The organism is Sphaerisporangium sp. NPDC004334, assembly GCF_053602655.1.
Map to the genome: position 1 here is coordinate 1 of NZ_JBSGDZ010000029.1, position 54,905 is coordinate 54,905.

The 54,905-nt window shown below is 70.3% G+C and carries 57 protein-coding genes and 4 tRNA genes (1 of these 61 running past the window's edge); 28 read left to right on the plus strand and 33 right to left on the minus strand.

Annotation, left to right across the window (positions count from 1 at the left end; translation table 11 throughout):
* Positions 1-224 precede the first annotated feature (224 nt).
* From ACWEN6_RS31675 to ACWEN6_RS31705, 7 genes are all read left to right on the plus strand, one after another.
* The gene (locus tag ACWEN6_RS31675; RefSeq protein WP_452575355.1) at positions 225-941 is read left to right on the plus strand and encodes an ABC transporter ATP-binding protein; all 717 of its coding nucleotides are present in this window, start codon (positions 225-227) and stop codon (positions 939-941) included.
* A gap of 14 nt (positions 942-955) precedes the next feature.
* Positions 956-1,678: an ABC transporter permease gene (locus ACWEN6_RS31680; RefSeq protein ID WP_452575358.1), complete on the plus strand. Its 723-nt coding sequence runs from the start codon at positions 956-958 to the stop codon at positions 1,676-1,678.
* Entirely contained in the window at positions 1,675-2,982 is a 1,308-nt protein-coding gene (locus ACWEN6_RS31685) for a sensor histidine kinase (RefSeq protein ID WP_452575360.1), read from the plus strand. The genes ACWEN6_RS31680 and ACWEN6_RS31685 overlap by 4 nt, the downstream gene beginning before the upstream one ends.
* Before the next feature lie 2 nt (positions 2,983-2,984).
* Positions 2,985-3,623, plus strand: a complete 639-nt coding sequence (locus ACWEN6_RS31690; protein WP_452575362.1) for a response regulator — start codon at positions 2,985-2,987, stop codon at positions 3,621-3,623.
* Positions 3,624-3,728: 105 nt separating this feature from the next.
* Positions 3,729-4,661, plus strand: a complete 933-nt coding sequence (locus ACWEN6_RS31695; RefSeq protein WP_452575364.1) for a MerR family transcriptional regulator — start codon at positions 3,729-3,731, stop codon at positions 4,659-4,661.
* A 150-nt stretch (positions 4,662-4,811) separates the two neighbouring features.
* Positions 4,812-5,678, plus strand: a complete 867-nt coding sequence (locus ACWEN6_RS31700; RefSeq protein WP_452575366.1) for a hypothetical protein — start codon at positions 4,812-4,814, stop codon at positions 5,676-5,678.
* A 95-nt stretch (positions 5,679-5,773) separates the two neighbouring features.
* Positions 5,774-6,568, plus strand: coding sequence for a helix-turn-helix domain-containing protein (locus ACWEN6_RS31705; protein ID WP_452575368.1), 795 nt, complete (start codon positions 5,774-5,776; stop codon positions 6,566-6,568).
* Positions 6,569-6,607: 39 nt separating this feature from the next.
* On the opposite strand, the gene ACWEN6_RS31710 is transcribed toward ACWEN6_RS31705, so the two are convergent.
* Positions 6,608-7,240: a TetR/AcrR family transcriptional regulator gene (locus ACWEN6_RS31710; protein ID WP_452575370.1), complete on the minus strand. Its 633-nt coding sequence runs from the start codon at positions 7,238-7,240 to the stop codon at positions 6,608-6,610.
* A gap of 92 nt (positions 7,241-7,332) precedes the next feature.
* Here ACWEN6_RS31710 and ACWEN6_RS31715 point away from each other — a divergent pair, with 92 nt between their 5' ends.
* On the plus strand, positions 7,333-8,169 hold the full coding sequence (locus ACWEN6_RS31715; RefSeq protein ID WP_452575371.1) for a class I SAM-dependent methyltransferase: 837 nt from the start codon (positions 7,333-7,335) through the stop codon (positions 8,167-8,169).
* A gap of 337 nt (positions 8,170-8,506) precedes the next feature.
* On the opposite strand, the gene ACWEN6_RS31720 is transcribed toward ACWEN6_RS31715, so the two are convergent.
* Positions 8,507-9,892, minus strand: coding sequence for a glycoside hydrolase family 18 protein (locus ACWEN6_RS31720; protein WP_452575373.1), 1,386 nt, complete (start codon positions 9,890-9,892; stop codon positions 8,507-8,509).
* Between the two features lie 163 nt (positions 9,893-10,055).
* Here ACWEN6_RS31720 and ACWEN6_RS31725 point away from each other — a divergent pair, with 163 nt between their 5' ends.
* From ACWEN6_RS31725 to ACWEN6_RS31740, 4 genes are all read left to right on the plus strand, one after another.
* A complete protein-coding gene (locus tag ACWEN6_RS31725; RefSeq protein ID WP_452575375.1) occupies positions 10,056-10,625 on the plus strand; it encodes an MmyB family transcriptional regulator in 570 nt (189 codons plus the stop codon).
* Positions 10,626-10,691: 66 nt separating this feature from the next.
* Positions 10,692-11,756: a LacI family DNA-binding transcriptional regulator gene (locus ACWEN6_RS31730; RefSeq protein WP_452575377.1), complete on the plus strand. Its 1,065-nt coding sequence runs from the start codon at positions 10,692-10,694 to the stop codon at positions 11,754-11,756.
* Between the two features lie 90 nt (positions 11,757-11,846).
* Entirely contained in the window at positions 11,847-13,076 is a 1,230-nt protein-coding gene (locus ACWEN6_RS31735) for a sensor histidine kinase (RefSeq protein WP_452575379.1), read from the plus strand.
* Positions 13,073-13,732: a response regulator gene (locus ACWEN6_RS31740; protein ID WP_380827731.1), complete on the plus strand. Its 660-nt coding sequence runs from the start codon at positions 13,073-13,075 to the stop codon at positions 13,730-13,732. The genes ACWEN6_RS31735 and ACWEN6_RS31740 overlap by 4 nt, the downstream gene beginning before the upstream one ends.
* A gap of 142 nt (positions 13,733-13,874) precedes the next feature.
* On the opposite strand, the gene ACWEN6_RS31745 is transcribed toward ACWEN6_RS31740, so the two are convergent.
* Both ACWEN6_RS31745 and ACWEN6_RS31750 read right to left on the minus strand, forming a co-directional pair.
* Positions 13,875-14,807: an NADP-dependent oxidoreductase gene (locus tag ACWEN6_RS31745; RefSeq protein WP_452575381.1), complete on the minus strand. Its 933-nt coding sequence runs from the start codon at positions 14,805-14,807 to the stop codon at positions 13,875-13,877.
* Between the two features lie 127 nt (positions 14,808-14,934).
* Positions 14,935-15,573, minus strand: a complete 639-nt coding sequence (locus tag ACWEN6_RS31750; RefSeq protein ID WP_452575383.1) for an HD domain-containing protein — start codon at positions 15,571-15,573, stop codon at positions 14,935-14,937.
* 300 nt (positions 15,574-15,873) lie between these two features.
* On the opposite strand from ACWEN6_RS31750, the gene ACWEN6_RS31755 reads away from it, so the two are divergent.
* Positions 15,874-16,848, plus strand: a complete 975-nt coding sequence (locus ACWEN6_RS31755) for a GlxA family transcriptional regulator (protein ID WP_452575385.1) — start codon at positions 15,874-15,876, stop codon at positions 16,846-16,848.
* A 48-nt stretch (positions 16,849-16,896) separates the two neighbouring features.
* On the opposite strand, the gene ACWEN6_RS31760 is transcribed toward ACWEN6_RS31755, so the two are convergent.
* The gene (locus ACWEN6_RS31760; RefSeq protein WP_452575387.1) at positions 16,897-17,886 is read right to left on the minus strand and encodes a DUF5937 family protein; all 990 of its coding nucleotides are present in this window, start codon (positions 17,884-17,886) and stop codon (positions 16,897-16,899) included.
* 134 nt (positions 17,887-18,020) lie between these two features.
* Between ACWEN6_RS31760 and ACWEN6_RS31765 the strand changes: the two genes are divergently transcribed.
* Positions 18,021-18,875, plus strand: coding sequence for an isocitrate lyase/PEP mutase family protein (locus ACWEN6_RS31765; protein ID WP_452575389.1), 855 nt, complete (start codon positions 18,021-18,023; stop codon positions 18,873-18,875).
* Positions 18,876-19,009: 134 nt separating this feature from the next.
* Here the strand turns inward: ACWEN6_RS31765 and ACWEN6_RS31770 are convergent, their stop codons facing one another.
* The 8 genes from ACWEN6_RS31770 to ACWEN6_RS31805 all read right to left on the minus strand — a co-directional run bounded on the left by ACWEN6_RS31770 (position 19,010) and on the right by ACWEN6_RS31805 (position 24,777).
* Positions 19,010-19,654 carry a response regulator gene (locus ACWEN6_RS31770; RefSeq protein ID WP_452575391.1) on the minus strand — a complete coding sequence of 215 codons (645 nt, stop codon included), beginning with the start codon at positions 19,652-19,654 and terminating at the stop codon, positions 19,010-19,012.
* The gene (locus ACWEN6_RS31775) at positions 19,647-20,810 is read right to left on the minus strand and encodes a sensor histidine kinase (protein ID WP_452575393.1); all 1,164 of its coding nucleotides are present in this window, start codon (positions 20,808-20,810) and stop codon (positions 19,647-19,649) included. Before ACWEN6_RS31775 ends, ACWEN6_RS31770 begins: the two co-directional genes overlap by 8 nt.
* A 3-nt stretch (positions 20,811-20,813) precedes the next feature.
* Positions 20,814-21,509: an ABC transporter permease gene (locus tag ACWEN6_RS31780; RefSeq protein ID WP_452575395.1), complete on the minus strand. Its 696-nt coding sequence runs from the start codon at positions 21,507-21,509 to the stop codon at positions 20,814-20,816.
* Between the two features lie 11 nt (positions 21,510-21,520).
* On the minus strand, positions 21,521-22,414 hold the full coding sequence (locus tag ACWEN6_RS31785; RefSeq protein WP_452575397.1) for an ABC transporter ATP-binding protein: 894 nt from the start codon (positions 22,412-22,414) through the stop codon (positions 21,521-21,523).
* 237 nt (positions 22,415-22,651) lie between these two features.
* Positions 22,652-22,725, minus strand: a tRNA-Phe gene (locus tag ACWEN6_RS31790).
* A 26-nt stretch (positions 22,726-22,751) separates the two neighbouring features.
* Positions 22,752-22,826: transfer RNA gene (locus ACWEN6_RS31795), tRNA-Asp, on the minus strand.
* Between the two features lie 115 nt (positions 22,827-22,941).
* A tRNA-Glu gene (locus ACWEN6_RS31800) sits at positions 22,942-23,014 on the minus strand.
* Between the two features lie 83 nt (positions 23,015-23,097).
* Complete coding sequence (locus ACWEN6_RS31805) at positions 23,098-24,777, minus strand: metallophosphoesterase family protein (RefSeq protein WP_452575399.1); 1,680 nt, start codon at positions 24,775-24,777, stop codon at positions 23,098-23,100.
* Positions 24,778-24,903: 126 nt separating this feature from the next.
* Between ACWEN6_RS31805 and ACWEN6_RS31810 the strand changes: the two genes are divergently transcribed.
* On the plus strand, positions 24,904-25,245 hold the full coding sequence (locus ACWEN6_RS31810) for a metallopeptidase family protein (RefSeq protein ID WP_354925337.1): 342 nt from the start codon (positions 24,904-24,906) through the stop codon (positions 25,243-25,245).
* A gap of 279 nt (positions 25,246-25,524) precedes the next feature.
* Positions 25,525-26,817 carry an MFS transporter gene (locus tag ACWEN6_RS31815; RefSeq protein ID WP_452575401.1) on the plus strand — a complete coding sequence of 431 codons (1,293 nt, stop codon included), beginning with the start codon at positions 25,525-25,527 and terminating at the stop codon, positions 26,815-26,817.
* On the opposite strand, the gene ACWEN6_RS31820 is transcribed toward ACWEN6_RS31815, so the two are convergent.
* On the minus strand, positions 26,814-27,257 hold the full coding sequence (locus tag ACWEN6_RS31820; RefSeq protein WP_354844534.1) for a PspC domain-containing protein: 444 nt from the start codon (positions 27,255-27,257) through the stop codon (positions 26,814-26,816). The two genes, ACWEN6_RS31815 and ACWEN6_RS31820, sit on opposite strands and share 4 nt — an antisense overlap.
* A 231-nt stretch (positions 27,258-27,488) precedes the next feature.
* On the opposite strand from ACWEN6_RS31820, the gene ACWEN6_RS31825 reads away from it, so the two are divergent.
* Positions 27,489-27,560 (plus strand) — tRNA-Lys (locus ACWEN6_RS31825).
* Positions 27,561-27,628: 68 nt separating this feature from the next.
* On the opposite strand, the gene ACWEN6_RS31830 is transcribed toward ACWEN6_RS31825, so the two are convergent.
* The 10 genes from ACWEN6_RS31830 to ACWEN6_RS31875 form a co-directional block, all read right to left on the minus strand.
* A complete protein-coding gene (locus ACWEN6_RS31830) occupies positions 27,629-28,873 on the minus strand; it encodes a tyrosine-type recombinase/integrase (RefSeq protein WP_354844532.1) in 1,245 nt (414 codons plus the stop codon).
* Entirely contained in the window at positions 28,870-29,055 is a 186-nt protein-coding gene (locus tag ACWEN6_RS31835) for a helix-turn-helix domain-containing protein (protein ID WP_354844529.1), read from the minus strand. The genes ACWEN6_RS31830 and ACWEN6_RS31835 overlap by 4 nt, the downstream gene beginning before the upstream one ends.
* Positions 29,037-30,431 carry a replication initiator gene (locus ACWEN6_RS31840; protein WP_452575517.1) on the minus strand — a complete coding sequence of 465 codons (1,395 nt, stop codon included), beginning with the start codon at positions 30,429-30,431 and terminating at the stop codon, positions 29,037-29,039. Before ACWEN6_RS31840 ends, ACWEN6_RS31835 begins: the two co-directional genes overlap by 19 nt.
* A 103-nt stretch (positions 30,432-30,534) precedes the next feature.
* Positions 30,535-30,657 (minus strand): hypothetical protein, encoded by a 123-nt coding sequence (locus tag ACWEN6_RS31845; protein WP_260324633.1) that lies wholly within the window; start codon positions 30,655-30,657, stop codon positions 30,535-30,537.
* A 79-nt stretch (positions 30,658-30,736) separates the two neighbouring features.
* On the minus strand, positions 30,737-31,093 hold the full coding sequence (locus tag ACWEN6_RS31850; RefSeq protein ID WP_354844526.1) for a hypothetical protein: 357 nt from the start codon (positions 31,091-31,093) through the stop codon (positions 30,737-30,739).
* A gap of 14 nt (positions 31,094-31,107) precedes the next feature.
* Positions 31,108-31,743 carry a DUF2637 domain-containing protein gene (locus ACWEN6_RS31855; RefSeq protein WP_354844524.1) on the minus strand — a complete coding sequence of 212 codons (636 nt, stop codon included), beginning with the start codon at positions 31,741-31,743 and terminating at the stop codon, positions 31,108-31,110.
* Between the two features lie 5 nt (positions 31,744-31,748).
* On the minus strand, positions 31,749-33,122 hold the full coding sequence (locus ACWEN6_RS31860) for an FtsK/SpoIIIE domain-containing protein (RefSeq protein ID WP_354844521.1): 1,374 nt from the start codon (positions 33,120-33,122) through the stop codon (positions 31,749-31,751).
* The gene (locus ACWEN6_RS31865; protein WP_354844518.1) at positions 33,115-33,453 is read right to left on the minus strand and encodes an SCO3933 family regulatory protein; all 339 of its coding nucleotides are present in this window, start codon (positions 33,451-33,453) and stop codon (positions 33,115-33,117) included. The genes ACWEN6_RS31860 and ACWEN6_RS31865 overlap by 8 nt, the downstream gene beginning before the upstream one ends.
* A 327-nt stretch (positions 33,454-33,780) precedes the next feature.
* Positions 33,781-34,983 (minus strand): helix-turn-helix domain-containing protein, encoded by a 1,203-nt coding sequence (locus tag ACWEN6_RS31870; RefSeq protein ID WP_354844515.1) that lies wholly within the window; start codon positions 34,981-34,983, stop codon positions 33,781-33,783.
* On the minus strand, positions 34,980-35,288 hold the full coding sequence (locus ACWEN6_RS31875; protein WP_354844512.1) for a putative quinol monooxygenase: 309 nt from the start codon (positions 35,286-35,288) through the stop codon (positions 34,980-34,982). Before ACWEN6_RS31875 ends, ACWEN6_RS31870 begins: the two co-directional genes overlap by 4 nt.
* A 153-nt stretch (positions 35,289-35,441) precedes the next feature.
* Between ACWEN6_RS31875 and ACWEN6_RS31880 the strand changes: the two genes are divergently transcribed.
* The 4 genes from ACWEN6_RS31880 to ACWEN6_RS31895 all read left to right on the plus strand — a co-directional run bounded on the left by ACWEN6_RS31880 (position 35,442) and on the right by ACWEN6_RS31895 (position 38,483).
* On the plus strand, positions 35,442-35,846 hold the full coding sequence (locus ACWEN6_RS31880) for an ATP-binding protein (RefSeq protein WP_452575403.1): 405 nt from the start codon (positions 35,442-35,444) through the stop codon (positions 35,844-35,846).
* Entirely contained in the window at positions 35,843-36,046 is a 204-nt protein-coding gene (locus ACWEN6_RS31885; protein ID WP_354844506.1) for a hypothetical protein, read from the plus strand. The genes ACWEN6_RS31880 and ACWEN6_RS31885 overlap by 4 nt, the downstream gene beginning before the upstream one ends.
* 545 nt (positions 36,047-36,591) lie before the next feature.
* On the plus strand, positions 36,592-36,993 hold the full coding sequence (locus tag ACWEN6_RS31890) for a hypothetical protein (protein WP_354844503.1): 402 nt from the start codon (positions 36,592-36,594) through the stop codon (positions 36,991-36,993).
* Positions 36,994-37,349: 356 nt separating this feature from the next.
* Positions 37,350-38,483: a S41 family peptidase gene (locus tag ACWEN6_RS31895; RefSeq protein WP_452575405.1), complete on the plus strand. Its 1,134-nt coding sequence runs from the start codon at positions 37,350-37,352 to the stop codon at positions 38,481-38,483.
* Positions 38,484-38,642: 159 nt separating this feature from the next.
* Here ACWEN6_RS31895 and ACWEN6_RS31900 read toward each other — a convergent pair whose 3' ends face one another.
* A complete protein-coding gene (locus tag ACWEN6_RS31900) occupies positions 38,643-39,863 on the minus strand; it encodes an FAD-dependent monooxygenase (protein ID WP_452575407.1) in 1,221 nt (406 codons plus the stop codon).
* A 76-nt stretch (positions 39,864-39,939) separates the two neighbouring features.
* Here ACWEN6_RS31900 and ACWEN6_RS31905 point away from each other — a divergent pair, with 76 nt between their 5' ends.
* Positions 39,940-40,674, plus strand: a complete 735-nt coding sequence (locus tag ACWEN6_RS31905; RefSeq protein ID WP_452575409.1) for a TetR/AcrR family transcriptional regulator — start codon at positions 39,940-39,942, stop codon at positions 40,672-40,674.
* A 58-nt stretch (positions 40,675-40,732) separates the two neighbouring features.
* Here the strand turns inward: ACWEN6_RS31905 and ACWEN6_RS31910 are convergent, their stop codons facing one another.
* From ACWEN6_RS31910 to ACWEN6_RS31925, 4 genes are all read right to left on the minus strand, one after another.
* Positions 40,733-41,026, minus strand: coding sequence for a hypothetical protein (locus ACWEN6_RS31910; RefSeq protein WP_452575411.1), 294 nt, complete (start codon positions 41,024-41,026; stop codon positions 40,733-40,735).
* Positions 41,027-41,303: 277 nt separating this feature from the next.
* Complete coding sequence (locus ACWEN6_RS31915; protein ID WP_452575413.1) at positions 41,304-41,738, minus strand: YkvA family protein; 435 nt, start codon at positions 41,736-41,738, stop codon at positions 41,304-41,306.
* Between the two features lie 67 nt (positions 41,739-41,805).
* Positions 41,806-42,141, minus strand: a complete 336-nt coding sequence (locus ACWEN6_RS31920; protein WP_452575415.1) for a Chromate resistance protein ChrB — start codon at positions 42,139-42,141, stop codon at positions 41,806-41,808.
* Between the two features lie 84 nt (positions 42,142-42,225).
* Entirely contained in the window at positions 42,226-43,506 is a 1,281-nt protein-coding gene (locus tag ACWEN6_RS31925) for an MFS transporter (RefSeq protein WP_452575417.1), read from the minus strand.
* Positions 43,507-43,810: 304 nt separating this feature from the next.
* Between ACWEN6_RS31925 and ACWEN6_RS31930 the strand changes: the two genes are divergently transcribed.
* Both ACWEN6_RS31930 and ACWEN6_RS31935 read left to right on the plus strand, forming a co-directional pair.
* Entirely contained in the window at positions 43,811-44,110 is a 300-nt protein-coding gene (locus tag ACWEN6_RS31930) for a hypothetical protein (protein WP_452575419.1), read from the plus strand.
* Positions 44,111-44,455: 345 nt separating this feature from the next.
* Entirely contained in the window at positions 44,456-45,754 is a 1,299-nt protein-coding gene (locus ACWEN6_RS31935; protein ID WP_452575421.1) for an RICIN domain-containing protein, read from the plus strand.
* Between the two features lie 152 nt (positions 45,755-45,906).
* Here ACWEN6_RS31935 and ACWEN6_RS31940 read toward each other — a convergent pair whose 3' ends face one another.
* The gene (locus tag ACWEN6_RS31940) at positions 45,907-46,479 is read right to left on the minus strand and encodes a TetR/AcrR family transcriptional regulator (RefSeq protein WP_452575423.1); all 573 of its coding nucleotides are present in this window, start codon (positions 46,477-46,479) and stop codon (positions 45,907-45,909) included.
* Positions 46,480-46,564: 85 nt separating this feature from the next.
* On the opposite strand from ACWEN6_RS31940, the gene ACWEN6_RS31945 reads away from it, so the two are divergent.
* Positions 46,565-46,936, plus strand: coding sequence for a DUF4267 domain-containing protein (locus ACWEN6_RS31945; protein WP_452575425.1), 372 nt, complete (start codon positions 46,565-46,567; stop codon positions 46,934-46,936).
* Between the two features lie 24 nt (positions 46,937-46,960).
* Here ACWEN6_RS31945 and ACWEN6_RS31950 read toward each other — a convergent pair whose 3' ends face one another.
* From ACWEN6_RS31950 to ACWEN6_RS31960, 3 genes are all read right to left on the minus strand, one after another.
* Complete coding sequence (locus ACWEN6_RS31950; RefSeq protein WP_452575427.1) at positions 46,961-47,527, minus strand: GNAT family N-acetyltransferase; 567 nt, start codon at positions 47,525-47,527, stop codon at positions 46,961-46,963.
* Positions 47,528-47,755: 228 nt separating this feature from the next.
* Positions 47,756-48,130, minus strand: a complete 375-nt coding sequence (locus ACWEN6_RS31955; RefSeq protein ID WP_452575429.1) for a hypothetical protein — start codon at positions 48,128-48,130, stop codon at positions 47,756-47,758.
* A 116-nt stretch (positions 48,131-48,246) separates the two neighbouring features.
* Positions 48,247-48,999, minus strand: a complete 753-nt coding sequence (locus tag ACWEN6_RS31960; RefSeq protein WP_452575431.1) for an SDR family oxidoreductase — start codon at positions 48,997-48,999, stop codon at positions 48,247-48,249.
* Between the two features lie 289 nt (positions 49,000-49,288).
* Here ACWEN6_RS31960 and ACWEN6_RS31965 point away from each other — a divergent pair, with 289 nt between their 5' ends.
* The 3 genes in view from ACWEN6_RS31965 to ACWEN6_RS31975 are tightly spaced (each overlapping or abutting the next) and all read left to right on the plus strand, a layout consistent with a single transcriptional unit that may run on beyond the window.
* The gene (locus ACWEN6_RS31965) at positions 49,289-51,334 is read left to right on the plus strand and encodes a GTP-binding protein (RefSeq protein WP_452575433.1); all 2,046 of its coding nucleotides are present in this window, start codon (positions 49,289-49,291) and stop codon (positions 51,332-51,334) included.
* On the plus strand, positions 51,331-53,067 hold the full coding sequence (locus ACWEN6_RS31970; RefSeq protein WP_452575435.1) for an ABC transporter ATP-binding protein: 1,737 nt from the start codon (positions 51,331-51,333) through the stop codon (positions 53,065-53,067). Before ACWEN6_RS31965 ends, ACWEN6_RS31970 begins: the two co-directional genes overlap by 4 nt.
* On the plus strand, positions 53,067-54,905 hold the 5' portion of the coding sequence (locus ACWEN6_RS31975) for an ATP-binding cassette domain-containing protein (protein ID WP_452575437.1). The gene runs 111 nt beyond the window's last position; 1,839 of the gene's 1,950 nt are visible here — the first part of the coding sequence; it begins with the start codon at positions 53,067-53,069; its stop codon lies off the right edge, out of view. The genes ACWEN6_RS31970 and ACWEN6_RS31975 overlap by 1 nt, the downstream gene beginning before the upstream one ends.

Genomic DNA, 54,905 nt, shown 5'->3' on the forward strand with positions numbered 1-54,905 from the left:
TGCTCGCTGGCGACGACGCTCACGTTAGGAGCCGGGCAAGGGGTCCATCTGCGTACGAATGCACACTCGGCCGCGAGCGTGCACAACGACACACAACGGGCAAAAAGCTGCCCGCGCGGCGCCGAACCCCCATCCCCATCTCACAGAATCCGCAGCCCCGACCCCGTGTTCATCAACCGATCGGTGGATTCCGGCGCCCCCGTCCGGCGATGATCCTCAAGTACATGACAGTCATCGAGATCGACGGCCTGCGCAAGGGTTATCGCGGCGGCACGGCCGTGGACGGCGTGTCCCTGCGCGTCGGACGAGGCGAGATCTTCGGCATCGCCGGCCCCAACGGCGCGGGGAAGACCACGGTCGTGGAGTGCGCGTCGGGCCTGCGGCGCCCGGACGGCGGCACCGTACGCGTGCTGGGTCTGGACCCGCAGGCCGACCGGCGGCGGTTGCTGCAGCGCGTCGGCGCCCAGTTGCAGGAGGCCGCCCTGCCCGACGCGATCACGGTCGGGGAGGCGCTGCGGATGTACGCCTCGTTCTACGACGACCCGGCCGACTGGCGGGCGCTCATGGACCAGTGGGGGCTGACGGAAAGGCGGCGCACCGGCTTCGGGAAGCTGTCCGGCGGCTGGAAGCAGCGGCTGTTCATCGCGCTGGCCCTGGTGGGCAGGCCGGAGGTGGTCTTCCTCGACGAGCTCACCACCAGCCTGGACCCCTCCGCCCGCCGCACCACCTGGGGCCTGATCCGCGACATCCGCGAGCGCGGGGTCACCGTGGTACTGGTCACCCACTTCATGGACGAGGCCGAGGCGCTGTGCGACCGCCTCGCGATCATGGACCGGGGGCGGGTCGTCGCGACCGGCACCCCGGCCGGGCTCATCGCCGAAGGGCGATGCCGCTCGCTGGACGAGGCGTACTTCGCGCTGATCACCGAGAACGGGGTGTGAACGGGATGACACACATGAAAGGCCTCACGCAGGTCGTCGCGGTGGAGCTGAAGCTGGTCCTACGGGAGCCGATGTCGGCGTTCTTCGCTCTTGCCTTCCCCGCCGTGATGCTCTGGGTGAAGATGCGCAGCGACCGCCCCCTTCCCGGCGGGGTGCGGGCCATCGACGCCACGGTGCCGATGCTCGGCGTCTTCATCATCGGCCTGACCGCCCTCACCGTCCTGCCCGCCACGCTGGCCCAGTACCGCGAGCGCCGGGTGCTCAAGCGGCTGCGCGCCACCCCCGCGTCGCCGGTCATGCTGTTCGGCGCACAGTGGGCCGCGCACATGCTGCTCGCGGCGTCCGGTACGGCACTGCTGATCGTCATCGGGCTGGCGGGCTACCGGCTGGCGGCGCCGGGGAACCCGGCCGGCGTCCTGCTCGCGTGGGCGCTCGGCGCGTTGAGCCTCGGCTCGGTCGGCCTGCTCATCGGCGCCCTGGTCCCGAGCGGCCGCGCCGCGACCGTGATCGGGCTGGGCCTGTTCTTCCCGATGGCGTTCCTGTCCGGCGCCGTCATCCCCCGCGAGAACCTCTCGGGCTCCATGCGCGCCATCGGCGACCTGACCCCCATGGCCCCCGCGGTCCAGGCGTTGCGCGAAGGCTGGGCCGGCGCCGCGATGTCCCCGGCCGCCCTGGGCGTCATGGCGGCGATCTCCGTCGTCGCGGGCGGTCTGGCCCTGCGGGCGTTCCGGTGGTGAGCGCCGGCGGCCCCGGCCTGTCGCGCTGGGACCGGTCCTGGCCCGTTCTGCCGTACCTGTTCGTCCTGCTGCCCGCGGCCTTCTCGCTGCTGCGCGACTGGAGGCCGCAGGTACTGGGGCTGGCCGTGCTCGCCGGGGCCTGGCACTGGTTCATGGTCACCGCGCGCCCCGGGCGGGTCGACCGGCCCGCCGGGCTGGTCGTCTACTTCGCCGTGACCCTCGCCCTCGTCGGGGCGCTGATCAGGATCGACACGCTGTTCACCGTGACGGGACTGGGCGCGTTCGTCCAGTCCTTCACCCTGCTGCCCCGCAGGTGGGCGTACGCGGGAGTGGCCGCGACGGCCGCCGTGCTGGTCCTGGCCCGGCCCCCGTCCGGGCGGAGCGCCGGGGAGCTGCTCTTCTCGATCCTGGTCGGGACGCTCGTCGCCTCGACGTTCGGCCTGTCGGTGCAGACGATCACCGACCAGAACGAGCAGCGCAAGGCGATGATCGCCCAGTTGACGGAGAACGGCGCCAAGCTGGCCGCGCTGGCGGAGGAGAACGCCGGGTTGCAGGCCCGCCTTCTGACCCAGGCCCGCGAGGCGGGCGTTCTGGGCGAGCGGCAGCGGATGGCGAGGGAGATCCACGACACGATCGCGCAGGGCCTGACCGCGATCATCACCCAGCTCGAAGCCGCCGAGGACGCCCTCGACGACGTGCCCGCCACCCGCGCACGCCTGGACACGATGCGCGCCCTGGCCAGGGAGAGCCTCGGCGAGGCCCGCCGCTCGGTCCAGGGGTTGCGCCCGGCGCCGCTGGAGGAGTCCCAGCTCCCGGCCGCCCTGCACGACGTGGCCGCCACCTGGTCGCGGACCACCGGGGTCCCCGCCTCGGTGTCGGTCACCGGCGACGCACGGCCGTTGCACGCCGAGGTGGAGGTCACCTTGCTGCGGGTGGCGCAGGAGGCGCTGGCCAACGTCGCCAAGCACGCCTCGGCCGGCCGCGCGGGTCTTACCCTTTCGTACATGGAGGACGTCGTGGTGCTGGACGTGCGCGACGACGGGAAGGGCTTCACCTCCGAGGCCGCGGGCTCGCAGGCCAGAACCGGTTTCGGCCTCGTCGCGATGCGCCAGCGCGTCACCCGGCTGGCCGGGGCCTTGGAGGTGGAGACCGCCCCCGGCCAGGGAACGGGCATCTCCGCCACCGTCCCCGCCATCCCCGCCGCCTCCCCCGCCGTTTCCGCGGTCTTCTCCGTGCTCGAAGGTCCCTCCAGTTCGCCCGCCCATCCCCCGGCGTCGTCCGCGTCGGCCGGAGAGGAGACGTGACCATGCCGATCCGGTTGATCATCGTGGACGACCATCCGGTGGTCCGGGACGGGCTGCGCGGCATCTTCGCCGCCGACGACGCCTTCGAGGTGGTCGGCGAGGCCGCCGACGGGCCGGAGGCGCTCGCCGTGGCCATGCGCACCGGCCCCGACGTGGTGCTCATGGACCTGCGCATGCCCCTGATGAGCGGGGCGGAGCTGATCCGCCGGCTCCGGGAGTGGTCGCCGGGCGTCAACGTGCTGGTCCTGACCACCTTCGACGACGACGCCGACGTCCTGCCCGCGATCGAGCAGGGCGCCACCGGCTATCTGCTCAAGGACACTCCGCGCGCCGACCTGCGCCGGGCCGTGCGGGCCGCCGCCCGTGGCGAGACGGTGCTGTCGCCCTCCGTGGCGGGCGTGCTGGCGCACAAGGTGCGCGCGCCGGAAGCGCGGGCGCTGAGCCCCCGGGAGCTCGAGGTGCTCGGGCTCGTCGCCCGCGGCGCGACCAACCGCGAGATCGCCGCGAAGCTGTTCATCACCGAGGCGACGGTGAAGACGCACCTGCTGCACGTCTTCGCCAAACTCGAGGTCAACGACCGCGCCGCGGCGGTCGCGGCGGCCTACGAGACCGGCCTGCTCAAGCCCGCCGGCGGCGCCTGACCTCCAGCGCCCGCCCGGCGCCGGCCGCCCGCCATCACACGCTGACCAGGTCCGGCCCCGGGGGTGGCTTGACTCTCCGCCAAGGGGAGACGCGAGAGTGGCGGCATGGACGGCGACGCGCTCCACACGATCGGCGACCTCGCCCGGCTGACCGGGCTGACGGTCAAGGCCATCAGGTTCTACTCCGACCGCGGGATCGTGCCGCCCACCGGACGCAGCCCGTCCGGCTACCGCCTCTACGACGACGCCGCCCTCGCACGCCTGGACCTGGTCCGCACGCTGCGCGACCTGGGACTGGACCTGGCCACCGTCCGCAAGGTCGTGAACCGGGAGACCACCCTGCCCGAGGTCGCCGCGGCGCACGCCGCGGCTCTGGACGTGCGGATACGGACCCTGCGCCTGCGGCGGGCGGTGCTCATGGCGGTCGCCGGGCGCGGAGCCACCCCCGAGGAGATGGATCTCATGCACAAACTGGCCCGGCTCACGCAGGACGAACGCCGCCGGCTGATCGCCGAGTTCCTCGACGCGGCGTTCGGCGGCCTGGACGCCGGCTTCGCGGGCGCCGCGCGCTCGATGACCCCCGAACTGCCCGACGACCCCGGACCCGAGCAGATCGAGGCGTGGGTGGAGCTGGCCGAGCTCTCCCAGGACCCCGGCTTCCGCTCCGGCATGCGGCTCCTGGCCGAGCAGCACGCGGCCGACCGCGCCGACGGCGGCGTCACCGTCCCGCGCCGCGACGCCGTCGCGATCGCCCGCGACCAGGCGGCCCCGGCCCTTGCGGCCGGCATCGCCCCCTCCTCACCCGCCGCCGGCCCGATCGTCGCCGCGGTCGTGGCCGAGTACGCGCGCCTGGTGCGCCGTCGCGACGACGACGAGCTGCGACGCCGGCTGCTGACCCGGCTGGAGGCCGCGGACGCCCCTGGCAGAGAGCGGTACCTCCAACTGCTCGCCGTGATCAACGGCTGGCCGGCGCCTCCCTCCCTCGCCCCGGCGCTCGGCTGGTCCGTCCAGGCTCTGCGCGCCCGGATGGCGGGCTGACCACCCCCGTTCCCGGCGGATGCAGGGATCGTGACCGGCGGAGCGAAAGCGGCGGGTGACCCGGTGGTGAACGTCCTTCCCGAGCACGATTGCCGCACGAAAGCCGATTTTGTCGACAACATAATCGGCGCGATCGGCATCTAAGCCAGCATGGAGCGGACAATCCCTTTACGGGCCCTGTTGTCGGTGACCGTCACCACCGCCGCGGCGGCGGTCCTGACCTCGGCGGGCGCCCTCGCCGCGACCACGCCGGAGCCGGCCCTCGCCCGTGCTCCGGCCACCGCCGGCCTGGTCGCCGCCGCCGCGGCGCCCGCGGCCACCGGTACGGCGAACACGGCGAACGCGGCGAACGCCGACAACGCCGACAACGCCGACAACGCCGACAACGCCGCGAAGCCCACCACCTGCCTGCGCGTCCGGGGCGCGGCGGCGTGCGTGGGAGCGGACGAGAGCGACCGTCCGGGGATCTCGGTGGAGGACACCGCGCCCGACAGGTACCACGCCGTGGTCGAGTACTACCTGAACGGCTACCTGGGCACCAAGTACGTCATCCACAACCTGGGGCACGAGGGCGAGATCCGGAGCAACCGCGAGATCGGCGCCACCGTGACGTTCAGGGCCGCGGTCTACAAGGGCAACCACCGGATCAAGGTCAGCCGGTGGAAGACCGTGCGCAGCGACACCGAGTACCCCGTCAAGCGGGACACCGATGTCACCCCGTCCACGGCGCGGGCGCGCTCCCAGGTCTGCACTTCGACGAAGAGCGCCGCCTCCACATGCTTCGCCGACCGGAAGCAGACGGTCGTCTACGCGTGCGACACCAGCGCCGACCGGCGTCAGGCCCGCGCGGAGTACTTCCTGGGCGGCGATCCGACGGCGCGTTTCGAGATCCACCAGCTGGCGGGGGTGAACACCTGCGGCAAGGCCGAGCACGGCGACGTGCGCGTCAGCAAGTACCGCGCCTCGGTGTTCGACCTCGGCCACCGGGTCGCCACCCGGCTCTACAAGTACCACTAGCCGCCCAGCTCGGCGGCGCGGCCGTGTCACCCCGGCCCGGCGAGGGCACGGCTCGCGCCTGTGCGGCTTTACCTGCGATTTCGTAGCCTGTTGACATGGCAAGCGCCTTGGGGGACTTCCTTCGCGCCCGGCGCCGGCTCGCCACCGTCGACCGCGCAGGGCCGTGGCACGGTGAGCGCCGGACGCCGGGCCTGCGCCGCGAGGAGGTGGCCATGCTGGCCGGCGTCAGCAGCGACTACTACACCCGGCTGGAGCAGGGAAGAGAGCTCCGTCCGTCGGCGCAGGTGCTCCAGGCCTTGGCGCGCGCCCTCGAGCTGTGCCCTGAGGCCACCGAGTACCTGTACCGTCTCGCGCATCCTAAGGAGTGTGGACGCCGGCCGCTCGGCGGGGACGACGAAATCTCGCCGGACATGCTCCGGTTCCTGGAGGGCTGCGACCATGTGGTCGCTCTCGTCGTCAACCGCCGGTTGGACTACCTGGCCAGGAACCGGCGGGCCGCCGCCCTGTACCGCGGGATGGACATCGCGGACAACGTGCTGCGGCTGGTCTTCCTGTGTCCGGCGGCACGCGAGTTCTACGTGGACTGGGAGCAGGAGGCCCGCGCCGTCGCGGCCCACGTGCGCGCCGCCTCCGACGCGGGCCGCGACCCGCTGGTGCGCGAACTGGTGGAGGAGCTCTCGGCGGGAAGCGACGACTTCCGCCGCATCTGGGCCCGGCACGACGTGCAGGTCAGAACGAAGATGCCGATCCGCTACCGCCACCGCGAGGTCGGCGAGATGACCTTGCAGTACGAGACGCTCCGCGTCGGCAGCGCCCCGGGCCAGTTCATCCTCATCGGCCAGGCCGAGCCCGGCAGCCCGTCCGCGGGCGCGTTCGCCTCGCTCGGCTGACCGCGACCGCCGCCGATCAGCGGGCCGCCGGGCGGCGTCTCACTCCGAGCAGAGCTCGGAGCTCAGCGCCTGGTAGGACCAGCGTTCCCACTTGACGGGCGACCAGCCACGGTCGCGGACGAACACCAGGTAGAGCTCCGGGCTGAGCAGGCCGAACAGCAGATCAGCGGCGTGCTCGGCCGTCACGCCCTGACGGGCCCCGGGCTTGGCGACCAGAGACCGCGCGGCCATCGCGTGGACGGTGAACCTCGGGTCGGCGTCCTGCTCCCAGAGCCCGGCGATCGCCGGGTCGGCCGACGCGGCGGCGCGCAGCATCTCGGTGATCGACGCGACCCGTTCGAGGATCGCCCGCGTTCCCTGGACGTGGAGCCGCAGGTGGACGCCGGCGGTCTCGGCGGCGAGAGCGTCGGTGAACCACGGCCGCTCCATCGTCGCGATCGGCTCGTCGTCGCCCGCGATCGACACGTCGATCAGCTCTTTGAGCAGTGCGCGCTTGTTGCCGAACGTGAAGTAGATCGTCTGCACGGCGACCCCGGCCCGGTCGGCGATCTCCTGCAGCGCCGTCGCGCCGTAACCGCGCTGGACGAACAGCTCGCGGGCGGCGTCCAGCATGCGCTCGCGGGTCTGTCTGGCCTTCGCGGTCCGCTTGCCCGTGCTCTTGACGTCGGTCATGGCTGTAGCTTATCTCTAGAGTCCAGCACTAGAGTTTGCATCTAGCGAAATCCGGCCCGACGAAAAGGGCGGACGGACGCGGGAGGGAACCCATGCGGGTCATCGCCAACACCCAGCAGGCGGAAGCGTGGAACGGCTGGGAGGGGGTCAACTGGGCGAACAACGCGGAGCGCTACAACGCGATGATGGCCGCGTTCAACGACCCGTTCTTCCAGGTCGCCGCGATCGGCGAGGACGACCGCGTCCTCGACGTCGGCTGCGGTACCGCGGAGCCCACGCTGGCCGCCGCGCGCAAGGCGTCGCGGGGGCACGTCCTCGGCGTCGACATCTCGGCGCCGATGCTGGAACGCGCCCGCGCCGACGCGGCCGGGCAGGGCGTCGCGAACGTCGCCTTCGAGCAGGGGGACGCCCAGGTGCACCCCTTCCCGGAGGGAGCCTTCGACGTCGCGATCAGCCGGGGCGGGGTGATGTTCTTCGGCGACGTGGTGGCCGGGTTCGCCAACATCCGGCGGGCGCTGCGGCCGGGCGGGCGGCTGGTGTTCATGGGCCCGCAGGGCGGCGGCCCCGACACCGACTACGCCCGCGCCACCGCGGCGCTCAGGCCGATGTTGCGAGGGCCGTCGCCCGCGTCGCGGGGCATGGGGTCGCTGCTCGAACCCGCCCGCATCCACCAGGTGCTCGACGAGGCGGGGTACGCCGAGGTGACCGTCACGCCCGTCGCGGCGCCGATGGGCTACGGCCGCGACGCCGCCGACGCGGCGGACTTCATCCTCGGCCAGGGGCCCGTCCGCCACAACCTCGAAGGGGTCGATCCGGCCGTCGTCGAACGGGCACGGGAGGAACTGCGCGCAGGGCTCGCCGCGTACGCGACCTCAGACGGCGTTCGCATTCCCGGCGCCGTCTGGCTGGTGAGCGCCACCCGCCTCTGACCCCTCACCACGGCGCTCCGCCGACCGCCGCACCCACGAGACCAGGAAGAACACGAGGAACAGAGGGGGGAACAGCAGGAGCAGACGCCACCCACCCTCGGTGAGAGCGCCGGCGAGGCTGCCATGGTCGATGAAGTGCCGGGCGGCCAGAGCGGCGGAGCTCGCGACGCTGAACGCCGCGCTGTACGCCAGAACCTGACCGGTACTCCGAGGGAGCGCCATGGAACAGATGCTAGCTCGCGCGACCCGAGGCGATCCAGGGACCAGGCGAACCCAGGCGACACGCGACCGCCCCGGGCGTGGAAGCCCGGGGCGGTCCGGCCGTTCAGGAGCGTGGTCAGCGAAGGATCTTGTAGAGGGCCGAGGTGAGGGAGGCCTTGGCGTCGTCCTGGTCGATGGACCACATCATCGAGCCGCCGAGCCCCTTCAGCCGGATGTAGGCGGCCTTCTCCACCAGCGACGCCGGGTCGTCGTAGGACCAGAACTCGTTGCCGTCGTACAGCCACAGCGTGCCGGTGAGCAGGTCGCGGTAGCGTCTGCCCGGCTTGCCGGCGAGGATCTTGTAGTCCTCGGTGCCGGGCGCCCAGGTCGCGGGCGCCGGGCCGGTGGCGCCGGCGTACAGGCCGTCGCCGGTGGACGTGACGCCGGTCCAGCCCTGCCCGTACGCGGGGACGCCGACCACCATCTTCCTGGCCGGGGCGCCGCGCGACAGGTAGTCGCGGACGGTGGTGTCCACGCTGTACTTGACCGGGTTCGGGTCCCTGCGGTCGGTGAACAGGTTGCCGTTGTGGCCGGTCCTGGTCTCCCACGAGCCGTGCAGGTCGTAGCCCTGGATCGTGGCGAAGTCGAGGCTGCGGAACACGTCGCGGACCTCGAAGCCGGCGTCGATCTTGGCCGCGGCGGCGGGGAGGAAGGCGGTGAGCTCGCTGCCGGCGTCGTACGCCTTCAGCTGCCGGCGCAGCTCGGCGGCGAAGAGGGTGAAGTTGTGCCTGTCCTCCGGCCGGATGACGTTCCCGGCGTTGCCCTCCGAGCCCGGCCACTCCCAGTCCAGGTCGATGCCGTCGAAGACGCCCGCGCCGGCGCCCGCGGGCAGGCCGGGCAGGTCGCCCCTGATCCAGAGGCCGACGCACGAGGCGGCCAGCGCGCTGCGGGCCTCGGGGGTGCTGACGGCGTCGGAGAAGTACTTCGAGCCGGTCCAGCCGCCGAGGGAGATCAGCGCCTTGAGGCCGGGATGGCGGGCCTTGAGCTTCTTGAGCTGGTTCAGGTTGCCGTTAAGTGCCTGACCCGGCTGGTCGGCCACGCCGTCCACGCTCTCTTCGGCGGACACCGGCCGCTGCCAGTCGGCCCACGCGTCGGCCGAGACGCAGGTGCCGTCGGCGCCGACGTTGCCGAAGGCGTAGTTGATGTGGGTCAGCTTGGCGGCGGCACCGCTGGTGTCCACGTCCTTGACGTGGTAATTCCGGGCGTAGATGCCCCACTGGATGAAGTAGGCGACCCGCTTGAACCGGTCACCACCGCCCGTTCGCGCTTGAGCCCGCCCGGCCGCGGCCGTCGCCGCCTGGCCCCCGGCAGGTACGGGCGTCGTCGGATCTCCGGCAGGTACGGGCGCCGCCAGGTCTCCGGCAGGTGCGGGCGCCGCCGCCAGGGCCTCGGCGGGCACGGCCACCGCGGCGAGGGCGGCGGCGGTCGCCGCCGCGAGTAGGTGCTGGAAAGGACGTCGCACGGCCATCTCCATTTACTGCTCAAGGAGCCTACTTATAGGAAAGTTTCTTATAAGTTGCTCGGATCGTAGAGTCCGTCATGCGACGCGTCAATGCCGGCCGCGCCGCCATATTCGCCGCGGTGGTTTTGCAGGTCCTTGACCTGCGGGTTCCTATGCTCGCGCTATGGCAAGCTGTCTTGGTTACTTTCTCCGGGCCCGACGCCAGGCCACGCCCCTCAGCAAGGTCGGGCTTCCGCCCGTGGGCCGCCGGAGGACACCGGGCCTGCGCAGAGACGAAGTCGCGGTGCTGGCGGGCGTCAGCGTCGACTACTACACGCGGCTGGAGCAGGGCAGGGAGACCCGCCCCTCGGAGCAGGTGGTCAACGCGCCGGCCGAGGCGCTCGATCTCGATGGGGAAGCCACCCAACACCTTCACGACCTCGCTCGCCCCACAAATCACCGGCGCGCCGTTCCCGGCCACGCCGACCAGGTGAACTCCAAAGTGCTGCAACTCATGGCGAAATGGGAGGACTATCCCTCGACGATCGTGAACAACCGGCTGGACGTCCTCGCGCGAAACGCCCTGGCCTCGGCCCTGTTCCAGGGGCTGGAACACGCGGACAACCTGCTGAGGCTGGTGTTCCTCGACCCTGCTTCCCGCTACTTCTTCATGGACTGGGAGGAGGACGCCTTGTCCCTGGTCGCCCCCGAGCACGACTCGGGCCACGCCGGGCGGGATAGTCTGGCGCCCTGAACGGCCCACGGGCCGGCTCCGGGACGATGTGGTGCCAACGTGCGGCCCGAGGAGGAGGAAGCCAGGTTGTCACAGCCCGAGACGGGCGAGCCGGTCGCCGACCACGAACTCCCGCGAGGCGACCCGGCCAGGCCGGTGACCATCGCCTACATCGCGAAGTCCGCCGGGGTCTCGGTGCCCACGGTGTCGAAGGTCATCAACGGCCGCTCCGGCGTGTCCGCCGATACCCGCGCCCGTGTCGAGGCGCTCATCAGCCAATACGGGTACCGCAAGTCGGCTCAGCGCACCAACATGATGGAACTGGTCTTCGACCGGCTCGAGCACATGTGGGGCGCGGAGATCATCCGCGGGGTCGAACAGGTGGCCCGCGAACACCGGGTGGGCGTCGTGCTGACGGAGTTCGGCCCCCCACGCGACCAGACCAACTACTGGATCGACGACGCCGTCGCCCGCCGCCCCGACTGCGTCGTGACGGTGGCGCAGCTGTCGAACGAGGAGCGTGATCAACTGCGCGCCAAGGGCATCCCGTTCGTCGTCTTCGACCCCACCATCGAGCTGCCGGACGACGTGCCGTTCGTGGGGGCCACGAGCTGGAACGGCGGCCGCTCGGCCGCTCGCCACCTGCTCAAGCTCGGCCACCGCCGCATCGCGATGGTCAGCGGCCCCGACCACGTCCTGTGCTGCCGAGCCAGGCAGGACGGGTACCGCTCGGCCATGGAGGGCGCCGGCTTGACGGTCGACCCCGCCCACGTGGTGCGGGCCGAGCTCACCAGGGAGGGTGGGCACACCGCCGCGCTCGGCCTGCTCGGCCGCCCGGAGCGTCCCACCGCGATCTTCGCGAGCAACGACCTGCAGGCGCTCGGCGTCTACCAGGCCGCGCGGGAGATGGACCTGCGCATCCCTCACGACTTGAGCGTGGTCGGCTTCGACGACCTGCCCATCGCCGCCCTCGTCGATCCCCCGCTGACCACCGTCCGCCAGCCGCTCACCGAGATGGCGGTGGCCGCGACCGAACTCGCCCTGGCCCTGGGCCGCGGGGAGAAGACCTCCCAGGCCGGCTTCGAACTCGCGACCACCCTCACCGTCCGGGAAAGCACCGCACCTCCCGCGGACCGGCGAGGACAACGGTGACGACGTCTTCATAGGGCCGGCCCGCCGGCGCGGCAACCTGGTCCCCCGCCGGGGCGGCGCGCGGACCGGCGCGACCGCTACGCTCCCCCAGTGATCGAACTTCGGCGGATCACGGATCTGTGGCGGCGACTCGACGTCACGATCCGGGATCTCTCGTTCGCACTGCTGCTGGCCGTCGCGTCCTTCCTGCCGGCGCTTCACGACCACGGGACCCAGCTCGGCGACCTGCCGGCCCGCCCCTTCGACGCGCTGACCATCGTGGTGATCGCCCTCGAATGCCTCCCGCTCGCCGTGCGCCGGCGATGGCCGGCCGTCTGCCTGGTCCTGGTGTCGCTCGGCTTCGCCCTGGACCAGCTCCGCGCCTACCACACGGTCACGGGCACCGCCCTGGCCATCGCGCTCGTCAGCGCGGGCGCCTACCTGGAACGCCACCGGCGCCTCACCGCGATCCTGCTGTCCGCGGCGTACCTGCCGCTGGCGCTCGCGCTCGACCGGCTCGGCTCGCCCGAGGGGCCGGAAGGGTACGTGACGTTCTACCTGCTGCTGATTCTCGGGTGGGGCATCGGGTCCTGGCTGCGCTCCACCCGGGCGGCCGAGGCCGAACGCCGGCGCCACGTCGCCGAGACCACCCGCACCGCCGAACGCACCCGCATCGCCCGCGAGCTCCACGACGTCGTGACCCACCACGTGACCGCGATGGTCGTGCAGGCCGAGGCGGCGCGCTACCTGACCGCCGCGCCCGACCGCCTCGACGCATCTCTGAGCGCCGTCACCGACACCGGCCGACGGGCCATCGCCGACCTGCGGCACCTGCTCGACCTACTCACCCCCGACCACGACGCGGACGTCAGGCTCCCGTCAGTGGGCGAGCTTCACACGCTGGTGGAACAGACGCGCCGGGCCGGGCAGCCGGTGGAGTTCATCGAGGAGGGGACACCTGCGCGATCGACCGGCAGCGCCGAGTTCGTGACCTATAGGGTCGTGCAGGAGTCCCTGACGAACGCCCTCAAATACGCCCACGGCAGCCACACGGTGGTCCGCGTGCGCTTCGGCGAGAAGGAGATCACCGTGGAGGTCGGCACCGACGGTTCCGGCTCGCGGAACGGCCCGCACGACGGCCCGCACGACGGCCCGCGGAACGGCTCGGACACCGGCCCGCAGCACATCGGCTCGCACGCCGGCTCGCTGAGCGGGAGCGGGCGGGGCCTCGCCGGGCTGCGCGAACGGGTCGACGCCCTGGGCGGCGACTTCAGCGCCGGCGGGCAGTCCGGCGGCGGCTTCCTCGTCCGGGCGCGCATCCCCATGGAGAGCCGGTCGTGACCGTGCCGATCCGGGTCCTGGTCTGCGACGACCAGGCGCTGATCCGCACCGGGTTCGCGACGATCATCGACGCGCAGGCCGACCTGGAGGTGGTGGGCGAGTGCGGGGACGGTCGCGCCGCGGTCGACCTCGCCCACCGGCTGAACCCGGACATCGTGGTGATGGACGTGCGGATGCCGGTGCTCGACGGCATCGAGGCGACCCGCCTGCTGGCCGGCGCCGGAGTCGCCCATCCCGTCAAGGTGCTCGTGGTGACGACGTTCAACCTGGACGAGTACGTGTACCAGGCGCTGCGCGCGGGGGCCAGCGGATTCCTGCTCAAAGACGCGCCACCAGCGCAGTTGCTGCACGGCATCCGCACCGTCGCGGCAGGCGCCGCGCTGCTGGCGCCCGAGGTGACCCGGCAGCTCGTCGGCAGGTACGCGGCGCGCATCCGTCCCACCGAAGGCACGCCGGGCGACATCGCACTGACCCCGCGCGAGCTGGAGGTCCTGCGCCACATCGCCGACGGCCTGTCCAACAGCGAGATCGCCGCGACACTGGTGATCAGCCAGGAGACCGTCAAGACCTACGTGTCACGCATCCTCACCAAGCTCGACCTGCGCGACCGCGTACAGGCGGTCGTCTACGCCTACCGCAGAGGCCTGGTGACCTGACACCCGCCCAAGGGGACTCGACGTCATATCGCCGCGCTTCCCGCACGCGAACCCGCATCCGCGGCGACCACGGGCGGCCGCCGTCGCTGTCATAACCACCTTCCCCGAAGATCAGACCCCCGAAGCACGAGGCTCAGGTGCCTCAACCGTCCAGAGATTCGTCCGCGACCCGGATGATCGTCTTTCCGGGGGCGCGGCGGTCGCGGGCGAAGGCGGAGGCCGTTTCGGAGAGCGGGCGCACGGCGCCGACGACGGGCTTGAGCCGTCCGTCCCGGACGCGGTGGGCGAGGTCGGCCAGCCGGGCGCGGTCGGGTTCGACGACGAAGAAGACGGCTCGCCCGTCCTTGGGCTGCGCGGTGGGCGGCATGGTGATGGTGACGACAGTGCCGCCCGGGCGTACCAGTTCGGTGGAACGCGCGAGGATGTCACCGCCGATGACGTCGAAGACCACGTCCACCTCGCCGGCGTGCCGCAGATCGTCGGCGTCCAGGTCGAGGAAGGTCTGCGCGCCGAGGCCCAGCGCGACCTCACGGTCGCCGGCCCGGCCGGTGCCGATCACGCGGGCGCCCGCCTCCCGCGCGAACTGGACGGCGATCGAGCCGACGCCGCCCGCAGCGCCGTGAACGAGGATGGTCTGGCCGGTCGTGAGGTGGCCGTGGTCGAACAGTCCCTGCCAGGCGGTCAGTCCGGAAATGGGCAGCGCGGCGGCCACGGTGTGGTCGATGTCGGCCGCGAGGGGGGCGAGGTTGCGGGCCTCCACCGCGGTGTATTCGGCCAGGGATCCGTTGCGGGCCCAGTCGGTCGGTCCGAACACCCGCTGGCCCACGGTGAGGCCGGTGGTCCCGTAGCCGAGCTCGACCACGACTCCGGACAGCTCGTGCCCGGGGATGCTCGGCGTCCGGTCGCGGCCGGCGCGATCGGACCACGTCGTCGGCCAGTCGAGCTCTCCGGGGGTGAAGCCCGCGGCGTGCACGCGCACGATGACGTCGTTCTCCGCGGCGTGGGGGTAGGGCATGTCGGTCAGGGAGAGGCCGCCGACACCCGCGTCACGATCCCGCACGGTGATCGCCCGCATACTCGGATCCTTTCAATGGCGTTCGTGGAAATGTGGTGGTCGTGAGAGGTGAGCTCCGAATCGTCTTTCTGGCGCGCGTGTCCGAGCGGCTCACACCGTCCGACGGGTGGCCTGGTGTGATGTCCGGTCAGCTCGGCCAGGGCGAGCCGAGGATGCGCTCGACCGTCGTCGTGCGCCGGAAACCGGGGATGAAGTGCTCGAGCACGTCGGAGTTCACGGTGCCGTTCGTGGTCTCGGGACGGTCCTTGAGCCCGTCGAAGTAGGCCCGCAGAAACTCGTTCTTGAAGTCCCCTCGCGGGTGGACGGCGAGGATCTCCTCCAGCTGACCGTGCTCCAGTTCGTCCAGTCCGAAGCCGAGCACGTCGGTCAGTACGCCGAGGTGCGTGGTCGCGATCTCCGGGGCCATCCGGCCGGGGATGCCCGGCGTGGTGTGCAGCGCGATCGCCTCCCAGACGGTCTCGGCGGCGGTCGCCGAGAAGCCCCGCTCTGCGAGGAACTTGCGCGCGTGGTCGGCGCCGTCGACCTCGAAGCGCTGCTCGACGTCGGAGAAGGGGGTCAGCAGGCCGGTGTCGTGGAACATGGCCGCCACGTAGAGCAACTCCGGGTCCGGTTTCACGCCGAGCTTGTGTGCGTGGATCAGGCCGAAGAAGTAGACCCGCCGGGAGTGGTGGTAGATGAGGGGGCTCGTCGTCTCCTGGATGAGCCCGGTCGCTTCGGCGACCGCCGCTGTCTCAGGAATCTCCAACCCCGCGATGACCTCTGGCATGACTCTGACTTTCCGGGAAGCGTGTCGGGTCGTGGACTGTCCGTCCGACTTCCATGCTGCCCATGGGTCGACGTGCGGCGCCGCCTTCGTCCGGCCAAGAATCACCTATATCCGGACGAGGCCCCGCTCAACTTCGACGCCCGCCCGGCGGCCGGGGCGATCGAGGGCCCCCGTCACCCCCGGGTGACGGTGTGCTACCAATGAACGGTGTCCATGCGTCCCGCGTCGCCGGCCCGACGGCGGTCGGCGCCGCCGGGGTCCGGATGGTCACCGCGCGGATCCGGCTCCGGAGAGACCGGCGTGGTGCACGCGGCCCCCCATCGCGTCGCGGTCCTCGTCTACGACGGGGTGACGTTGCTGGACGTCGCCGGCCCCGCGGAGGTGTTCAAGGAGGCGAACCGGTTCGGCGCCGACTACCGGATCGAGCTGCGGTCGCCGACCGGCGCGGACGTCACGTCGAACCTCGGCATCCGGATCACGGTCGACGGCCCCGTCGCCGCGGAACCGGCGTTCGGCACTCTGCTGGTGGCCGGGTCCGACCTCTATCCGCGCGCCGGCGTCCCCGGCGACCTGGCGGAGGCCGCCCGGATACCGGCGGCCGTGGCCGGCCGGGTCGCGTCGATCTGCACCGGGGCGTTCGTCCTCGCCGCCGCCGGCCTCCTCGACGGCAAGCGCGCGACCACGCACTGGAAGGTCGCGCACGAGCTCGCCGCCCGGTATCCGACGTGCCGCGTCGAGCCCGACGCGATCTACACGCGCGACGGCACCACGTACACGTCGGCGGGGGTGACGGCCGGCATCGATCTGGCGCTCGCTCTCGTCGAAGAGGACCACGGGCCCCACCTGGCACGCGACGTCGCCCGCGCCCTGGTGGTGTACATGCAGCGGGCGGGCGGCCAGTCCCAGTTCTCCGCACCGCTGCAAGGCCCGCCGCCCCGCTCGCCCGCCCTCCGTACGATCACCGACCTGGTGACGGCGAACCCCGGGGGTGACCACTCTCTCGGTGGACTCGCCGATCACCTCAACGTGAGCACCCGGCACCTCACCCGGCTCTTCCATGACGAGCTGTCCACAACGCCGGCCCGCTATGTGGAGAGCATCCGATTCGACATGGCCAGGGCGCTGCTCGACCAAGGACACACCGCGACGCAGGCCGCGGCCCTCGCCGGGTTCCCCAGTTACGAGAGCATGCGACGGGTCTTCGCCCGGAAGCTGTCGATCAGCCCCGCCGCCTACCAACGCCGCTTCAGCACCACCCGCCGCACCGACCTTTAGTAGGCCCGCGCCGCCGCGCACACGATCAGCCTCACGCCGATCGGGCCTTCACGTCTGTGCGGTGAGCAGGGCATCGGCGAGACCGGTCCGCGCATAGAGCACCGAGCGGCCCGCTCGGTGAGTGCTGGTCAGGCCGGCGGCCCGCAGCGCGGTGAGGTGCTGGGACACGCCCGCCGCGGAAAGGCCCGACCGCCGGGCGAGTTCGGTGGTCGAGGCGGGAGAGTCCAGTTCGGCCAGGATCAGCGCGCGGGATCGGCCGATCACCGCGGCGAGGGCTTCCATGCCCTCATGTGTCCCACGCTCCCACAACGTGCCGATCCCCCGCGCCGGGTAGGCGAGCTGAGGCGGTTCCGACGCGACGGACCGGGTCAGCACTCGCGGCCAGGCGAAGACCGACGGCACCAGGAGCAGCCCGGCCCCGGTCTCGATTCGGGTGATGGCGCAGTGGCGCTGCACCAGGTGGAGGCCGCCGCCGGCCCAGCGCACCGTGTGGTGCAACTGGTCGAGCGCCCGGGCCGTACCGTGCTCGGCCACCTGGCGACCCCGATAGAAGAGGTCCGCCTCCAGCACCGAGCGGATTCTGGCCCAGTAGGGCGCTATCGCCAGCTGCCAGTAGGCCTCGATCTCCGCGACGATCCGAGGCAGGTGGAGCCGAGGGGTCCGGTGAAGGCTTCGCAGCCGGGAGGACAACGAGCCGTCGCGCTCGGCGGCCAGAACGTCGAGGTCCCGCCGTACCTGCTCGGGGTCCGTGGCCTCGATGGCGGCGAGTTCGTCGGAAAGGCCGCTGGACGTGGTCGCCGGTACCGGGTTGAGGAAATCGGGGAGATGGCCGGTGGGCGGGATCATCTCGGCCAGCCACCCACGATCGAGACCCGCCGCCGCGAGCCGAGGGCGTACCTGGTCGGCCCAGCCGCGATGGGGATCCGGCACCGCCCCGGCGGCCAGCGCTCTGCGACTGGTGACGACCTCCCACATGGGCGAGACGGCGAACCGGGTCTCGGCCAGATCGTTCACCGAGAAGGTCAGCCGCGCCTTCATGCCGCCTCCATCCGTTCCACGATTCGGCCATAGCTTAATCAATGGACCTTCACTTCCCGGCCCGGCACCATCCCGTGGGCAGGCCCACGAGTCAGGGTGCCGGAAAGCAGAACAACGCGAAGGCGGTCGTCCCCATGTCCGTTGACATCTCCTCCTCCCCCGATGCCGCGATCCAGGGGAAGGCCCTGCTGTTCCGCACCTTGCACACCGAGTCCGTGCTGGTGCTGCCCAACGCCTGGGACGCCGCCAGCGCGAGTGTGATCGCCGCGGCCGGCGCAACGGCGATCGCCACGACCAGCGGTGGCGTGTCCTGGTCCCTGGGCCGCGGCGACGGGCAGGGGCTCGGCCGGCGCGAGATGGTGGAGGCCGCCCGGCGCATCGTGGACTCCGTCGACCTGCCGGTGACGGTCGACGTGGAGAGAGGATACGGACCGGCCCCGGCGGACGTGGCCGCGACCGTGCGGGCAGTGGTCGAAGCCGGTGCGGTGGGCGTCAATCTCGAGGACTCGACGGCCGTCGGCGGTCCTCTGTTCGACGTCGCCGAGCAGAGTGCCAGACTGCGCGCCGCCAGGGACGCGGCGGAAGCGGCGGGCCTGCCGAAACTCTTCGTCAACGCACGCACCGACGTCTTCCTGTTCGCGATAGGTCCGGCCGATGCCCGGCTGGGCGAGGTACTGGCGCGCACGGAGGCATACGCCAAGGCGGGAGCCGACGGTATTTTCGTGCCGGGCCTGCTCGATCCGGACGTGTTGCACAGTCTCTGTGCGCGGTCGCCACTGCCGGTCAACGCCATGGCCGTCGCCGGTGGACCGAGCGTCACCGAGCTCACGCAGGCGGGGGTGCGCAGGATCAGTCTGGGGACCGCACTGGCCCAGGCCGCCTACACCGCGGTCCGCGAAGCCGCCGCGGAACTCCTCGGCACGGGAACCCTCACGGCCCTGGACGGCTCACTGGACTTCGGCGAACTCAACGGCCTGTTCCGTCATTGACCGAGGCCTTGAGGACGGCTCGTGCGGACGATCGAGCCCGGCACGACCGTCCGCCGCCTCTGTCGCCGTCACCGGACACAAGAACGCCCCTTGTCAACTGCGGAACCGGTGTGAGCCGAGATCTCCACGCGCCGTCAGCGGTCGTTCTCCACGGTGAGCAGGCCGCGGCGGAAGGCGGTGGCGACGGCGGCCGCGCGGTCGTTGACGCCGAGTTTGGCGTAGATGTGCAGCACATGGCTCTTGACCGTGGCCTCGCTGATGAACAAGCGTGCGGCGGCTTCGCGGTTGGTGGCGCCGTCGGCGATGAGCTGGAGGACTTCCCGTTCCCGAGCGCTCAGCGGGTCGGCAGGGGCGCGGACCTGACCGAGGAGGCGGGTGGCGACCGACGGGGACAGCACGGCTTCACCCCGCGCCGCGGTACGCACGGCGCGGACGAGCTCGTCGCGGCCGGTGTCCTTGAGCAGGTAGCCGGTGGCTCCGGCCTCGATGGCGGGCATGACGTCCCGGTCGGTGTCGTAGGTGGTCAGGACGAGCACGCGGGCCGCGATGCCGAGCCTGGCCAGTTCCTTGATGGCCGTGACGCCGTCCATCCCGGGCATGCGGAGGTCCATGAGGATCACGTCGGGGTTCAGTGCCCGGGCGCGCTTTACGGCCTGCGCGCCATCCCCCGCCTCGCCGAGCACCTCGAAGTCCGGGTCGCCGGCGAACATGCCTCGGATGCCGTCGCGGACGATGGGGTGATCGTCGGCGATCAGCAGCCTGACCGGGGTCTCAGCCACGTACCACCGCCGGGACGCTCGCGGAGATCGCGGTGCCGGCACCGGGCTCCGACTCGATCTCCAGCGTGCCCGCCAGCCGGCTCACCCGCTTGCGCATCGCCGTCAGACCGAAGCCGCCGCCGTCGCGGACACGCTCGGGGTCGAATCCGGCGCCATCATCGCGGACGTCCAGGGTGACCACGTCCTCCATGTACGACAGGGTCAACCCGATCCGGGACGCGCCGGCGTGCTTGGCCGCGTTGGCCAAGGCCTCCTGCGCCGTGCGCAGCAGCGTCTCCTCCACCTCCGGATGCATGGGACGGACCGTACCAGTGACGGTGAAATCCGCGCGCACCCCGTTGAGTTCGCCCCAATGGGTCACGACGTCGTTCAGCGCCTCGGACAGCGGCGCCGCCTCCAGTTGGCCCGGGCCCACCGCGTGCACGGAGCGCCGGGCCTCGGCCAGGCTCTCCCGCGCCAGCCCGATCGCGTTGTCCACACGGCGGTGCCAGTCCTCGGCCTGCTTGGCCGCCTGAAGCTGAGTGATGATGCCGGTCAGGCCCTGGGCGAGGGTGTCGTGGATCTCAGCCGCCATGCGTTGCCGCTCGTCGAGTACGCCCGCCTCTCGGGCCTGGACCAGGAGCTGGGCATGCAGGCCCGCGTTCTCCCGCATGGCCTCCTCCAGCCGCGCCACCATGAGTTTGCGCTGGGCGCTCCGCTCGGCGGTGATCTCGCCGGCGAAGCTGAACAGGCCCACCGCCGCGACGATGGCGGCGGTGAAGAAGAGGTAGGTGAGGGTTGCGGACGCGGTGGGCTCGGGCAGGCCCCCACGGTAGGTCGCGACGCAGATCGCCGCCGTAGCGGTCAACCCGATGAAACGCCACTTCCCCTTCAGGTACTGCCAAGAGTGCAGATATCCGACGAAGCCAAAGAAGCTCGCGAACCACATGCCCTGTGTGCACAGCGCGCCGATCAGCACCACCAGCCCCGCCACGTAGACCGGGCCCCGCGGCGCCGACCGCATCCAGGCGGCGGCGAGCGCCGCCACGCCGGACGTGACCCACGGGTTGCTGCCGGTGAGCAGGGAGAGCACCATGGAGACCGCCAGCAGCACGTACGGCGCGGCCGCCAGCTGCCGCTCCAGCAGGTGCTCCCATCGGTCGAGCCGCCCGGTCATGCTTCACTCCCAGCGGAAGAACTTGGCCGCCGCGATGCTGATGACCAGGGCATAGGCGGCCATCACACCCAGCAGCAAGGGGCTGGGAGCACTGCCCGCCCAGACATCCCGCATGCTTCGCCCGAAAGCACCCAGCGGGGTGTACTCCCCAATGGCCGCCACGATAGCGGGCATCTGATGCGTCGGCTGGATGAGCCCGGCGAGGTAGGCCATCGGGAAGTACAGCAGCACCCCGATCCCGTTGGCGGCCCGGCCGTTCGGTGCCAGCGCCGCGATGAGCAGGCCGATGGCGAACATGCTCGCCGTACCCACAAGGAACACCAGCACACCGGACAGCACCCGGCTGGGCAGATGAGCGCCGAGGACGATGCCCGCGACCGCCATCAGCAGCCCGCACGCGGTCACCGCCAGGACCAGCTGCAGGAGCAGCTGCACCACCAGCAGGTTCCCTGGACGCACCGGCGTGGTGGACAGCCTGCGCAGTATGCCCCGCTCGCGGTAGGTCGCCAGAGTGGTGGGCAGCAGGTACAGACTCACCAACCCGACGGCGATGGCCAGCGCCATAGGCAGGAGCACGGTGTCACCCGGCTCGATCGAGCTGCCGAACACCACCAGGATGAACAACGGTATGAGCAGCGAGAACAGCGCCCCGGGCTCGCGGGTCAGCAGCTTGGTCTCGACAATGGCGAGTTTCATCATGATCTGCTTCCTCAGCCGAAGGACCGGCCGGTCAGGGCGGTGAACGCGTCGTCCAGAGTGCGCCTGTCGAGGCGGAGATCACTGACCAGGACCTGGTGGCGGGCCAGATGCGCGGTGACCGCCGTGGCGAAGTCGCCCCTGCCCGAGACGACCACCCGGTCCCCCTCCCTGGACACACCGGTCACCCCTGGCAGCCCTTCCAGGCCGACCATGTCCCCTGCCATCAGCGTGAACCGCATCTGGTGCTCTCCGCCGACCAGCCCGGCCGGGCTGTCGATCGCCACGACCTTGCCGTGGTTGAACACGGCGACGCGGTCGCACAGCTCCTCGACCTCGTCCATGAAGTGGCTGACCAGCACCACGGTCACGCCGCTCGCCCGGACCTGCTTGATCAGCTCCCAGGTGGCACGGCGGGCCTGCGGGTCCAGGCCCGTGGTGAGCTCGTCCAGGAAGGCCACCCGCGGCTTTCCCACCAGCGCCAGGGCGATGAACAGGCGCTGCTTCTGACCGCCCGACAGCTTCCCGAAGCGAGCGTTGCGCTTGTCGGCCAGCCCCCATTCCTCCAGCAGTTCCCGCCAGTCATGGGGCTTGGCGTAGAAGGAGGCATACAGATCGAGCGCCTCCCATACCTTCAGGTTCTCCGGCAGTTGGGTCTGCTGGAGCTGCACCCCGATCAGCTCACGAACCTTGGGCCCGTCCTCGAACGGGTCGAGCCCAAGGACCTTGATCGACCCACTGTCCGGGCGTCGCAGGCCCTCCACGGACTCCACGGTGGTGGTCTTACCGGTGCCGTTCGGCCCGAGGATGCCGAAGATCTCGCCCTCCTCCACGGAGAACGACACGCCGTCCAGAACTGTCAGATCCGCGTACCTCTTGCGGAGGTCTGTGACTTCGATGACTGCCATGGCTCAAGCATCTTGTGCTCGCCTTCGCGGCGAATCGACCTGCCAGCCATGATCAACCACGAATGATGCTGACCAGAAAATCCACCGAACGGTGGATACCGCCCTCCTTGCGAACCGCCGGCAGGCTGTGAGGCCTGCCATATCGTCGAGAGGACGACTACTGGCTGTTGCTGTCACTGGAGATCAAAAACGCCCCGTAGCCGGATGGCTCGGGGCGTTTTGGCTGTTCAGATGGTGTGGTCAGGGGCGGGGTCGAACCGCCGACCTTCCGCTTTTCAGGCGGACGCTCGTACCGACTGAGCTACCTGACCCGGTGGTGAGATGACACCTACCAGAGCGGTCCTGACGGGACTTGAACCCGCGACCTCCACCTTGACAGGGTGGCGAGCACTCCAAACTGCTCTACAGGACCTTGCTTGCCTTGCTTGTCGCCGGGAGCTTGTGGCTCTCGGCCTTTGCGCTCGCTTAGCCTACCAGCTCTTCGGAGATCTTCGACCTCCGTCGTTCTGGCGAGCCGTGCTCGCGCGTGCCCCCAACGGGATTCGAACCCGTGCCGCCGCCTTGAAAGGGCGGTGTCCTAGGCCGCTAGACGATGGGGGCTCAGGACTCTCGCCCTGGATCCGTGACGCCTTCCGTCGGGGACTCCTGAAGCATAGGGGACTGCGCCCCAGATGCCAAAGTGGTCATCTCCTGGATGGTGTCGCGGTGGAGTCGACCGGCTTCGCTGGCGACGAGGCGACGAGCGGCTCCGGAAGAATTGTACGTCCCGGCTCGGGCTCGACGTTACGTTGAATCTGCACCCACTGCTCTCCGAAGCCGCCGAGCGTGACGTCGTCCCAGGCCTGGAGACGATGGGTCTTCCTGTCGAAGTAGAGCACGGAAGCCTGGATGGGCGTGGGCTCGTCGTGTTCCAGCCCTCGCAGGCCCGCGGCGCCGGTCGAGCCCTGGATCATGAGCCGGGTGCCGGACTTGAGCATCTCGGTGGAGCGTTCGTGCACGTGGCCGGCCAGGACGAGGGGGACGGCTCCGCTGAAGGCCCGTCCGATGGTGGGGTCGTGTACGGCGACGAGATCAACGGTGATCTTCTTGGCGGCGTCGGCCCCAGCGGGCCCCGTGGTCGCCGCCGGAGAGGGGGAGGGGGACGGCGAGGGCCGCCTGGACGGGGACGGGGAGCCGTGGCCGGAGGACCGGGACGGTCTGGTCGCCGCGTGCGGCGGCTTCCTGCCGGTGGGCGCGGCGTTCGCGGGGGAGGTCAGCCGCTCGGCGTGGAAGCGCCCGAGATCGGTGAGCAGCTGGGCGTCCGACTTGACGTCGACCGACTTGTCGGGCGTGAACCGCGGGTCGCCCACGCCGTAGATCCGCAGGCCCTCCACGGTCTTCTCGCCGCCGTCCAGGACGACGGCGTTCTTCTGCTGGGCGACGGCGTGCTGCGTGCCGATGGAGTCGTGGTTGCCGCGCACGTAGACGTACGGGACGCCGAGTTCGCCGATCTCCTCGACGAACTTGTTCTCGGCCTTGGTCCCGTGGTCGGCGATGTCGCCCGTGTCCAGCACCATATTGATCTTGAACTCATCCTTCAGTGAGCGGATCGTGCTCCAAGCGACGGGATTGAGATGGATGTCCGAGACATGCAGAACGCGCAACGTGTTGGGGTCCGGCGAGTACACCGGCAGGGTGGCGCCCGCGTGGTAGAGCTGCGAGACGTTGGTCACCAGCTTGGCGAGCTGCGTCCGGTACTCCGAGAAGCGGGTCACGATCGACTCGGCGCTGCCGATGAGCGAGGGGACACCGGTGAGCAGGCCGGTGTAGCGCGGCTCGGCGATGGATCGGGGGTTGAAGGTCAGCACCGCCAGCAGCGCGACGAGTCCCATCGCCACCAGGCTGCCCAGACCCGTCCACAAAGCACTGCGCCAATGGCGGAACACGATGAGCCCCGCGAGCGCCCCTCCTGCCACCGCGAACAGCGTGGCTCTGATCACCAGCTCGCGCAGGCCCTGCTGAAGGTCCGCCTCGATCAGGTCCGGAAGGGTCTCCGCCCAGCGCGGACTCTCCAGGAGCCGCTGCGCCACGTCCGCGCGGATGCCGTCCAGGCTCAGGCCGAGCTGGATAGGCCCGTTATGGGAGTCGAAGCGCAGCGTGCCGAGGGGACGGATGTCCACGACCGTCTGGCCGCCCCACGAGGGCCGCAGGCTCATCCCGATCTCCGCGGGGCCCACGGCGGTGCGGACATGGGCGCCGATCGCGAGGCCGAGCCATGCCCCCGCCAACGCGACGACGGCGATGAGCAGGGCGTTCACACTGCGGCGCACGGCGCGCCGTTCGTTCAGCCGCTGAGCGGTCGCCTTCCAGCGCATCAGATTCATCGCCGTCTTGCCTACCCGAAAACCCGGCCCCACTCATAGCCGCGATGAGTCAGCCCGCGTGTCGGCGCCAGTCAAGACGTCTGATCGCGGTTACGCGACGTCCCGCACCAATGACACGATTGACCGGTGGTGAAGGTTTCGCGGGAGAAGTTCGAGGAGCTCGTGGCCGAGGCGCTGGACACGATCCCGCCCGAGCTGGCCCAGGTCATGGAGAACGTCGTCATGGTCGTCGTCGACGATCCGCCCGAGCCGGGGCTGCTCGGGCTGTACACCGGCATCCCCCTGACCGAGCGGGGCGACTGGTACGCGGGGGTCCTCCCGGACCGCATCGAGATCTACCGCAACCCGATCTGCGAAATCTGCGAGACAGAGGACGAGGTCGTGGAAGAGGTGCAGATCACCGTGGTCCACGAGATCGCCCACCATTTCGGGATCGATGATGACCGTCTGCACGAGCTGGGCTGGTAGCCCCTCCCCTGCCTGAAGCCCGGTTCTCGTCCCGTCACAGCGCGGATCCGCCGGCGCGAGGGCGCCCGGCCCCTCTCGATGTCTGCCGCGTACCCGTCACCCCGGGATGCCGCCGTCCATCCCATACCTGACGTCATCCGGACGTAGCGCACGAGGACGGGCTGGTCACGGCCCTTCGTGCCGCCATCGGGCTTGCGAAACGAGCGGCGGACCGGGCACCTTAGGTGACATACTGAACACGGACTGTCAGGAACGGCCCAGCGAGCCCACCGGAGTCATATGGCGGCCATCAGGCCCAGCCGGCTGCCCGGGCGGCACCGCCGCTCGCCCGAAAGCCAGGCAACGTACGGCGAGGTCATCGCCATCGGCGAATTCCGTGCGCTGTGGCTCGGCCAGTGCCTGTCCTTGCTCGGCGACCAGCTCGCCCAGGTGGCGCTGGCGCTCCTCGTCTACGACCGGACGGGGTCCCCGCTGGCCACCGCGGCCGTGTACGCCCTGACCTACCTCCCGCCCATCCTCGGGGGTCCCGTGCTGGCCGGGCTCGCCGACCGGTTCGCGCGCCGCCGCATCATGATCGTGTGCGATCTGGCGCGAGCGGTGCTGGTGGGTCTGATGGCCCTGCCGAGCACGCCGTTCCCCGTGCTGTGCGTTCTGGTGTTCTGCGTCGTCCTGCTCAGCTCGCCCTTCACGGCCGCGCGCGCCGCGCTGCTGCCCGAGATCCTCGAGGGCGACCGGTACGTCGCCGGGTCGGCGCTGCAGAACATGACGAACCAGGTGGTCCAGATGCTCGGCTTCGCCGCGGGCGCCGGAGTGATCGCCGCCATCGGCGCCTACGAAGGGCTCGCGCTGAACGCCGCGACTTTCCTGGCCTCCGGGCTGATCCTCACACTCGGGCTGCGCCGGCGTCCCCCGCCGGCTCCCGAGGACGGCGTCCACGCGTCCATGTGGGCCATGACCAAGTCGGGCGCCCGGCTGGTCTTCGGCGACCGGCGGCTGCGCACTCTGGTGTTGTTCGCGTGGCTCTGCGGCTTCTACGTGCTCCCCGAGGGCATCGCCGTGCCGTACGCCGTCACGCTGGGCGACGATGCTCGAGAGGTCACGTTGATCACCGGTCTGCTCATGGCCGCCATGCCGACCGGCACGGTCATCGGAGCCTTCGTGTTCAGCCGGTTCGTGGCCCCCACCGGGCGCCTGCGCGCCATGGGGTGGATGGCCATGCTGAGCTGCGCACCGCTCATCGGCTGCGCGACGCGGCCTCCGCTGGCCGTCGTCCTGGTCCTGTGGATGCTCGCGGGGCTGGGAGGGGCGTACCAACTCGCGGCCAACGCCGCCTTCGTGCAATGCGTGCCGCCCGGCCGCCGCGGCCAGGCCTTCGGGCTGGTGCAGTCCGGCCTGCTGGCCGCCCAGGGCTTGGGCATCCTCATCGGAGGCGCCGCCGCGCAGGTACTCGGCCCAGAGCCGGTGGTCGCCCTCGCGGGGGCGGCCGGGCTGTGCGTCGCCGCACCGCTGGCCATGCTCTGGACCGAGACTCGCACCGAGATAATCACCAGGGTCCGCACCCAGGTGAGCTAGATGGTGGCGGGGGGCTCGTCCACCGGCGACTGCGGCCGGCTCGTGGGCGACTGCGGCTGGGCGGCGGAGGGGGCCGTGTAGGGCGACTGGCCGGTGGGCTGGTCACCGTACGGCGCGCGGCCGTCCTGCGGGGCCTGCGACGGCTGCCAGTACGAGGAGACCTGGTGCCAGGCGGACCCGCTGTCGCTCTTCTGCTTGTTGATGAGGTCCTGGACGATCGAGCCGTTCTTGCCCTCTTCGGGGATCAGCAGCCAGGCGACGGCGTAGATGCCGACGCCGAGGCCGCCGAAGAAGGTGGCGACGGCGAGCGCGAGGCGCAGGATGTTGGCGTCGATGCCGGTGAACTCGGCGGCGCCGGAGCAGACGCCGGCGACGATCCTGCCTTCGCGGGTGCGGCGGAGTTCCTTGGTGGAGTGACCGTGGAGGTTCATCTCGTTCATGTCTCAAGACTGCCCCCGGGGCCCTTCTTCGCACATCGGGATTCCCCCTGGCCCGACCCTGGTGACGCCCTGAAGCCACGAGAGCCGAAGCCGCTGCTTGAGCCTTACCCTGACAGGGCACCACCTGTAGGTGAAGGCAGCGTCGCCCGGCACACGGCCCCTTGCCGCCCCGCGAGAGGTGGTAGGCGGTCGCGCAAGGCGCGGTACGCTCAGTACCCTGCAATCTATGCCGGGCCGCTAGCTCAATGGCAGAGCTGCGGACTTTTAATCCGTAGGTTCAGGGTTCGAGTCCCTGGCGGCCCACCTGCGAAAACACCCCCGGAGCGCCATGCGTCCGAGGGTGTTTGCTAACACCTTTGCTAACAGCGGCCCTACGGTGTCCCCTTCAGCGCTTGCGCGAAGACATCGGCCGCGGATGCTTCCGCCGACCGGATCACGTGGGCGTACACCCTGAGCGTGATGGCAGGGTCCGCGTGCCCGAGTCGCGCGGCGACCACATGTACCGGGACGCCGGCCAGCAGGAGCGTGGTGGCGTGGACATGTCGTAGGTCATGCAGCCGCGCGAACGGCAGCCGCTCTGCGGACGGCTGTGCGGCGTTGTGCGCCTTCACGAGGTCCCGGATCAACTGTGTGACGGTGTCGGGGTAGATCGGCCGCCCGAAGCCCGTCGTGAAGACGTGGAGATCCTTCTGCCCGCTCCACTCCTCCCCCGCGGCCGCCTTGTCGGCCTCCTGCCGCGCCTGGTGCTCCCTGAGGACGGCAACGGTCTCGTCGTCGATGCTGACCACCCGAATCCGCCCGCTCTTCGTGGTGCCCTCGATGCGCTCACCATCCACGACACCGGCCGACCCGGCAATGGTGATCGTCTTTCCAGCGAAATCGACATTCGACCAGCGCAGATTGACCAGCTCACCGCGCCGGGCGCCGGTATAGGCGGCGAGATGGAAGAAGGCGAACAACCGATGCGATCTGGCTAGCGACAGGAACGTGCGGAGCTGTTCAGGAGTCCACACGCTCCCCGGTTCGGCGTAGACGTGCTTCGGCCGCTTGGCCCGCTCTACGGGGTTCGACGTCAGAAGCTCTTCGACCTTCACGGCATCACCGAATGCCTTACGCAAGACCGCGTGAACATGGCTCACTGACCGCGTGGACAGCGGCTGACCGCCCTTACCGCCCTTAGTGCTTAGATGCCAGTAGAGCTTGGTGATCGTGCTCGGTCGCACCGCCTGTAGCCGCAATGATCCGATATGTGGAGCGATGTAGAGCCGAATCAGCATTCGGTAACCGTGCAGCGTCTTGGGCTTGATCTCGATCGCGTGGGACTCGATCCATTCGGCCAGGTACGCCCCTACGGTGATGGCGCTCCGGTCCACATACTCACCGCGCCGAGCTGCCACACGGGCCTCGTCGCGCGCGGCTTTGGCCTCGTCCTCGGTAGTGAAGCCGCCCACCCATTTGGGCTTGCTGACGCCGGTTTCCGGGTCGGTGACCCTGATGACGTATGACCAGGTCTTGCCGCGCTTCATGACGCCGTCGCGGAGCTTCGGCGCGGGCTTGCTGCCTGTCCTCTTGCGATCGGAGCCCTCTGGGGCGGAGGGCGGAAGGATCTTTGTCACGCTGCCCTCTCTTTCGCCAGCAGGTCGGAGACGTAGTTCTCAAGAGCGGACAAGGGGATGCGGCGGGATCGATCGATGTGGAGGTAAGGAATTTCGCCGTCGCCCATGAGGCGGTACAGCTTGGCGCGGGAGATCGAGAGCGCTTCGGCGGCCTCAGGCACGCTCAGGAGGAGCTTGGCCATGCGCTCACCTCCTCGTCGGAAGCCATCGGCCGGCCGGTGATCGCGGCGGCGAGGACCTGTTCTCCGGCGGACAGGCCCTTACCGGCGTACTCCCAGTGCGCGATCACGAGGACGGTGTCCTCGTCGAACAGGGGTAGGCGTCCGGTGCTGATGTCCTCGTCGCGCATGTGGTCGGCGCGGGCGGCGCGTAGGGCGCCGAGGGTTGTGGAGTAGTGGCGGGATTTGGTGGAGAAGTGGCCGCGGAAGCCGAGCATGTGTGCCCATTGGGCGAGCCGTAGCTCGTTGAGCTGGTCGAGTTCGGCCAGGCGGAAGCACTCGGCGATCAGCCGCCGGGGATGCTCACGCAGGCCGAGACCGGTGACCTCGTTTGGGGTGTTGATGCGCCGGTCGATGGTGCCGACGCATTCGGCGGCTTTGGTGGCGTACTTGGCGATGTAGCCGGCGACCGCCTGCTCTGTCAGTTCTCCGTCCATGGTGATGGGCCGGACGTCGAGCTGTGTCCCCCAGCGCAGGACGCGGGCAGGCTCACCAGCCAGGGACGGAACGGGGACGCTGACCGCACCGGCCGCATGCCGTACGGCCAGCGCCAGGGCGTCACGCTCGGCCCAGGCCGGAGGCGGGGTGTGCGGTCCGCCGGGTCCGTCGAGTCGGATGACCGCGTGGAAGTGCACGACGCCGCGGCGTTGGTACTCGGCGACTTTGGCGAAGGAGACGGCCAGGTGTTCACCCAGTTCCTTGACCGTCAGGCCGTGGAGCTTGGCGAGGTTGCGGCGCAGGGCGAGGGTGAAGCGGCGCCACAGTTCGGGGGCTAGGGCGTTGAACAGCACGCTCGCGGCGTAGTCGTAGCAGTCGGGGCAGAGCGGTTCGCCGAGGCGGTTTTCCTGGTCGCCGTGCCGGGCGGTGCAGGAGATGACGCGCCCGTGCGGGCACTTGTCGGCGTCGCACCGGGGGTGGCAGGGCTGGACCTTGCCGCCGTGCTCGCGCCGGGTGTGGACCGCGCCGAACGAGGGGGCGGTGAGAGTGACGAAGAGCGCCGGGTGTGCGCTGACGGTGTCGGGGACGCCTTTGCCGCCGGCCAGGCCCGCGCGGATGAGCTGGTAGGTGTCGGCGCGGTAGATCTCGGCACAAGCCGGGCAGCGGGAGGCGCGCCGGGTCTTGCACTGCACGCGCAGCACGCCGCCGGGTTCGCGGTTGGTGTTGTAGGTGTGCAGGACGTGGCCGGTCGCGGCGTCGATGTGCCGGACGCGTCCGCGCAGGTGGATGGGTTGGCGGCATCCGCCGGTCGCGCGGATCTGGGCGGCCCAGCGGTCGTATTGGGGGTCGTGGAGCCGGGCGATGATGCCGGTTACCGCGTGCTGAGCGCGGGGGTTGGGGATGATGGGGCGTGTCCCTTCCGGGTCTTTCGGGTTCGGTTGGGGATGGCCCCCGACGTGGCGCGGAACTTGGCGGTTGTGTGGCCACGCCGGGGGCGCCGAGGCGTTAAGCCCCGTGGTTGTCTGCTCCGGTTCCGTCGCAGTCGCGGCAGGTGTCGGCCATGCTGTCGACGCCGGTCCCGCCGCAGGTCGCGCAGCGGTAGCGGACCACCGGAAGCGGTTCGGTCATCGTCCGTTCTTGGATCTCCTGAGCCGGGGCGTGCTGTGGGTGGTCGTCGAGATGGGCGCCCATGGTGGTGGTCCCTTGGTCAGGCGGTGGAGACGGCCGTGTGGTCGGGGATGACGCAGCCGTGGTAGCTGCTGAATGCTTCGTGCCTGGCGCGGGCGTCGGCGAGGATCGCGAACGCCTCGTAGCGGACCGGCCCGAAGTGCAGAGCGGTCATGTAGTGGTCGTGAGCCAGGGCGCCGGAGTCGATCTTCGTGCCGCACAACGCGGCGATCCGGTCGATCTCAGCGCACATCTCCGCATCGGCCGTGCGCTCGGCGCAGTAGCCGATGGTGGTGGAGTACCTAGGCACGGGGACTTCGGGATTGGCCTCCAGGAAGGTGGCCAGCCGTCGTAGTCCGGTGATGAAGGCCGTCCGGTGGTCGGGGTCGACAGACATGGATGGTGCTCCCTTCACGGTGTTTCCGGTGTTGTGCGCAGGTGGTGGAGTAGGTCGGTGGCGAGTTGGCTCGATACGCCTAGCCGGGCGCGCAGCAGGTCGAGGGTGATGGGCTTGCCGTGCTTGGCGCTGTGCTCTTCGACCACGCGCCGGGCGTAGTCGAGGAGCGCGGGAGAGGGTTCGGTGGCGTCGCGCTGGGCGCGGTCGAAGGCAGGTAGCACGGTGGCCGGCGCGGCGACGGCCGAGGCCGGGGATGGTTCGGGGTGGGGGCCGGTCGCGCGTCGTTCCAGCATCGAGACGGCGACGAGGAACGCTGCCGCGGGTGTCGCGGCGGTCAGCCAGCCCCACACCGATGGTTCGGCCTGGTGGAGGTTGGCGGCCAGGGACAGGATGATTCCGGCGACCAGGACGCAGGTGGGCCAGGAGAGCGGGCCGGTCCGGTGGCGGCCGGTCTTCTTGTCGCGTTGACGTTCGCGGGCGGCCATGACGCAGGTCAGATCGACGCACACGGCCACCGCCCAGGCCATCGGGCCCGTCTGCCCGTGCTCCACCGCTGTCTGTCGTACGTGGGAGAAGGAGCCGGCACCGGCGATCAGTGCCAGGACGATGACGGGACCGGAGTCCAGCAGCCAGGAGGCGAGGCGTCGCATGCCGGTCAGCCCTCCAGGACGGCGGTTTCAGGGGCGAGGAAGTCGGCGAGGTCGGCATCGCTCAACTCGGCGCAATGGGTACCGGCCATGACTTCGGCCCATGACGGAGTGAGACCGGCGTAGGTGCGGGTGGCGGCTTCGGCGGCTTGCTCGGAGACGTAGAAGGAGCGCGCCCGGTACCACTGGCCGTCTTGGCCGGCGACGATCGCGACGCCGGGGGTTTCGGAGGCGATGGCCCGTGCGGAGACCAGGGCTGCGGGGTCGAGGTCGCCGAGGGTCATGGTCGCGGTTTCGGGATCGTTGACGCGATGGCAGATCCGCCCCGAGCACTGAGCGCGCAGGGCCGTCACTCCGGGGCCGAGGTCGGAGCCGATGCGCTGGCCGCAGCAGAACAGGTAGATCCCGAACGCCCGTCCGAGCTGGGCGATCCGCAGCAGCGCTGTGGAGGTCTTGGCGATCTCGTCTTTCTCGGACTTGTCGGCCATCAGGTACAGCTCTGCCAGCTCATCGACCAGGACCACCACGGGGACCGGTCGCCGGTCGCCCGGCAACTGCCAGATGTTGCGCGCTCCGGTTGCACGACAGGCGGCCATCCGGTCCACCATCAGCGAGACCAGGTCATCGAGCAGGTTGACGCATTCGGCGCGCGAGGTGGCCAGGGCCGACAGGCGGGGTTCGTACGGGGTGAACTCCACGCCGCCTTTGAGGTCGAAGCCGACCATTGCCACCGGTTGCGGGGATAGTCCGATGATCAGGGCGTTGGCAAGGTTGGACTTGCCGGATTGGGTGGCACCGGCGTTGAGCCAGTGCGGGACGGTGCGGAAGTCGATGACCCAGGGGGAGCCGGTCTCCAGTCGGCCGACGGTGACCTTGAGCAGTTCGGTCGAGACGGGGAGCCGGTCGATTCTGACCAGCGGATCGCGGATGGTCGCGGCCAGGGTGACGCGACCGCGCTTCTTGGAGGAGACGCGTACGGCGTGGACGCGCCAGGAGTGCGCGAGCCGTTCGGCGACCTGGGCGTAGTCCTCCGGGATCTGACCTTCCAGGAGGCGAATGGTGACGCGCCAGCCGTGACGGGTCGGCATGGGCAGCCACATCCACGGCTTGGTGTCGACCGCGACCCGTTGCAACCGCCGTTTGACGCGGACCAGGCCGGTCGAGGAGATCAGCCCGGGGACGGTGGTGAACCAGAAGCGCTGCCGCTTCTTTGTCAGGCCGCAGCCGAGGGCGACCTTGCGCCAGGTGAGGCGGACCGTGATGGCGGTCAGCGGGTAGCGCAGGCACAGCCAGAAGGACCGGTAGTGCCAGCGGCGCCAGGCCCAGAGCCCGGCCGCCGAGGCGGCCAGGACTCCGAGGGAGAGGAGGAGATGGTCAGACACCGCGCGCCTCCGCGGTGACGGCGGGCAGGAGTGAGGTGGCGCGGTAGGCGATGCCCCAGCGTCCCGACAGTTCCCACACGTAGCCGACCAGGCCGACAGGCTTGACCTCGTTGCCGGGGACGACCGAGGGCTCCCCGACGACGCCGATCTTGACCAGCTCGATCTTGCCGAAGGCGTCCTCCACGGAGAACAGCACCTCATAGACGGTCTGACCGGTGGTCTTGTCGGTCTTGAGTTCACCGGTCTCCTTGTTCAAGATGCGCGGGCACGGAGCCTTCACGCAGATGAACTGGAGCCGGGAGACGTCGACCGGGATGGGGATGTTGCGCATGCTGAACACACCTCTCGTCTGCCTGCTGAGCAGGCGTGGGGGACGAGGGAGATCACGCGCCGTCAGAATCCGGAGGCGATAGCATCGAAGCGCCAACTAGGGTGCTGACCGCATCCGGCCTGGGCGGGATCTCCCGCTCAGGCCACTTTCATGTGTGGCCTGTACCGCTCCGGGGTGAGCGGTCGCTTCGTTTCTGGCCCTGAAACGCAGAAGAGCGTTTGTGTTGGGCTGTCACCTCCTGTCCAGGAGAGCTTCAGCGACAACACAAACGCTACCTCGCACCGCGAGTATCTGCTAGTACTTTTAGTATTAGTACACGTACTTTTTCTACACGCCGATCCGGTCGGCAAGTTCCCGCAGCTCAGGGGATGGCGGGTCTTGCATGGTCAGCAAATCGGACACCAACTGGTAGGTGATTCGGTGGTTCCGTATCTGCTCCGGTGTGATCGTCTCGGCCTCCAGCAGCGCGGACACGGCCTCTTCGACCTGACGGCGCTGCGCATGAGCGCGAGCCAGGTCGACATGAAGCCGGGCACGCCGCTCAGGTGACAGCGCCGATGTGTCCACCGCCGTCCCGACCCGAAGCGCATGACCGGCGTCACCCAGCTCGACGCCCACGGCCACCTCATGAAGCGTGACGTTGGCCGGCCCGAACTCGGTGTTGTAGTCGTTGCGCCCTTCTCCCAGCCGCTCCGCGACCTCACGAGCCCGCGCCAGATGCTCATAGGCGGTAGTGGCCTCGTTCAATCGAGACGCGGCCACGGCTCGTTGCAGGGTGAGACCGCCCCACAACGACATGGCCTCGGGCTTGCCCTCATCGACCAGGAACCACAGCGCCTCGGAAGCCGTCCGAGCCGTCTCCTCCACCTGGTCGAAGTGGCGCGCGCCCAAGAAGACGAAGCCGAGCCGGAATGCGCCGGCCGCCATCATCAGCGGGTCACCCGCTCGTTCCGCTGCCACGATCGCCCTGTCGGCGGCGATCCACGCGGCCTCCGGCTCGCCGAGCTTGGCCAGCGCCGCCGAGCACGCCTGATAGGTCACCGCCAGCAGTTGGAACAGCTCCGCCCGCCGCTCCTCGGGAGCCGAGCGGGCAGCGGTCTCCAACGCGGGTACCAACCCGCGCAGTAGGTCGGCCAGCTCGACATACCGGCTCTCGTGCGTCAGCTCCCACGCTCGGTCGACCCGCGGCTTGATCTCCGATGTAGGCGGGACGGGCGCCGAGTGCAGCATGGCCCGCAGGGAATGGGCCCCCGAGAGCACTAGACGCAGACTCGCCGTTCCTGGGATCTCCTCAGCGGAGGCCGCGACGACCGGCGCCTCCGCCGCCAGCTCCGACAACGGGATGTCCAGAGCCTCGGCGACCTTCTCCAGGACCGACATGCGGTCGACCTTGCGGACGCCGCGCTCTACCTGGGAGATCCACGCCACCGACCGGTCGACCAGCCGCGCCAACTCCGGTTGCGACAGGCCGCGCCGTTTACGTTCTTGGGCGATCCGCCGGCCTAGTGCCCGTTGGTATTCGGTGCTCACCCTGCCGTTCCCTTGCCGGTCTGGAGCGACAGCCAGTCGACCTCGACCGAGGCCAGCAGCTCATCGCGCGCCCCGAGGAACCGCCGAGTGTGCTCCTGCTCCTCGTGGGTGTCGAAGGCCGCCCGGTCCCGGTACAGCTCGTAGAAGATCCGCTGAAGCGGCTGGCCCTCCACCAGGTGGGACGCGTACACCAGCGTGCCGGGCTCTTCCGTGCGGATCTTCTCGATGGTCTCGGCGACCAGTTGATCGAACGCCTCCGCGCTCGCCTCGTCCTTACAGGTGAATCGGACCACCAGACCGAACATGAACTCCTCCTTCGTCGCAGCCTCTACCTGAGCAGTACTTATTGTGCGTGGCAAGTACCGCAAGTGGCTTGCACTCTAAGTACTGTACTCGTACTTTAAGTATCAGGCATAGATGCAGTGCCCCTGACCTGCTTGATCGCGAGGTGAGCCCACGTGACCGCACCCACAAACAGCCGCAAAGGCACCGGAGAATGGCAACAAACCTTCCTCGGACGAGCGGAGCAGGTGCGCGCGGTCCGCCGCTTCGTCAAGACCCATCTCCCCGACCACGCCGACGCCGATCTCATCGCCAGCGAACTCGCCACCAACGCCGTCGAACACACCTACACCGGACAACCCGGCGGAACCTTCACCGCCACCGTCAAGCACCACCCCGACGGCACCGCCTACATCGAGATCGCCGACCAAGGCGGACCCATCGCCTTCGGCGCCCGCACCTCCACCCGCGAAGGCGGGCGAGGACTCCACCTCGTCACCGCCCTCACCACAACATGGGGAGTCAAAGGCGACGCCGCCGGCCGCACCGTCTGGGCCCAGCTACCCCCACCCACCCCATGAACGACACACCATCGGCCTTACGCGCCCTCCGCGAACGCTTCCCCCACTGGGCCTTCCTCTACAACCCCTTCGCCTACCGCTGGCACGCCCTCCACGGCCGCACCACCACCCTCACCGCCGACACCCCCCAAGAACTCGCCGAACGCATCGTCCGCCACCAAGTACGCCAACGCCTGACCAGACCCCAACCACGGCAATGAGCGACGCCTAGCAACAACCGGCAAAGCACCAGACCAGAGGCACCGCGAAGGCCACGACATTCAAGATCATCCGAGTCCGCGTTCCTCCGGATGAGGACTTTCTCTACGTCTTTAAAGGCGGCCCGCTGCGCGGTCCGCCGGGCGCGCCGGTCGGTCTGCGTGCCCGGCTGCGGCCCTCGGCCGGTCCGGGCACGCACCGCCCACGCGCCCGCAGAACCAGCACAGTGACCACCTAAGGCCGTGACGATCGCTCACTTCGGTCCTCGCCACACGCGGTCGGGGCGATCGGCTGCCGCGCGGCTTCCGGTGCTCGGGCCTGGCGGCCCTGCGCTCCGGGTCCGCTTGCCAACGAGTGACCTGGTGATCATCTGACGGGGCAGGCCGGATCGCGAACAGGCATGGACGTGACCTCGCCAGCGATTCGAGGTGGAGTCCAATTCTCGTCCGATCTGCTCAGCTCAGCAGAGGAGGAGTGGACGAAGATCTTGTTACTAGACCAGCTGCGAAGTACTCTCTTTAGGCTTGCACAATGAGGAGGTCCTTTCGTGGCGCTTGCCGACTTAGACTCTCGCTACTTGTGGTTACTAGTGGGACTATCGACCTTGTTCCCATTACTGCGATTAAGTCTCCTGATGCCTACCTGGGGCTATCGGGCAAGGGTCGCCATCGGATTTCTCGTTGCTCTAGCTGGCCTAGTAGCTAAGTATGCCTTCTTTACCGATCACTCATCGCCAGCTAAGTGGATGGCGATCTATGTCGTAGCGATGATTGCTCTATTAGCGGGAACCTTGGGCCAAGGTGACGAGATCAGGGAGGCCGCCTCTCATGCATTGAACAATCCGGATCAGGAACCGCAATATGTGCGCCCCGCTCCCTTTGTGTTGAAAGTTATGGCCGCGATCGCGGTCCAGCTTCTCTTGTTGTACTTGCTGTTCAGCGACTTCTGATAACGCAACAGCAAGAACGATCTTGCTAACGCGCATGCTAACTGCCTCCCGAGACGGCGGTAGACGCTGGTAGAAGTTGATCAAGATGATTGCGCTTCGACCAGGCATGTAGTGACACCGGGAGACGTGGGTAGACGCTCTTCGGACGACTTTTAATCCGTAGGTTCAGGGTTCGAGTCCCTGGCGGCCCACCCATAATGACCTGGGCAGACTCCCAGATATCCTGATCAGCAAGCCTGTCCGGGGTTGCAGTCCGGGTTGCAGTTGTCAGCACGGGGTTGCAGCCGCCGGCCTTAGTCATCCCACAGCTCCCGCCCCATTCGAGCCGCCGCACTGCTTGCCGGCTTGGACGTCGCGTGGGTGTAGGCACCTCGCAGGGCAAGGCCGCAGACACCCGTGCCACACCCCGCCACATCCTCGTCTACAGCGGCCTGTTCCTCGCCGAGAACACCGGCATCCTCCGCCTCATCGCCGAGCGAGCGGAACATTCTCAGGGAATGGCACGGGGGAAGGCTGATCACGCTTACCCGAAGTGTCCGAACGTCTTTGACGTTTTCGCAAGGCCAGTGATCTACTCCCTGCCCATGACGACTCTGACGAAGGTTCAGCCTGCCCCTGTCATCGACGAGATAAGCCGGCTGCTGACCGAGCACTACGTTTTCCCTGAGGTAGCCGAGCAGCTCACCGGCGTGCTGCAACGACGCCTGGCCAAAGGCGCCTATGACGTCGACGGCGCCGAGGAGCTCGCCCGTCTGGTCACCGCGGACCTGCAGGCCGTCAACAACGACCAACACCTGAGACTGAAGCACCACGCCGACCCAGTGCCCCCCAAGCAGATGGAGGCGACCCTGGCCTCCATCCGCCGGGACTTCGACACCTCGCTGGGCGGTGCGCCCCGGGTGGAGTTGCTCGACGGACGGATCGCCGTGGTGGAGCTGGCGCCGATGCTGTTTCCGCTGGACTGGGCCGCCGAACCGCTGAGCGCTGCGCTCACCCTGGCCTCCCGCGCCCAGGCGCTGATCGTGGACCTTCGCGGCAACCGGGGCGGCGACCCGGACACCGTCGCCTTCATCTGCAGCTACCTCTTGGACGAGCGCACTCACCTCAACACCATGTACTGGCGCGACGGCGAGCGCAGCGAGCAGTCCTGGAGCCTGCCGCACGTTCCCGGCGCGCGTTTCGGCGGCAGCAAACCGTTGTACGTGCTGTCCAGCGACAGCACCTTCTCCGCCGCTGAAGAACTGGCCTACGACCTGCAACAGCTCGGCCGCGCGGTTGTCGTCGGCGAGCCCACCCGCGGCGGCGCACACCCGTGCAAGGGGTGGACCGTGCACCCCCACCTGGAAGCCACCATCCCCACCGGCCGCGCCATCAACCCCGTCTCCGGCACGAACTGGGAAGGCACCGGTGTGCGGCCCGACGTCCCTTGCGCCGCCGCGGAATCCCTCGCCCAGGCGCACGCCCTGGCCCTGGCCCGACTGGCAGGTTGACGCAGCCCACGCTCTGGCCGGCGGGCTGTGCGATCGCAGTCGCCGGAACACCGGCGTTCGGCCACAGCGAGACGGCCGCGTGCCGAAGGTCCTACGGCCGAGCGGCCGACCGGGACGCCACCTGTTCCGGCGTGAACGCCAACAACGGCATGTGCCTTTCTACGGCCGCGCCGTCGGCTGTGCCGTGGTCGGGTAGTCACGCAATTCGATGCCGTTGGCCGCTTTCCGGATCGGCTTCATCATGGCTTCCATCACCCGTTCCTTGCCCGGCATGTGCGGCGCCATCCGCAGCATGAGGCCCTGCAGGCGCGCGCGGGTCCGGGAGGTGGGCACCATGCCCTTGGCGGCGGTGCGGCCCAGCCGCTGGTTCAGCTCGACGAACCCGCGCATCTCCTCCTCGTACCGTGCGAATGCGACCCGGTGGTCGCCCTGGGCGGCGGCCAGCTCTCCGGCGAGCACGTAGGCGCCGACGAGGGCCATGCCGGTGCCTTGTCCGGACGCGGGTGAGGGGCAGTAGGCGGCGTCGCCCAGCAGCACCGTGCGCCCGCGCGACCAGGAGTCCATCCGTACCTGCGCCATGGTGTCGAAGTAGAAGTCGCCCGCCTCCGGCATCGCGGCCAGCAACCGCGGCACCTCCCATCGGTGTCCGGTGAACGCCTGCGCAACGGCCTGCTGTTGGGCCGCCACGTCGTGCCGGTCGACGGGCCGTTGCGGCACGGGGAAGAAGAACTGGGCCTTGGCCGCCGTCGCCGCCCGCACGCTGTAGACGTTCACCACGTGCCCGGCGGCGGACAGGACCATCTCCCAGCGGTCCAGGCCCAGGTGGTTGGGGACGCCGAAGACCGCCACGCCCAGGCCGAGTCCCTCGGTGAACCGCTCCTCCGGGCCGAAGACGAGCGCGCGAGTGCCCGAATGCAGGCCGTCGGCCCCCACTACGAGGTCGAACGTACGCGGTGCCGCATCGCGGAACGTCACGCGCGTGCCGCAGCCCTCATCGGTGATCGAGGTGATCGTGTCGCCGAAGACGTACTCGGCCTCGCCTCGGGTGCGGGCATGAAGGATCTCAGCCAGATCCCCGCGCATGATCTCCAGGTCTCCCGGGTCGCGAAACCCGATCATGTCCGGACCGAGTGTCGCGAGGGTCTTGCCAGCCCCGTTCAACCACGTCCCGCCCCGGATATCGGTCGACCGGCGCCGCACCTCGTCGAGAATCCCCATCCGCCGCGCCACCTCCACCGCCACCCCGCGCAGGTCCACTTTGTAACCGCCGGGGCGAGGCGTGGCGGCCCGCTCCACCACGGTCACCCCGAAGCCGTGGCGGCGCAGCCAGTACGCCAGGGCGGGCCCGGCGACACTCGCGCCAGAGATGAGCACGTTCATGAACCCTCCATCTGTGTATGCCATACGCTCTATTGCGTATGATGTATACCTTACTGCGTATGCTATACACAGAGGTATGGAGGTGGGCAAGATCGAGGAATTGGAGATCCCCGTCGGCATCGCGGTGGCCTGGGGGCTGCGGGACCGTCCCGGCAAGGGCCCCAAACCGGCCCTGAGCCTGCACAGAATCGTCCAGGCGGGCTTGGAAGTCGCCCGCGCCGACGGGCTGGCGGCGGTGTCCATGGCACGCGTGGCCAAGGAGGTCGGCGTGTCGACCATGGCTCTCTACCGCTATGTCGCGGCCAAGGACGATTTGTTGGATCTCATGCAGGACGCCGCCTACGGGCAGCCGCCTGAGGCGGCTGCGGACAAGGACTGGCGCGCTGGGCTGACCGAGTGGGCCTGGGCCATCCTGCACGCGATCAGAAGACACCCGTGGGTGCTGCAGATCCCTGTCAGCGGGCCTCCGCTGCTGCCCAACCAGATCACCTGGCTGGAGCGTGGCCTCACGTGCCTGGGCGGTACGGGCCTTGCCGAGTCCGAGAAGCTGTCGGTCGTCATGCTGCTGTCCGGCTATGTCCGGCAGTGGGCGGCCCTGTCGATCGCCGTCGGTGCGGCAGGGCCTGACCAGGCCGCGCGTTACGCCACGACGCTCGCCCGCGTCATCGACCCGGTCCGTTTCCCCGCGGTCTCCGCCGCCATGGCCGCCGGTGCCGTCAACGACGAGTGGGACGACGGCGACACCGAGTTCGTGTTCGGCCTCGACCGCGTCCTGGACGGCATAGCCGCCCTCACCCACGCCCGCTCTTGATGCGCGGTCGGCGACAACGACGTGAGCATCAAATGGCGACGCCAGGGGAAAGGCTCCGTCAGCGCGCCCGGTCGCAGTCGTAGGCGCACCCCGCCGTACCCCAGTGCTTCGCCAACCACCGGCCCGCTGCCGCCCAGGCGCTACCAGCGGGTCGGGGTGCAGTCCCTTGCGTCTGCTCACGCCTGTCATGTTCCGCATTCACATGGTGCAGCGCCCAGAAAGCCAGCCCCATAGCGACGAGCATGGTCAGCAGCAGAAGAGCGATTCCCACCGGCAGCGACCAGGACATGAGTGCCGCTGCCATCGCACTGGTGACCACTGGGATGGAAAAGAGGAACATCCGCCGGCGCATGATCTAAGTGTGCACCTTCGCGGCTCTGGCCGGCGGATCGTAGATGGCCGAGGTATGGGTGGGCCATCACACCACCACAGGTAGCGATCGTGCTGTGGTCGGTCGCCATACGGGGTCGAGGGAATCGAGCGGCCAGGATCGCGTAGCTCAACGCCGGTCCACCGAACCGCAGCACAATGCTGACGGATCGCCTCCCCGACTACTCAGGCTGTACCGGGGCGAGTCGTCAGGGTAGGCGTTCATGTCAGCTGGGTGTGGGGGTGTCCGAGCGGCTTTGTCACTGTTCGGGGAGGGGCTGCGGCTTGTCGAGGCCGGTCAGGCGGGTCAGGGCGGTGAAGCCGTCGTCGGTGCCGGGCCAGTGCCGGCGCACGGCCTCCAGCCCGGAGCGGCGTACCACCGTACGCAGTACGACGGTGACGATGATGGCGTCGTCGGCGTACCCGAGGATGGGGATGAAGTCGGGGACGATGTCGATGGGAAAGGCCAGGTAGGCCAGCAGCAGCGCGAGCCGGACGCGTACGCCGCGGGGCAGGTCGGGATCGGCGGCCAGGCGGCGTACCAGGCGCAGCACGTCGGGCAGCAGCCGCAGCGCCTCGCGCAGCAGGCCGCCGCGCGGCCGGACGAGGGCCAGCGTGCCGATGAGGACCAGCCAGGCGGCCAGCAGGGCGATCGCGATGCCGATGAGCAGGTCCCATCCCCATGACCCGGTCATACCAGCTTCCCTCCGCCCATCTCCGGCACTGCGATGCCGATGAGCAGGTCCCATCGACGTGATCTGTTCATGTCGGCCTCGTTTCGCCCACGTCGGGAACTGCGATGCCGGTCTCGGCGGCCAGCGCGGCCTGTTCGAAGTCGGCGAGGTCGGTTTCGGCGTCGGCGATCGCGGCGCGTACGAGAGCGCCGACGGGGGCGGCGAAGTAGTCGCGTGCGGCGATCTTGGCCAGCCAGGAGCGGAAGCGTTCCAGGTCGGCCTCCGACTCCTCCACCTCGGCGTAGGTGGCCCGGCCTCGCTCGCGTTCGCGCGCCAGTTCCTCGCGGAAGGCGGGGAGACGCTCCATCACCTCGGCGTACTCGGCATCGCGGGCGGCGTTGAACTCGCCGATGATCTGTAACACTTCCCCGCAGGCGCCAATGCGGCAGGACGGGCGAGGCCGATGGACCCGTCCTTCGACGAGGTGCTGCACCCCCCGGCTCGCCCGTTACCCCGCTTGGTCGGGAACGCCTGCCGCCTGTGGTGAAGGTCCGGTCGTCGCCGGCTCGAGGGTGCGGACGAGTTGGGGAGCCGGGCGACGGGGGAGCAGCAGTGGGCTGACGAGGATGAGCAGGCCTGCGATGGCGATGGCCGTGCGTGGGCCGGTGGCGTCGGCGAGCAGTCCACCGAGGGCGCTGAAGACGGCGATGGAGGCGTTGCCGCTGATCGACCAGGCCGACAGGGTGCGGGCGACGCGGTCCTGGGGAGTGTGCTCAAGTCGATAGGTCGCCAGTACCGGGGTGTACAGGCTCATGCTGATGATGATCGCGAGTTCGACGGCGATCACGATCGCGAGGCCGGCGACACCAGGACGGACGAAGGCGAGGCCGACCAGCCAGACGGCGCGCAGCGTGCCGACCGTGCGCAGGACCCGGTGCTGGCCGTAGCGCGCCACGACCCGGCGGGCGAGGCGTGAGCCGATCAGTCCGCCGACGCAGGGGACGGCGAAGGCCAGGCCGTACTGCCAGGGTGGGAACCCGAGCTGGCGCAGCAGGAGCACGGCCAGCAGCGGCTCGGTGGCCATGATCAGCCCGTTGACGAGGAGTTGGTTGAAGTAGAGGGCCCGCAGACCGGGATGGGTCAGGATGTGCCGCCAGCCGTCGAGCAGTTCGCCGACCCCGACCTGGTGCGTGCCGCTTCGCCGTGGAGGCTCTTCCCGGCCACCGATGGCGGTGATGCTCAGCGCGGACAACAGGTAGCTGAGCGCGTCGGCCACCACGGTCGTCACCGGCCCGAACAGGCCGATGGCGGCTCCGCCCAGCGGCGGACCGACCGCGATCGAGCTCCACGTGGTCGACTCGAACCGCGCGTTGGCCACCAGCAGATCGTCCGGCCGGACCAGGGCCCGCAGGTAGGCGCCACCGGCCGCATTCGAGGTGATCTTGGCGGCGGCGACCACGGCGGAGACGATCAGCAACTGGACGAACCCGAGCAGACCGAAGGCGTAGGCGACCGGGATGGTCATCATGACCCCGAACCGGGTCAGGTCCATCGCGATCATGACCGGCCGTTTGCGGTGGAACTCGACCCACGGTCCGAGCGGTAACGCGATCAGCATGCCCACCGCCGGTCCGGCGGCGGACAGCGCGGACACCTGAGCGGGGCCGGCGTGCAGCACCAGCACGGCTATCAGGGGAATCGCCCCGAACCCCAGCCCGGAGCCATAGGCGCTGACCGCGTAGGCAGCCCACAGCCACCCGAACCGCCGCCCCAGAGATCGTCTGGCCACGAAGCTCCCCACCTCCCACTATGGACAACCAATGCTTGAACGACCCGGGACAACCAGTGGTTGACCGACCGATCAAACCAAGCCTTCGAGGGCGGATCAAACAACCGAAAGGGCGGATAGCCACAACCAGATGTTGTGTGATCACGCTTTGGTGTGTACCTCAGAGCCGTACGCACACTCGTCGCCGTCGCGGCCGCCGACCGGTTCCCGAAGGCCGCCGCCGAGCGTCCGATCACTCACCCGGCCACCCGCCGTGATGTCCCGTGTCTTGCGCCTCCCTCGCGGCCTGACGGATAGTCCGGTCATGTATCGGCCGGTGCGGGGGTTGTCGTGGGGTCTGGCCGGCGTGACCACGGCTGTGGTCGTCTACGTTGTCGCGGTCCCGTTAGTCGTCACGCTGACGTTGAGCCTCGACACCTTGGTGATCCTCATGCTGTGGCTGCCGATCGCCTGGCTGGCGATCGGCGTGCTCGGAGTCGCCGTGAGCACAGTGGTGCTGGTACGGGCCCCGTCGCCGGCGGCCTTGTCGTGGCTTTCTTTCTGCTGCGGCTGGGCCCTCTGTCCCGCCGTGTATCTCCTCGTCCTGCTCGGCAGGAGCTTGTGAGCGTTCGGCACGCTTCCGCGTGGGCATGCGGGGGCGGCGGAAGGAGAGATCGGTCCGCCGGGCGTGGTGGGGGAGACGGCTGAACCGGCGTACTTCGGGGTTGGCGGGCGGGGTTCTGACTGGGGCATTGACAGGGGGACCCGGCTGATCGTAGCCTCGGCGCGAGCCCATTGTTAGTAAACTTTCTTAAAGAAAGGGCCTCTCGGCGGTCTGAGGGCTCCCGCTCGTCCCCACGATGGCACGGTGGCGCGGTCGCCCGTCGGCGCGTACGCGATGGCAGGGCACGGCACCAGCGGCCATCACCACTCTCGGCACCAGCCACCCCCCACCGGCGAAGGATCCACTGTGCCCAGAAGCTTCGTGAAACGCTCTCTCACCGCCCTGCTCGGCGTCACGGTCGCGGCCTGCCTCGGCCTTCCGGCCGCTCCGGCCAGCAGCGCCGCCACCCGGCAGGCCGCCGCCCCGTTCAAGGTGCTCGCCTTCTACAACGGCACCTGGGACCCCGCCCACATCGACTTCGACAAAGAGGCCAGGGACTGGTTCCCCGCGGCCGGCGCGCAGAACGGCTTCACCTGGGAAGCGACCACCGACTGGAGCCGTCTCAGCGCCACGGGGTTGTCGCAGTACAAGGTGATCATGTTCCTGGACGACGCCCCGCCCGCCAGCCAGCGCGCCGCGTTCCAGACCTACATGCAGAACGGCGGGGCGTGGATGGGCTTCCACGTCAGCGCGTGGACCGACAACCCCGGCTCGTGGAGCTGGTACTACAACACCTTCCTCGGTTCGGGCGCGTTCCAGACCAACACCTGGGGGCCGACCGCCGAGACCCTGAAGGTCGAGGATCGCGGCCATCCGTCCACGGCGGGGCTGCCGGCCACCATCCAGTCGTCGGTGAGCGAGTGGTACTCCTGGAGCCGCGACCTGCGGCAGAACCCCGACATCGACATCCTCGCGTCGATCGACGCCTCGAGCTTCCCGGTGGGTGACGACCCGAACCAGCAATGGCGCAGCGGGTTCTACCCGATCTTGTGGACCAACAAGAACTACAAGATGCTGTACGCCAACTTCGGGCACAACGGGATGAACTACTCCACGAACACGCGCACCTCCTCGACCTTCGCGAGTCCCCAGCAGAACCAGTGGCTGATCAACGGCCTGCTCTGGCTGGCCGGCGCGGGCGGCACCACGCCTCCCCCGACCGACACGATCTCCCCCACCACGTGGTACTCGGTAGCCAACAAGAACAGCGGCAAGTGCGTCGACGCCCGCGCGGCCGGAACGGTCAACGGGACCGCGATCCAGCAGTACACCTGCAACGCGACCAACGCGCAGCAGTACCAGTTCGCGCCGACGAGCGGAGGCTTCGTCCGGGTGAACAACCGGGGCAACACCGCCCAGGTGCTCGACGTGAAGGATGTGTCGACCGCCGACAACGCCCCCATCCAGACCTGGACCTACAGCGGCGGCAACAACCAGCAGTGGCAGCCGGTGTCCGAGGGCGGCGGGTACTACCACTTCGTCAACCGCAACAGCGGTAAGTGCCTCGACGTGCCGGCCGCCTCGACCGCCGACAGCGTCCAGCTCGTCCAGTACGCCTGCAACGGCACGGCCGCCCAGTCCTTCCGGCTGGTCGCACAGAGCTGAGCGGGCTGAGCAGGCGGTACCCGAACGAACACCGGCGTCCCGCCGTCGCCACGCCCTGGCGACGGCGGGACGTTCGCGAGCCGACCGCCGCCGGGCCGACGCGACGATCCGCCGGGTCAGCGCGAGAAGCGGGGTGAGCGCGAGAAGCGGGGTCAGCGCGAGAAGCGGGCGAGGAGGAGGGTCAGCCGCCGGTCGTGGTCGTCGCGGCGGAGCCTGCCGTTGCGCATGAGCGTGAGAAGCCCGTGCAACGCGCTCCAGAACGTCTCGGTGAGCGTCTCAAGGTCGTCGTCCCGCGCGAGAGGGCGCAGGGCCTCGCGCAGCTCGCCGAAGCCCTCCCGCAGGGCGGGCGGCGCCTGCGCGGTGGCGAACGGCAGGTCGACGGCGTGGGTGAACATCGCGTCGTACAACGCGGGCCGCCGCGCGGCGAAGAGCGCGTACGCGGAGCCGACATCGGCGAGGGCCTGGCGGGGATCGGCCGCCGCCGTGCGCGCCGCGCGCAGCTCGGCGGCGAGGTCGGCGAAGCCCTCGACCGCGACCGCCGCCATGATGGCGTCCTTGCCCTTGAAGTGGCTGTAGAGGACCGGCTGGCTGTACTCGATCTCCTCGGCGAGCCGCCGCGTGGTCACCGCCTCCCAGCCTTCCGACTCGGCCAGTTCGCGCGCGGCCGTGACGATCAGCCGTTCCCGCTCCGCTCGTTCGCGCTCCCGGCGCTCCTGGATGGACACGCCCGACATTCTAGCGCCGCTAGCGTGCCTGCCATCGATACGTTAGTGTCGCTCTTGTATCTAGCACTGCTAGCGAGGAGACGTCGTGCTCACCCCCATCGCGTACGGACTGGCCATCGTGCTGGACGTGTTCATCCTGTTCATCGGCGCCCGCTTCCTGCTCGCGCCGCACGCCGCGGCCGCCGGCTACGGCGTGCCGGCCCGGAAGGACGGAGACTCCGCCTACCTCTCCATCAAGGGCCTGCGCGACCTCACTTATGGCGTGCTCGGCCTGGCCCTGCTGGCCTTCGCGGGCGCCCGCGCCGAAGCATGGTTCATGCTGGTCGTCGCCCTGGCGCCCCTCGGCGACACCCTCATCGTGCTGCGCAACGGCGGCACCAGGGCGGTCGCCTTCGGCATCCACTTCGCCACCGCCGTGATCGTCCTGATCAGCGCCGCCCTGCTGTTCGCCGTGTGAGGTCCGCGGCTCTGGTGCCCGGCCTCAGGGAAGCGGCCGCCGAGGCGCGTGCCGGATGTGGACATGGCCGTCATCGGGGAACGGAGGCCGGGCGGGGACGATCTCGTCGAGGGCGTATCCGCACTTCTGCGCCACCCGGCACGAGGCGAGATTGCCCACCTGGTGCAGCAGCCGCAGGCGTCGCAGCCCCTGGGGGGCGAAACGCTCGAAGGCCCAGGTGGTGAGCGCCTCCAGGGCCAGGCCGGCGACGCCCCGGCCGCGCGCCGCGCGAGCGGTCCAGTAACCGACGTCGGCGTGGTGCCCGCCGGCGACCAGCCCTTTCACCACCACGTTGCCCACCAGACGGGAGCCGCCTTCCGGCTCCGCCTCCACGACCGCGAAGCTCAGCCGGTGGCCCTCGCTCCAGCCCTTCCACTGGATCGCCAGCCAGCGCCGGGCGTCCTGCTCATCGGTGACGTGGAGCCTGGTCCACTGGCGCATGACCGGATCGCGGTAGGCCGCGACCAGTTCGGGGATGTCCTGGTCCGTCCAGGGCCGAAGCACCAGAGACGAACCCTGTCCATGCGGAGCGGCATGCAGGACGACGGTCATGCGTCCTCCTCCCTGGGGGCACGGTCTCGTGCGATCGCGAAGCTAGCTCAGGGAACGGCGAGCGGCAAACCGGCCTGGGCGAACATCCCCCGTCGCGATCCACGACATCCGTGGGCCGGCCGGAACGGATCAGGCGAACATCTCCCGTCGCGATCCACGACGTCCGCAGGGCCGGCCGGAACGGATCAGCGGCGCACGGCGTCGCGCCCATCGGCACGCTGAGGAAGATCACCGCCCGGCCGCCGGCCTTCGACGGGGCGCGGGGTGGTCTTTCGAGGGCAGGAGGGCCACCTGGTAGCGGTCGCGGTAGATCACCTGGGACTTCGCCGGGTTCTTGACGCGGATCACGCGAATGGTGTGCCCACGGGCCCGCAGGCCCGCCGCGAGGTCTCTCCCGTAGACCCGCCAGCCCTCCTCGGTGAACCAGAACCTGGCCCGCCGGTTCTCGATGTACGGCATCGGCAGGTCGCCCAGGACGGCATTGCCGCCGGCCATCACCCAGGCGCCGCCGAGCCGGGTGCCGGAGGGGTCGTCTTTCTGTTCGTCCGTCGCGGTGACGTCGACCCAGCGCCGGACGCTGTCGGCAAGGACGCGGTACAGCATGAGGACAGGATGCGGCAGCACCCCTGCTGATTTCGATAGATGGAGGAGACTCGTGGTACCGCGTCGGCGATGAGCGTCGGCCGTGAGCGTCAGCCCTGAGCGCCGGCGTGCGCGGATCAGCCCTGGCCGGTGGGACGGACGATCAGGTCGTTGACGTCGATGCCGTCCGGCTGCGAGATCGCGTACGCGATGGCGTCGGCGACGGCGGCGGCGGGGATGCCCAGCCGCTCCGACATCTCGTGCACGGCGGCGCGCACCTCCGGGTCGCCGCCGTGGTCGGTGAGCTCGGTCCGGGTGTAGCCCGGGGACACGAGGGTCACGCGGATGTCCCGGCTCTCCTGCCGCAGCCCTTCGGACAGCGCCCGGACGGCGTACTTGGTGGCGCAGTAGACGGCCGCGGTCGGGTCCACCCGGTGCGCCGACGTCGAGGCGACGTTGACGATGTGGCCGGCGCCCCGGGCGCGCATGAGCGGCAGGACCGCCGCGATCCCGTGCAAGGTGCCGCGCAGGTTGACGTCGATCATCTGGTTCCAGTCGTCCACGCGCAGCGCGTCGACGGTGGACAGCGGCATGACCCCGGCGTTGTTGACGAGCACGTCGATGCGGCCGTGCCGGTCGTGCGCCCGCCCGACGAAGGCGCGCACGCTGTCGAGGCCGGTCACGTCGAGGTGTCCGTGGTCGGCGCGGCCACCCGCCGCGCGGAGCTCCTCGGCGAGGACGGCGAGCCGGTCCACGCGCCGCGCGCCGAGCACGACGTGGTGCCCGTCCGCGGCCAGCCGGCGGGCGGTCGCCTCGCCGATGCCACTGCTCGCGCCGGTGATGAGGACGATCTTGCCGTCGACGGGCGACGGGCCGTTCATGCTGCTCATGTGGACTCCTGCCAGAGGTGGAAGACGCGGATGTGCGCCGCGTCCACCCTGTGGCCGTCGCCGGCGCGGAGGAAGGCCGTGTCTTCCTGGGTGCGCCACACCCAGGAAGACCCTCGCCGTCCCGCCCGCCGTCCGCAGGGGGCGCGCGGCGGCGGTAATTCGGTTGTCCGCCCGAGGCCGTTCTGTTGTACTCCGGGAGACGACCGGCCCGCCGAGGAGGCGAACATGTCTGCAGCGTTCATGTCCATCCACCAGGAAGTTTCCGCTCGCCCAGAGGACATGACGCTTCGTGAGAATGCTCAATCTCGGAATTTTGGCCCATGTAGACGCCGGTAAGACCAGCCTGACCGAGCGGCTGCTGCACGCCGCCGGTGTCATCGACGAACTCGGCAGCGTCGACGACGGCAACACCCAGACCGACTCCCTCGCCCTGGAGCGGCGGCGCGGCATCACCATCAAGTCCGCCGTCGTGTCGTTCGTCGTCAGCGGCGTCACCGTCAACCTGATCGACACTCCCGGGCACCCCGACTTCATCGCCGAGGTCGAGCGGGTGCTGAGCGTGCTCGACGGCGCGGTGCTGGTGATCTCCGCCGTCGAGGGCGTGCAGGCGCAGACCCGCGTGCTGATGCGGACGCTGCGGCGACTGCGCATCCCCACGCTGATCTTCGTCAACAAGATCGACCGGTACGGCGCGCGCTACGAGGGCACGCTGGGCGGCATCGCCGAACGGCTGACGCCGGCGATCGTCCCGATGGGGACGGCGCACGGACTCGGCACGCGCGAGCCCGCCTTCATCCCGTACACCGCCGTGGACGCCGCCTTCACCGCCCGGCTCGCCGAGGTGCTCGCCGAGCATGACGAGGCTCTGCTCGCCTCGTACGTGGACGGCGGCGCGGCGATCTCCTACCGGCGGCTCCGCCGTGAGCTCGCGGCGCAGACCCGCCGGGCGCTGGCGCACCCGGTGTACTTCGGGTCGGCGATCACCGGAGCCGGCGTCGAGGCGCTGATCGCCGGCGTCACCGGGCTGCTGCCCTCGGCCGAGGGCGACCCGGACGGCCCCCTGTCCGGCACGGTGTTCAAGGTCGAACGAGGACCCGCCGGCGAGAAGATCGCCTACGCCCGTCTGTTCTCCGGGTCGGTGCGCGTGCGCGAACGGCTGCCGTTCACGCGCGACGCCGCAGGCGACGAGCGCGGCGAGGGCAAGGTCACGGCCGTCGAGGTGTTCGAGCATGGTTCGGCCGTCCGCCGCGACGCGGTCACCGCCGGGCGCATCGGCAGGCTCTGGGGCCTGCCGGACGTCCAGATCGGCGACACGCTCGGCGTCCGGGGGGCGGGCGCGCCCACGCGGCGCGTGTTCGCGCCGCCGACCCTGGAGACCGTCGTCGTGCCGTGCCGTCCCGCCGACATGGGCAGACTGCACGTCGCGCTCACCCAGCTCGCCGAGCAGGACCCGCTGATCAGCGTGCGGCAGGACGACGTGCGCCGCGAGGTGTCGGTCTCGCTGTACGGCGAGGTACAGAAGGAGGTCATCCAGGCCACGCTGGCTGAGGATTTCGGCCTCGACGTGGACTTCCGCGAGACGACGACGATCTGCGTCGAGCGGCCGGCCGGCACCGGCGCCGCCGTGGAGTTCATGCACAAGGACTCCAACCCGTTCCTCGCGACCGTCGGCCTGCGCGTCGACCCGGCCCCGGCCGGCGCGGGCGTCGAGTTCCGGCTGGAAGTGGAGCTCGGGTCGATGCCGTTCACCTTCATGAGGACCCTCGAGGACACCGTCCGCGAGACCCTGCGCCAGGGGCTGCGCGGATGGCAGGTCATCGACTGCGCGGTCACGCTGACGCACTCCGGCTACGCGCCCCGGCAGAGCCACGCCCACGCCACCTTCGACAAGAGCATGTCGAGCACCGGCACGGACTTTCGCGGCCTGACGCCGCTGGTGCTGATGGACGCGCTGCGACGCGCCGGCACGAGAGTGCACGAGCCGCTGCACCGCTTCCGGCTGGAGATCCCGGCCGACACGCTGCGCCCGCTGCTGCCGGTGCTGGCCCGCCTGCGGGCCGTGCCGCGAACGACGGCGACCGGGGGCCCGGTGTGGGTGGTGGAGGGCGAGATCCCGGCGGCCCGGGTGCACGAGTTGCAGCGGCACCTGCCCGGCGTGACCCGCGGGGAAGGCGTGCTGGAGTCGGCGTTCGAGCGCTACCACCCGGTCGCCGGCGAGGCGCCGTCCCGCCCGCGCACCGGCCACGACCCGCTGGACCGCAAGCAGTACCTGCTGCGCTTCATGCGCCAGGTCGAGGGCGGCCGCCAGCGCCAGGTCGAGGACGGCCGCCGATGAACTCCCCCGAGCGGCGGGCCATCCTGCGGGCGTTCCGGCCGGGACGGCGGGCCGGCGCCGCACTGGTCGCGGCCACTGGCGCCGCCACGGTGCTGCCGCTGCCGGCGCCGCAGCTCACCCGGCGCTTCGTCGACGAGGCGATCGGCGGCTCGGCCACCGGGCACCTCACGCTCGTCGCGCTGGGCTACCTCGCGCTCGCCGTCGCCGGCCAGGCGGCGCGCATGCTCACCGCCTGGCTCGCGAGCCGGCTCGCCTGGGACGGCACCAACCGCCTGCGGGAGGACCTCGCCGGGCACGCGCTCGGCCTGGACATGGCGTTCCACGGCAGCCGTACCCCCGGCGAGATGATCGAGCGGGTGGACGGCGACGTGGTCGCCGTCGCCGACTTCGTCGTCGCGTTCGTGATGGACGTCGTCGTGGGCTTCCTGCTGCTCGCGGGGGTGCTGGTCGTGGTCCTCGCCACCGACGTGCGGCTCGGCGGCGTGCTGCTGCTGTACTGCCTGCTCGCCGGGCTGGTCATGGCGCGCACCCAGCGGCTGGCCGTCCCGTCGGCGATCCGTGCGCGGGCGGCCGGCGCGGTCGTGGCCGGCGCCCTGGAGGAGCGGCTGGCCGCCGTGGAGGACCTGCGGGCCAACGGCGCGGGCGAGCACGCCGTGACCCGGTTCCACCAGGTGAGCGCCGCGCTGTACCGGGCGGAGGCGCGGGCGGACGTGACGCGCAGCGGGCTGCTCGCGGGCACGTCGGTGGTGTTCGCGGCGGGCACGGCGCTGGTGCTGGGTCTTGCCGTGTGGAGCCGGCAGTCGGGCGCGCTCACCGTCGGCACGGCCGTGCTGCTGTTCCAGTACACGCAGATGGTGCGCGCGCCGCTCGAGCGGCTGATCGACCAGCTCAAGCAGTACCAGGCGGCGCTGGCCGGCGTGACCCGCGTCGCGGGGCTGCTGGCCGAGCGGCGGACGCTGCCCGACCCCGCCGACCCGCGGCCGCTGCCGGCCGCCGGGCCGCTCGGCGTGCGCCTGGACGGGGTCGGGTTCGCCTACCCGGGACACGGCGAGCGGGTGCTGTCCGGCGTCACCCTCGCCCTGGCGCCCGGCGAGACGCTCGGCCTGGTGGGGCGCACCGGCAGCGGCAAGACCACCATCGCGCGGATGCTGCTGCGCCTGTACGACCCGGCCGAGGGCCGCGTCGAGGTCGGCGGGCTGGACCTGCGCGAGGCCGACCCGGCATCGCTGCGCCGGCGCGTGTGCGTCGTCACGCAGGACGTCCAGCTGTTCGCGGCGAGCGTCCGGGAAAACCTCACGCTGTTCCGCGCCCTCGCCGACGACCGCCGGCTCCGTGCCGTCCTGGCCGGAGTCGGGCTCGTCGAGTGGCTGGCCGGCCTGCCCGACGGGCTCGACACCGAGTTGGGTGCCCAGGGCGCCGGGATGTCGGCCGGGGAGGCGCAGCTGCTGGCGTTCGCCCGGGCGTTCCTCACCGACCCGGGGCTGGTGGTGCTGGACGAGGCGTCCAGCCGGCTGGACCCGGCGACCGAGCGGCGCGTCGAGCACGTCACCGGCCGCCTGCTGGCCGGGCGGACCGCCGTGCTCATCGCGCACCGCCTCTCCTCGCTGTCCCGCGTGGACAAGATCGCTGTGGTCGACGGCGGCGAGATCGTCGAGTACGGCCGCCGCGAGGAGCTGGCCGCCGACCCGCGCAGCCGCTTCTCCGCCCTGCTCACCGCCGCGGGGGTGCGCTGATGAGGCCGGTTCCGTTCGTCCTGCGGCTGACCGCGATCGCCGGCCTTCGCCGGTATGTGGCCGGCGGGCTGCTGTGGGCGCCGGTCAGCGTCCTGCCGCTCGCCGGCGGGCTCGCGTTGCAGCGGCTGTTCGACCTCATCGGCGCGCATCGCGGCGTCGCCCTGGCCGAGCCGTTGTGGCTGTGCGCGGCGCTGGTGGGCGTGGAGGTCGTCCGCGGCCTGGTCATGGTCGTCGCCTGGGTCTACGGGACCTACTGGTGGGACGCCGCCGCGACCCTGCTCCGCGCGAACGTGCTGCGCTCGCTCCTGACCGCGCGCGGCGCGGCGGCCCGCCGGCTGCCGCACTCGTCGGGCGAGGCGATGGCGCGCCTGCGCGACGACGTGGGCGACCTGGTGCAGCTCACCGACGACATCGTCCCCCTGGCCGGGGCCACGCTGTTCAGCTGCGCCGCGCTAGTGATCATGGCGGCGATCGATCCCCTCATCACGCTCGTCCTGGTGGTGCCGATGATCGTCCTCGGCGTGCTGACCCGGATGCTGCGCGGGCTGATCCAGCGGTTGCACCGGCGCGCCCGGACGCTCGGCGCGGCCGTCACCGCCTCCATCGGCGACATCTTCGCCGGCGTGCTGGCGATCAAGACGGCGGGCGCCGAGGAGGCGGTGCTGGAGCGCCTTCGCGCGCGGAACCGGGCGCGGCGGGACGCCGCCGTCGCCGACCGGCTGGCGACCGACACGCTGGACACCGCGCTCGGCGCGACCGTCGAGGTCAGCGTCGGGCTCGTCCTGCTGCTGGCCGCGCCGGCGATGCGACGGGGCGAGTTCACCGTGGGCGACCTCGCGCTGTTCACCAGCTACGCCGGCTGGCTGACCGCGCTCCCGCGCACGATCGGCTCGATGCTGTCGCGCCTGCCCCAGGCCGCGGTGGCCATCGAACGGCTCGGCCGCCTGCTGGCCCCGCACGAGGACGCCCGCGACCTGGCACGCGCCGGCGAGGTGTGGTTCGGGCGCGAGCCGCCGGCGGCGGCCTCGCTTCCCGGCCACCATGACCCGCTTCGCGTCCTCGCGGTCCGCGGCCTGTCCGTGCGCCACCGGCCCGTCCACCGCGACGGCACCGCGACGAGCGCGGACACCGTGGCCGACGCGGGGGCGGCCGTGGGAGACGGGCTCGCGGACGGTGGCGGGGACGGCGATGGCTTCCTGGGCCGGGGCGTGCACGAGATCGACCTGCGGGTCGAGCGGGGATCGTTCACGGTGATCACGGGGGCGGTCGGGTCGGGCAAGACGACCCTGGTGCGCGCCCTGCTCGGCCTGGTGCCGGCGGACGCCGGGACGATCACCTGGAACGGCCGGCGCGTCGAGGACCCGGGCACCTTTCTCGTGCCCGGCCGCGCGGCCTACGCGGCCCAGGTCCCCCGGCTGTTGTCGGAGTCCCTGGAGGAGAACCTCCTGCTCGGCCTGCCCGCGGACGGCGACCGGATCGCCGCCGCGCTGTGGCTGGCGGCGCTGGATCACGACGTGTCCGGCATGCCGGACGGCTTGCGCACCGTCGTGGGACCACGCGGGGTGCGGCTGTCCGGCGGCCAGGTCCAGCGGGCGACCGCGGCGCGCGCGCTGGTCCGCTCGCCGGACCTGCTCGTCGTCGACGACCTGTCCTCGGCGCTGGACGCGGAGACCGAGAGGGTGCTGTGGGACCGCGTCGCCGCCGCCGCCCGCGACGGCGACGGGCCGGGCACGCTGTTGGTGGTGTCGCACCGGCGCGCGGCGCTCGAACGCGCCGACCAGGTGGTCGTGCTGGACCGCGGCCGGGTCGCCGGACGCGGCACGCTCGCCGGCCTGCTG

Bases quoted from the DNA above. Each gene is read 5' to 3' on its own strand.
- ACWEN6_RS31675 (WP_452575355.1), top strand. From the start codon at position 225: ATGACAGTCATCGAGATCGACGGCCTGCGCAAGGGTTATCGCGGCGGC.
- ACWEN6_RS31845 (WP_260324633.1), bottom strand. From the start codon at position 30,657: ATGACCGAACCGCTTCCGGTGGTCCGCTACCGCTGCGCGACCTGCGGC.
- ACWEN6_RS31855 (WP_354844524.1), bottom strand. From the start codon at position 31,743: ATGCGACGCCTCGCCTCCTGGCTGCTGGACTCCGGTCCCGTCATCGTC.
- ACWEN6_RS31885 (WP_354844506.1), top strand. From the start codon at position 35,843: ATGAACGACACACCATCGGCCTTACGCGCCCTCCGCGAACGCTTCCCC.
- ACWEN6_RS31850 (WP_354844526.1), bottom strand. From the start codon at position 31,093: ATGTCTGTCGACCCCGACCACCGGACGGCCTTCATCACCGGACTACGA.
- ACWEN6_RS31760 (WP_452575387.1), bottom strand. From the start codon at position 17,886: ATGAAGGCGCGGCTGACCTTCTCGGTGAACGATCTGGCCGAGACCCGG.
- ACWEN6_RS31750 (WP_452575383.1), bottom strand. From the start codon at position 15,573: ATGCCAGAGGTCATCGCGGGGTTGGAGATTCCTGAGACAGCGGCGGTC.
- ACWEN6_RS31690 (WP_452575362.1), top strand. From the start codon at position 2,985: ATGCCGATCCGGTTGATCATCGTGGACGACCATCCGGTGGTCCGGGAC.
- ACWEN6_RS31960 (WP_452575431.1), bottom strand. From the start codon at position 48,999: ATGAGCAGCATGAACGGCCCGTCGCCCGTCGACGGCAAGATCGTCCTC.
- ACWEN6_RS31715 (WP_452575371.1), top strand. From the start codon at position 7,333: ATGCGGGTCATCGCCAACACCCAGCAGGCGGAAGCGTGGAACGGCTGG.
- ACWEN6_RS31775 (WP_452575393.1), bottom strand. From the start codon at position 20,810: ATGACCGGGCGGCTCGACCGATGGGAGCACCTGCTGGAGCGGCAGCTG.
- ACWEN6_RS31910 (WP_452575411.1), bottom strand. From the start codon at position 41,026: ATGCGCCGGCGGATGTTCCTCTTTTCCATCCCAGTGGTCACCAGTGCG.
- ACWEN6_RS31955 (WP_452575429.1), bottom strand. From the start codon at position 48,130: ATGCTGTACCGCGTCCTTGCCGACAGCGTCCGGCGCTGGGTCGACGTC.
- ACWEN6_RS31695 (WP_452575364.1), top strand. From the start codon at position 3,729: ATGGACGGCGACGCGCTCCACACGATCGGCGACCTCGCCCGGCTGACC.
- ACWEN6_RS31700 (WP_452575366.1), top strand. From the start codon at position 4,812: ATGGAGCGGACAATCCCTTTACGGGCCCTGTTGTCGGTGACCGTCACC.
- ACWEN6_RS31680 (WP_452575358.1), top strand. From the start codon at position 956: ATGAAAGGCCTCACGCAGGTCGTCGCGGTGGAGCTGAAGCTGGTCCTA.
- ACWEN6_RS31875 (WP_354844512.1), bottom strand. From the start codon at position 35,288: ATGTTCGGTCTGGTGGTCCGATTCACCTGTAAGGACGAGGCGAGCGCG.
- ACWEN6_RS31785 (WP_452575397.1), bottom strand. From the start codon at position 22,414: ATGGCAGTCATCGAAGTCACAGACCTCCGCAAGAGGTACGCGGATCTG.
- ACWEN6_RS31765 (WP_452575389.1), top strand. From the start codon at position 18,021: ATGTCCGTTGACATCTCCTCCTCCCCCGATGCCGCGATCCAGGGGAAG.
- ACWEN6_RS31805 (WP_452575399.1), bottom strand. From the start codon at position 24,777: ATGAATCTGATGCGCTGGAAGGCGACCGCTCAGCGGCTGAACGAACGG.
- ACWEN6_RS31835 (WP_354844529.1), bottom strand. From the start codon at position 29,055: ATGGCCAAGCTCCTCCTGAGCGTGCCTGAGGCCGCCGAAGCGCTCTCG.
- ACWEN6_RS31950 (WP_452575427.1), bottom strand. From the start codon at position 47,527: ATGACCGTCGTCCTGCATGCCGCTCCGCATGGACAGGGTTCGTCTCTG.
- ACWEN6_RS31725 (WP_452575375.1), top strand. From the start codon at position 10,056: ATGGCAAGCTGTCTTGGTTACTTTCTCCGGGCCCGACGCCAGGCCACG.
- ACWEN6_RS31780 (WP_452575395.1), bottom strand. From the start codon at position 21,509: ATGATGAAACTCGCCATTGTCGAGACCAAGCTGCTGACCCGCGAGCCC.
- ACWEN6_RS31745 (WP_452575381.1), bottom strand. From the start codon at position 14,807: ATGCGGGCGATCACCGTGCGGGATCGTGACGCGGGTGTCGGCGGCCTC.
- ACWEN6_RS31820 (WP_354844534.1), bottom strand. From the start codon at position 27,257: ATGAACGAGATGAACCTCCACGGTCACTCCACCAAGGAACTCCGCCGC.
- ACWEN6_RS31905 (WP_452575409.1), top strand. From the start codon at position 39,940: ATGGAGGTGGGCAAGATCGAGGAATTGGAGATCCCCGTCGGCATCGCG.
- ACWEN6_RS31900 (WP_452575407.1), bottom strand. From the start codon at position 39,863: ATGAACGTGCTCATCTCTGGCGCGAGTGTCGCCGGGCCCGCCCTGGCG.
- ACWEN6_RS31705 (WP_452575368.1), top strand. From the start codon at position 5,774: ATGGCAAGCGCCTTGGGGGACTTCCTTCGCGCCCGGCGCCGGCTCGCC.
- ACWEN6_RS31865 (WP_354844518.1), bottom strand. From the start codon at position 33,453: ATGCGCAACATCCCCATCCCGGTCGACGTCTCCCGGCTCCAGTTCATC.
- ACWEN6_RS31970 (WP_452575435.1), top strand. From the start codon at position 51,331: ATGAACTCCCCCGAGCGGCGGGCCATCCTGCGGGCGTTCCGGCCGGGA.
- ACWEN6_RS31710 (WP_452575370.1), bottom strand. From the start codon at position 7,240: ATGACCGACGTCAAGAGCACGGGCAAGCGGACCGCGAAGGCCAGACAG.
- ACWEN6_RS31815 (WP_452575401.1), top strand. From the start codon at position 25,525: ATGGCGGCCATCAGGCCCAGCCGGCTGCCCGGGCGGCACCGCCGCTCG.
- ACWEN6_RS31915 (WP_452575413.1), bottom strand. From the start codon at position 41,738: ATGACCGGGTCATGGGGATGGGACCTGCTCATCGGCATCGCGATCGCC.
- ACWEN6_RS31930 (WP_452575419.1), top strand. From the start codon at position 43,811: ATGTATCGGCCGGTGCGGGGGTTGTCGTGGGGTCTGGCCGGCGTGACC.